We start from the raw sequence: 57,671 nt of genomic DNA, 5'->3' as shown, positions 1-57,671 counted from the left end.
CCTCGTGCGCGAGATGCCCACGCTCATGCGCTCCGTCGATACCTACGTATTTCCTTCGCGCTACGAAGCAATGAGCCTTTCGCTGCTCGAAGCGATGGCGGCGGGCTTGCCCGTCGTCACCGCGCGCACGGCCGGAGGCGCGGAAATCATCACGCCCGATTGCGGCATCGTGCTCGAAGACCCCGACGACGTGCCGGCGCTCGCCAACGCCGTGAAGACGCTCGCCACCGACACGCCGCGCCGCCTCGCGATGGGCGAGGCCGCGGCGGAGCTTGCCACGCAGTTCGGTTGGGCGCGCATGGCCGCGCAGTACATCGCGCTCTACCGGCAACTGGCCGGCGACGCGAGCGAGGCCGCGCGCCGCGAAGAACCCGTATTCGCCGCTGCGACGCTGACGGGCGGGCAATCGCTCCAGCGCGCAGACACCCCCCTGATAACCGCATACGTGCAGAATAAGGACACGCGATGACCACACAATCCATTCAATCGCTGCAGATCGGCATGCACTGGTTTCCCGAGCGCGCAGGCGGTCTCGACCGCATGTACTACTCGCTCGTCGGCGCGCTGCCCGGTGCGGGCGTGCGCGTGCGCGGCGTGGTGGCCGGTTCGCCCAAGGTGGCCCAGGACAGCGGCGGCGCGATTCACGGCTTCGGCTCCGCTTCGCGCTCGCTGCCGTTTCGCCTCATGGATGCGCGCCGCGCGCTGCGCAGCGAAATTCGCCGCCACCGTCCCGACGTGATTTCCTCGCACTTCGCGCTTTACACCTTCCCCGGCCTCGACGTCACGCGCGGCATTCCGCAGGTTTCGCACTTCCAGGGCCCGTGGGCCGACGAAAGCTTCGTGGAAGGCGCGGCGACGCTGAGCCAGCGCATCAAGCACTCGCTGGAGCAGTCGGTGTATGAGCGCTCCTCGCGGCTCATCGTGCTGTCGAAGGCGTTTGGCGACATTCTCACGCGCCGCTACGGCATTTCGCCCGAGCGTGTGCGCATCGTGCCGGGTTGCGTGGATACGGCGCATTTCGACCCGGCCTGCACGACGGCGGAAGCGCGCCTGAAGCTCCAGTTGCCGCAAGGCCGCCCGATCATCCTCGCCGTGCGCCGCCTCGTGCGCCGTATGGGCCTGGAAGATCTGATCGACGCGATCAAGATGGTGAAGCAACGCCACCCGGACGTGCTCCTGCTGATCGCGGGGCGAGGCCGTCTGGAGTCCGAACTGCAGCAGCGTATCGACGAAGCGGGGCTGGCGGACAACGTGAAGCTGCTCGGCTTCGTGCCGGACGCGCACCTGCCTTCGCTCTATCGCGCGGCCACGCTGAGCGTGGTGCCGACGGTCGCGCTGGAAGGCTTCGGCCTGATTACGGTGGAGTCGCTCTCCGCGGGTACGCCGGTTCTGGTGACGCCGGTGGGCGGTCTGCCGGAGGCGGTGGCCGGTCTGTCACAGGATCTCGTGCTGCCGAGCACGGGCGCGGACGCGATCGCCGATGGCATCGATGGCGCGCTCTCGGGCCGCATCAAGCTGCCGGATGACGAGGCATGCAAGGCGTATGCGCGCGAGCACTTCGATAACGCCGTGATCGCGAAGCGCGTGGCCGGTGTTTACGCGGAAGGCATCGCCGCTCACTGAAGCAGGTCGATCGACCGAAAGAAAACCGCCGCTCGGGAGAGCGGCGGTTTATTTGTAGAACAAGAGTCAGCAAGCAGCGCGCTATTGCGTTTCGAGCACGCGTTCGCGGGCCTCTTCGTACATCCAGCGCACCGTTTCTTCGAGGTGCTTGCGCGAGCTGTCGCCGACGATGGAACGCAGCTTCGCGTTCGACCCGATCAGCTGACGCACTTCGTTGGCGCGGACGAAACGCGGATCGATGTGCACCTCGATCTCGTAGCCGGCGATGCGCGCGAGCATGTCGAGCAGCGCGCCAAGCGTCTGGCCGCTACCCGAGCAGACGTTGACGGTGGTGCCGCGCGGCGCGACTTCGACGAGCCGCGCATAGGCGTTCACCACGTCGCGCACGTCGGAGAAGTCGCGGGCCACGTGGAGGTTGCCAAGCGAAATCTGTTTTTCGCCGCGTGCGTAGTGGTCGACGATCTTCGGGATCAGGAAGTCCGGCGACTGGCCCACGCCCGTGTAGTTGAACGGGCGCGCGACGACGATCGGCAATTGCGCCTGAAAGCGCCTCGCGACGTATTCCATCGCGAGCTTGCTGACTGCGTAGTCGTTGGCGGGCTGGGGCTCGACATGCTCGTCGATCACGCCGTTGGTGGCGTTGCCGTAGACGTTCGCGCTGCTGGCCAGCAAGACGGCGCGCGGCACGTGCTTCTGCTGCGCGAGCGCCTCGAGCAGATTGCGCGTGCCGACGACGTTCACGACGTAGGTGCGCGCCACGTCGCTGTCGGCCACGTGGGCCACTGCGGCGAGATGCACGACCACGTCGGGCTGCACGGATTCGAGCGCATGGGCGATCGCGGCACGGTCGAGCAAGTCGGCTTCGATTGCGGTGGCGCCGAATGGGAAGGCTTCCGCGCCCAGCGACTCGCCCGCACGGTGCCCCACACACGGTAGCCGTCCGCCGCGAGGCGGGCGGCCATATAGCGGCCCGTAAAGCCGCCAATGCCCGTGATGAGCGCGCGCGGACGGCTAGCGGGATCAGAATGTGTCATGGCGTTCGTTGCGCGCAAGGTCGGCCGTGACCATCATCTGGCAGAGCTGCTCGAGCGAAGTCTGCGGCTTCCAGCCGAGTTTTTCCTGCGCCTTGGTCGCGTCGCCAATGAGCAGATCGACTTCGGCGGGGCGGTAGTAGCGCGGGCTCACGCGCACGAGCGTGCGGCCGGTGGCGACGCAGATGCCGGCTTCGCGCTCGCCCTTGCCCGACCATTCGAGCTGGAAGCCGGCTGCGGCGAAGGCCATTTTCACGAAGTCGCGCACGGTTTCGGTGCGGCCGGTGGCGAGCACGTAGGTGTCGGGCTCGTCGGCCTGCAGCATGCGCCACATGCCTTCGACGTATTCGGAGGCGTAGCCCCAGTCGCGCTTGGCGTCGAGGTTGCCGAGTTCGAGCATGTTCAGCTTGCCGAGCTTGATCTTGGCGACGCTGTCGGTGATCTTGCGCGTGACGAACTCGCGCCCGCGCAGCGGCGACTCGTGGTTGAAGAGAATGCCGCTCGTCGCGAAGATGTCGTAGGACTCGCGGTAGTTGATGGTGGACCAGTGCGCGAACAGCTTGGCCACGCCATAGGGGCTGCGCGGATAGAACGGCGTGTCCTCGCATTGCGGAATCGCCTGGACCTTGCCGAACATTTCGGAGGTCGAGGCCTGATAGAAGCGCGTTTTCGGATTCACGACGCGAATCGCTTCGAGCATGTTCAGCACACCGATGCCGGTGACTTCGGCGGTCGTGGCGGGCTGGTCGAACGACACGCCCACGAAGCTCTGGGCGGCGAGGTTGTAGACCTCCTGCGCCTGGGCGCGTTCGACGAGGCGCAGGGTCGAGCCCGCGTCCGTGAGGTCGTGTTCGACGAGTTCGAGCGACGGATGGTCGAGGATCCCCAGCTCGTTCATGCGCCAGAAGTTGACGGAGCTGGTGCGGCGATAAGTGCCGGTGACGTTGTAGCCCTTGTCGAGCAGAAGGCGCGTGAGGTAGGCGCCGTCCTGGCCGGAAACACCGGTGATGATCGCTTTGCGACGTTCGTTCATGTGATGTGCCTTTGAAGTGTCGAACGGGATTCAGGAATTACGATTGCGGGCTCGACTGGCTCACACGCGCAGCAAGGTCGACCGGCTCAGCCGCAGAGCGGCGGCGCGGTCCGCGCGTGAGGCGGCGCTCGAAGAGAAACCAGCTCGCGCTTGCATAAGCGAGCGTGAGGACGAGCGCAATCGCGGCGCTCTGGATGCGGCCGTAGTGGAGCGGCCACACGGCATAGAGAATCGTGAGGTGAATGAGGTAGATCGTGTAGCTGATCGTGCCGATATACACGAGCACCGGGTTGGAAAGCAGGCGCCGCACGATGCCTTTCGACTGCAGTGCAAACACGACGATGGAGGTGCAGAGCACGAGCGAAACGCTATAGAGCACGGCGTTGGAGAGCGGCGTGTTCATGCCTCGAAAGCGCGGGTAGTGCAGGTGCAGCCAGGCCAGCACGCCGAGCGCCGCGAAAAAAAGCACGGCGGCGGGCCACTTGAAGGGCTCGAGCGCATTGCGGTCGCGGCGCACGAGCACGGCGAGCAGCGCGCCGGCAGCCAGCAGGTCCATGCGGAACGGCGTGAGGTAGTAAATCGGCCAGTACGAGTCGAACCACGGCGTCGCGACGGCGCGCAGCACGGGCACGAGAAAGATGAGCGCGGCGGCCACCACGGCCATGACTCGTTGCGGCAGGAGCAGCACGACGAAGGGCCAGACGATGTAGAACTGCTCTTCGACGGCAAGCGACCAGAGGATGTTGAGGCTGTCGTGCCCGCTCTGCCCGAGTGCGTCGCCGATATTGGTGGCGAAGAATGCATACCACGGCCAGTAGTGCGCCCAGCCAAAGCCGAACAGCAGCGACGAAACGATGAGCAGCAGCACGTAGGGCGGCAGGATACGGCGCACCCGGCGCGCATAGAAGTAGCTGAAATACGATTGCCCGCGCGCCTTGCGCTCGAGCAGGATGCCGGTGATGAGAAAGCCGCTCAGCACGAAGAACAGGTCGACGCCCATCCACAGCGGCGCGCGCAGCGCGTGCTGCGCGAACACGGCGAGCACGGCGAAGGCACGCAGACCGTCCAGCTGGACGATGCGGTGGGAATGGTTGGCGGGGCCTTGTTGATTGACTAGGCGGCTAACGGTCATCGGTTCTCCGGTGGGTTCATGCATGCGCGATTCATTCTAGAAAGAATTAAATGTTCAAAAAGCCGAAATATATTGATTCTGGATTTTTGAATTTAAATGCCGGAATTCGCGCGATATGACATGCGCATTACCGTATGGAAATCGGGATTGGCCTAGCTGAACACCGCACCGCACGGCCTTTTCGGCGTGATATCGGCGTTTGAGAATTTATTTCCGAATGGCTCAGAAATGGGTCATAAATACTGAATTTTTTTGAATTATTTTCCCTTTTTTGGAGGCGATTTTTCACCGGGTTTGTACGGCATGATCCTGGCAGATTGCCGTCATCAGACCGGAGGAATTTGCCTTGCCGTTATCGAATCCCGATCGACGCTTGCGCAGGACGTTGGCACTGGCCGCGATGTGCACGTTTATCTGCACGTCGTCGGTTCAGACCATCGCCGCGCCGCAACTCAACGTGACGACCTCGTGGATCGGCAATAGCTTTGGCAACGGCCAGGGCACGTGGATGCAAATCAACGTCACGGCCATCGCCGTCACGCCCGAAGGCAAGGTGTTCACCAACGCGCCGTGGGACGAGAGCGGCGCCGAGATCAGCGCGTACCAGGACGGCAAGCCGCTCGGCTTTGCCGGCGGCACGCACGGCTGGGGCGGCGCCGGCGGCAACGCCGTGGCCGTGAACCATCGCTATCTGTATGCGGCGGTTGGCGTGGGCAACGAGAAGGGGCATCTGGTCGGCAGCGGTATCTGGCCCGCGAAGGGCAGCCAGTGGTACGGCATCACGCGCCGGCCGCTCGACGAGCCCAAGCGCGCCGCCGCGTTTCAGGCCTCGCCCGATCCGCTCAATCCGCATGCGCAGCTTTCCGCGTCGTTCCTGAAGATCAACGAGGTGGCCGCCGGCACGCATGCCGACATTGGCGGACTCGCCGCGACGGATTCGACGCTCTATGTGAGCAACACGCCGATGAACCGCATCGAGGTGTACGACGCGAACTCGATGCAGCGCAAGGGGCAATGGGACGTGCAGGCGCCGGGCCGCATCGCGCTCGCGGCCGACGGGTCGGTGTGGGTGCTGACGGGCGCCGAAGCGGGCAAGGGCGCCGCGCACCCGCGCGTCGAACATTACTCGGCAGACGGCAAGCGCCTCGACGACACGCTCGCGCTGCCCGACGATTCGGTGCCGGTGGATCTCGCGTTCGATCCGCAGCAACGCCTGCTGATCGCCGATAACGGGCCGCGCCAGCAGATCCTCATCTTCACGCGCAACGGCAAGACGTGGACGCAGAGCGCCACGCTCGGCGAGCGCGGCGGCATCCTCTCGGGCGTCGCCGGGCGACCGGGTCCGGGCCGCTTCAATGGCCTCACGGGCGTTGGCACCGACGCGCGCGGGAACATCTACGTCTCGACCAACGGTGTCGGGCCGCAGCACGAAGACAACATCGGGGCGGGTCTTGGCGCAACGCTGGAGGCCTATACGCCTGCCGGCAAGCGCTTGTGGAACCTGGAAGGGCTGCTGTTCGTGGACGGCGCGTGGGTGGACCCACAGCGCCCCAACAGCGTCTATACGGGCAACAAGCGCTTCGAACTCGACTTGTCGAAGCCGCCGGGGCAGGACTGGAAATATGTCGGATTCCTGTCCAATCGTTTCCGCTATCCCGACGATCCGGTCTTTCACACCGACCAGTGGCCGGGCCTGCCTACCGCGCGCGTGTTGAACGGGCACACGTTCCTGTTCCTCACCGACATGTACGCGGACCACCTGAAGATCTACCGCTTCGACGCGCAGCGCGACGGCGAGACCGCGATTCCCTCGGGCTTCATCGCGGGCCGCGGCCGCGGGGTGCAGAACGTGCCGAACGCGCCGCCGCCCGGCGGCGACTGGATCTGGCGCGACGCGAACGGCAACGGCGCGCTCGACGCCGACGAATTCACGCGCAATCCGGGCCGCGACCATCTGGCCGGCGGCTGGGGCTGGTGGATCGACACGCGCGGCGACATCTGGCGCGCGCGCGACGACAAGGGCATCTGGCGCTTCCGCTTTGGCGGGCTCGACGCGAAGGGCAACCCGATCTACTCGTACGACAAGCTCGACAAGTACGCGGTCCCCGCGCCGTTCACCGAAGTGCATCGCGCGATCTACGAGCCGCAAACCGACACGCTCTACGTGACGGGCTATACGGCCGATGCGCCGCACGATCCCGGCTTCTGGAAGGAAGCGGGGCGCGTGCTGGTGCGCTACGACAAGTGGTCGAGCGGCCACCCCGAGCAGCACTACATGCTGCGCCTGCCGTGGGACCCGAAAGCGAAACCGCCCGTCACGCCCGCGGGGCTCACGGTGGAAGGCCAGTACGTGTTCGTGGTCGAGCCCGCGGGCAACGTCCACGTGTACGACAAGGACAGTGCGAAGGAGATCGGCACCTTCGGCCCGGGCGCGGAAGTGGGCAACACCTCGGGCTGGGTCGACGTGCCGTTCGGCATCACCGCGCATCGCGAAGCGAACGGCGAATACCTCGTGTTCGTCGAGGAAGACGCGCGCGGCAAGGTGCTCATGTACCGCTGGAAACCGGCCTGACCCGTTACGGGCCACGCAACTGGATACCTAATGGACAAAGGAATACTGCGCAACGTCGCAATCAATCTGTTCGGTCTCGTGCTGCCGACCTTCGTGTCGCTCGTCACGGTGCCTTCGTATATCCGCCTGCTCGGCGTGGAGCGCTATGGCGTGATCGCGCTTGTCTGGACCCTGATCGGCTACTTCAGCGTGCTCGACCTCGGCATGAGCATGGCCGCGCAGAACCAGATCTCGAAGGCGTATGCGTCGAAAGACGCCGACGCCTGCGAGCGCGTGTTCTGGAGCGCGTTCTGGCTGAACTTCACGACCGGCGCGATTGGCGGCCTGCTGATCTATTCGGGCGGCGCGCTCTATACCGCGTATTTCACGCACGTCACGCCCGAATTGCGGCACGAAGTCTATCTCGCGCTGCCCTGGCTCGCCGTGGCGATTCCGGTGGCGAACGTCTCGTGGGTGTTCGCGGGCGCGATCAACGGCGCGGAGCGCTTCGGCATCTACAACACGAACCAGACGCTCGGCACGTTCCTGTTCCAGCTGCTGCCGCTCGCCGCCGCCTGGGCGTACGAACCGAATCTGCAGACCGTGCTGGCCGCCGCTGTGTTTGCGCGTCTCGCGGCCGCCATCCTGCTCGGCCGCTCGGCGCTGCGCGTGCTCGGCATTCGCAAGGTGCGCGGGCCGCGCCTCGATACCTCGAAGGCGCTCTTCAATTTCGGCGGCTGGATGCTGGTCGCGAGCATCACGACGATGATCGCGGATTCGCTCGACCGCATGATGCTGGGCGCGGGCCTCGGTGCGCGCTTCGTCACGTACTACACCGTGCCGCAGAACCTCGTCACGCGCCTGAATATGGTGCCCAATGCGCTCGTGCGCACGCTGTTTCCGCGCCTCTCCGCGCTGGGCCGCGAGCATGCGGATGAGATCGCCGCGCAGTCGCTGCAGTTTCTCAATGCCGTGTTCACGCCCATCGCCATCGGCGCGATCGTGGTGCTGCAGCCCTTCCTGCATGCGTGGGTCGGGCCCGTGATCGCCGGGCATGGTGCGCCGGTTGGACGCGTGCTGATCATCGCCGTTTGGCTCGTCGGGCAGGCAGGCGTCACGCGCATTCTCATCCAGTCGCAAAACAATCCGGCTGTCGCGGCGCGCGTCGGGCTCGTGGAGCTGCCGCTCTTTGCCGGTCTGCTGTGGCTCGGCATATCGCGCTACGGCTTGCCGGGCGCGGCCGCCGCCGTGCTGTTTCGCGCGCTGTTCGACTACGTCGTGCTGCTGTGGCTTTCGCGCATTCATAGCCGCACGATCATCGTCGATATGTTTGCACACCTGAGTTTTCTCGCCGCCGCGCTCGCACTTGCGTGGTGGCTGCCGGACGCGCTGTACGCAATCGGCGCCGGTGTCGTGCTCGCGCTCGCCAACGTGGTGTGGTCCGTTGCGACCACGCCGATGCTGCGCGGCTACGCCCGTTCCCTTCTCTTTCGACTGAATTCACGGAAAAGCGCATGAGTCACGAACTGATCGACGAAGCGGCGCCGTCCGAAAGCGCCGCCGCGCCCATTCAACGGCGCGACGCTACCAAACCGCGACGGCCCGAAACGGGCGCCGTCATGCCGCTGCGGCCGCTGCGGCCAGCGCTCGCCGCAGGCCGTGCGCCGCGCGTGGCCATCGTGCACGACTGGCTCGTGACCTACGCGGGCGCGGAGCGCGTGCTCGAGCAGATCCTTGCCTGCTTTCCGGATGCGGACCTGTTCTCGGTCGTCGACTTCGTCGATGCGAAAGACCGCACGTTCCTGCGCGGCAAGCGCGCCACGACCTCGTTCATCCAGAAGCTGCCCGGCGCGCGCAAGCGTTATCGCGCGTACCTGCCGTTCATGCCGCTCGCCATCGAACAGCTCGACGTGTCGGGCTACGACGTGGTGATTTCGAGCAGCCACGCGGTGGCCAAGGGCGTGCTCACCGGACCGGACCAGTTCCATATCAGCTACGTGCATTCGCCGATCCGCTATGCGTGGGACCTCCAGCATCAGTACCTGCAGGAGTCGAGCCTCACGCGCGGGCCGAAGTCGATGCTCGCGCGCCTGATCCTGCACTACATCCGCAACTGGGACGTGCGCACGGCGAATTCGGTGGACCAGTTCGTCGCCAACTCGGAGTTCATCGCGCGGCGCATTCAGAAGGTGTATCAGCGCCAGGCCGAGGTGGTCTATCCGCCCGTGGATGTCGACGCGTTCGAACTGGAAACCACCAAAGAAGACTTCTATTTGACCGCCTCGCGGCTCGTGCCGTACAAGAAGATCGACCTGATCGTCGAGGCGTTCGCGCGCATGCCCGAGCGCCGTCTCGTGGTGATCGGCGACGGCCCCGACATGCACAAGGTTCGCGCGAAGGCGGCGCCCAACGTCGAAGTGCTGGGCTATCAGCCGTTCGCCGTACTGCACGACCGCATGCGGCGCGCCAAGGCCTTCGTGTTCGCAGCGGAAGAAGACTTCGGCATTTCCGTGGTCGAGGCGCAGGCTTGCGGCACGCCCGTGATTGCATTCGGCAAGGGCGGCGCGCTCGAAACGGTGCGCGACACCGGTTCGCGCCCAACGGGCTTGTTCTTCGAAGAACAAAACGCAGACGCGATCATCGATGCCGTCGAATCGTTCGAAAGCGATCCAGGCCGATTCCGCGCCGAGGATTGCCGCGCGAACGCCGAGCGCTTTTCTTCGCGACATTTCCGCGAGCAATTCTTCGCGCGTGTGGCGAAGGCGGTGCCGACGATTGCGCAGGCTGGCTCGGCACACGGCGCGGCACCGTTTGAGATCGAAGCGGACGCACCGGAAGCGCCGCGCGTGCTCGCCATCGACCAGAGCGGCGTGCTGGGCGGTGCCGAGCTATCGCTGCTGGAAGTGGTGAAGGGCTTGCGCTCGCGTATCGACGTGCTGCTCTTCAATGACGGACCCTTCAGGGAGGCGCTCGACAAAGCCGGTGCGCGTGTGGAGGTGCTCGATTCGGGCGCGTTGAGCAACGTGCGCCGCGATGGCGGCTCGGCGCCGCGACTGGGCGTGCTTGCGGGCATCGCCGCGCTCGTGCGCGAGACGCGCCGCCGCGCGCGCGGAGCCGACGTGCTTTACGCCAACACGCAGCGTGCGATGGTGATCGGCGTGCTCGCGGGCAAGCTCGCACGCAAGCCGGTGGTCTGGCATTTGCGTGACATCGTGAGTGACGAGCATTTCGGCCGTGTGCAGCGCGCCGTGATCAAGGGCTGCGCGAAGCTGGGACTCGCGCATGTGATCGCGAACTCGCATGCGTCGGCGAAGGTGTTTGCGCAGCTCACGCGCTTCGACGCGAAGCGCATCGACGTGGTGCACAACGGCGTGGATGAATCGCCGTTCCGTGCGCTCGCGCGCGTGCCGCAGGCTCAGTTGCGCGCGCAGATCGGCTTGCCCGAGGATGCGTTCCTCGTGGGTGCGTTCAGCCGTCTTGCGCGCTGGAAGGGCCAACACGTGCTGCTCGAAGCGTTGCTCGACGAGCCGCGTGCGCATGCCGTGTTTGTGGGGGCGCCGCTGTTCGGTGAGGATGCGTATGCCGCTGAGCTGCATGCGTTTGTCGAAGCGAATGGGCTGCAGGAGCGTGTGCATTTTCTCGGCTTCCGGCATGACATTGCTGCGTGCATGCGTGCCGTCGATGTGATCGCGCATACGTCTATTACGCCTGAGCCGTTTGGGCGTGTGGTGGTGGAGGGGATGCTGGCGCAGCGGCCGGTGATCGCCTCGCGTGATGGCGGTGTGACTGAGATTGTCGAGCATGGTGAGAGCGGGTTGCTCTGTACGCCAGGTGACGCGAAGGAGCTGGCTGCCACTATCGCCAGACTGCACGATGACGCGGCGTTGCGCGATGGGCTTGCTGCGCAAGGGCTTGCTACTGCTCGGGAACGGTTTGGGAAGCAGCAGTATGTTGATGCTGTCGAGCGCGTGTTGGATGGGGTTGTTGCTCGTGGCAAGTAGTTGGTTTTTTTAGGCCTTGGTCGCGGCGCTTTGCCGTTTTGGCCTTTCCTTGCTTTCGCATCGGTATGCGAGTGTTGCCCCTGTGCGGGGCGGCACCTACTTTTCTTTGCAGCGGCAAAGAAAAGTAGGCAAAAGAAAGCCGTTCAAACCGCTAGCGCCTGCCACGGTTCACATCTCGCCGTTAATGGTGAATGGCTCCGGAGCGTCTGTCACCACTCGCCCCCAACCGGAGTGACAAGGCGCTCATCTTTCCGGCGGCGCTCCGCGCGCCGAAGGGCATAACCAAACCCCAGTGGGGCACATGAGTTCTCGCGAATTCTCACGCGTGCCACCTGGTTTCCCATGCAGACCCAACCGCAGCGCGCGTAGCGAGCAGCGGGATGAATGAGCGCCTTGCCACTAGCTTTAGTGGTGCGAGGTGACAGACGCTCCGGAGCCACTCACCATTAACGGCGAGATGTGAACCGTGGCAGGCCTAGCGGTTTGAGCGGCTTTCTTTTGCCTACTTTTCTTTGCCGCTGGCAAAGAGAAGTAGGTGCCGCCCCGCACAGGGGCAACACCTGCATACCGACGCGAAAACAAGGAAAGGCCAAAAAAGCAGCCAAAAGCGAAGCTCAAACGACAACCCGCTTCCTAAGCCGACCAGCAGCATTAAGCGCAGGCTTCTCGAATAGCCGATAGAACACCCAGGCAACGGGAATGACGCCGAGCGTGAACCCAAACGAAGGCCAGATCGAAGTCTGCAGTTCGGAGCGGAACAGTAGCGACCCGAGCAGCACGAAGAGCGGCAAATGAATGAGATAGAGCGAGTAACTGAAATCGCCGATCCTGGAGAACAGCGCCTGCATCAAGCCGGGAGAAGCAGGCGCAGGCCGCGCAAGGGCCTTGACGAGATAGCAGGCAAACGCACAGGCCCAGAGCTGGAACGCCCCAAACTGCCCGAAGTGAAACGCCACACAACCGGCCACGGCGAAAAGCCCCGCAGCAGGGTAAGCAAACCGAAACCCCGACGACCCGCGCAAACGCACTTCGGCGATCCATGCGCCGAGCATCCACGAGAACCAGTACGACGTAAAGACAATGATGTCATGCCGCTCCAGCGTCAACGCGGAAACGACATTGATGAGGGCCACGGCGGCAAGCACGACATTCAGGCCGAAACGGCGCCGCGCTGCGAAGAGCAGCGGGTACAGCAGATAGAACTGCACTTCGAGCGAAAGGGTCCAGAGCGCGCCGTTCGAGCCATACGTCTTACCGGCCACGCCCTGCAGCGAGAACAGGTTCACGAAGAAATCGCGCGCCCCGATCTCGTTGATCTTGTGGCTCACCGGAAGCAGCGAAAGGCTGACCGAATCCACAGCCAGCGTGAGCAGCAACGCGGCGAGCAGCACCGGATAGATGCGCACGAAGCGGCGCAGCCAGAACTGCCGCGCGTCGAGCCGGAAATCGGGGTTCGAAAAGAGCCGCGCGGCGCCGCTGCGGTGAATGCAATAGCCGCTGATGACGAAAAAAATCGGCACGCCCGCCGATCCCCACGCAATGGGGAACGTCAGCCACGCGGCAAGGGTGCCGGGGCTCGCGAGGCTGGCATGCAACTGGTGAAACGCGCCCATGCCGATCCAGGTGACCTGGCGGCAATGGAAATAGGCCACCAGCAAGGCTGCAAAGCCGCGCAGGGCTTCGATCAGATGCTCGCCGGCAAGCTCGCGGGCCGCGGCCACGGGCCGCGCTGCAGTGGCAGCGGCGGCAGGCAGGGCGGATGCAGGCGGCATGGCGGTTTGGAGTACGGGATCGCTCATCGGTGTCAGCCGGTCCTTGGGGAGAGTACCCGGCGATCTTAGGGGCGCGCGCGCGAGGGAAGTAAGCAAAATATTTTCAAAATGTATTCGCGCGGAAATGAGAAATGGAGAAATAAATGGCTTGAAAAACAAAGCGGTTTATTTATCGAATTTGGAATGCTAGTTTGAGTGTGATCGACTATGGTCGCTGGAGAATCCGATGAACCTGCACTTGCTGGCCGGCGTGGCCGTGCTGTTGATACTCGTGGGGGTGTCCGCGTATCGCGAGGCGTTGCGCAATGAGCCTATCCGGCGCGCACGCACGCGCTCCGCAGCCTTGCCGCCCGCCGACGAAGCGGAGTAGACTGCGCCCGAACAAGGCGCGTCATGACACAAGATGGAGCAGGAAATTCATGCCGATCTGTCTGGAATTATTCGGTGTGAATGGCAATAATTTCCGGTGTTATGCTGGAAGCGCGCAATCCGAATTTATTGGCCTTTTTTTATTCCATAAAAGGCGCTAAACAATTTTATTCAATACAAGAATCTGCCACGGCAGAACCTCGGGGAAGTCGGCTTGCCTCGCTGCGAGACCGAGACTCAAACGAACGATCTGGGAATGGACATCATGCTGAAAGTAACCAAAGCGGTATTTCCTGTTGCAGGCCTTGGGACGCGCTTCTTGCCCGCCACCAAGGCGAGCCCGAAGGAAATGCTGCCGATCGTCGACAAGCCGCTCATTCAGTACGCGGTGGAAGAGGCGATCGCTGCGGGGATTACCGAAATGATCTTCGTGACCGGCCGCAGCAAGCGCGCGATCGAAGACCATTTCGACAAGTCGTACGAGATCGAATGCGAACTCGAAGCCCGCAACAAGCAAAAGCTGCTCGACGTCGTTCGCAGCATCAAGCCAGCCAATGTGGACTGCTTCTACGTGCGTCAGGCCGAGGCGCTCGGTCTGGGCCACGCCGTGCTGTGCGCGGAAAAGCTCGTCGGCGGCGCGCCGTTCGCCGTGATTCTCGCGGACGACCTGCTCTACAGCCCCACGCCGGTCATGAAGCAGCTCGTGAACACGTTCAATCACTATCACAGCTCGGTGGTTGGCGTCGAATCGATCGCGCGTGAAGACAGCGCGTCGTACGGCATCGTCGATGGCCGCGAGTGGGAAGAGGATGTGTTCAAGCTGTCGGGCATCGTCGAAAAGCCGGCGCCGGAAGTCGCGCCGTCGAATCTCGGCGTGGTGGGCCGCTACGTGCTGATGCCCACGATCTTCGAACATCTGCGCGCGCTGAAGCCGGGCGCCGGCGGCGAACTTCAGCTCACCGATGCCCTGCAGTCGCTGCTCACCGACGAACAGGTGCTCGCGTACCGCTACATGGGCACGCGTTTCGACTGCGGCAGCAAGCTCGGTTACCTCAAGGCGACGGTGGAGTTCGCGCTGCGCCATCCGGAGGTCAAGGACGAGTTCGAAGCGTATCTGCAAGCGCATCTGCCGGCGGCGCTGGCCGCTGCGGCATAAAAACTCCATAGCGGCACAACCACGCTACGGGGTACTTCAAGCGCGCGGGCTCAGCGCCCGCGCGCGTTTCGCCCATCTCGCATCACCTCCCCAACATTCTCCGCGACCTGGCCTTCCCGCGTCGCCGTGACAACTTTGCAATCGTCTCCGGTGTATAACGGTTCTGACGGGCATGCCGAATGCGCACAGCGCGTCGTTTGCGTTCGTGCTGCGTGGCGGGCCGCTCGTGCGGCGTGCATGCTGCGTGAATATCCCAACGATTTTGTACGGCATTCCGGGCCGGTTTGGCGCGCGGAACTCCCGTAATTCAACGCGTGTCCGAAGGCCAGAATCCAGGCACGCGCTTCATGAAGGAGAAACCGGCCATGACCAGGCAGCTTCCCTTGGCAGGCAGTGAACATCCCGCACCCGCCGGCGCGCAGTGCGTCGGCGCTTGCGACCCGGCGGAGCGCTTCCGGATCGTGCTGATCCTGCGGCGTCAGGCGTCGGCGGAATTTCACGAGCTGGTGGACCGGCTCGCCGCGAATGATCCCGCCGCGCAGCCGGTGTCCCGCGAGGAATATGAGCGGCGCTTCGGCGCGAGCGCCGCCGACATCGAGCGTGTCGAGCAGTTCGCGAGCGCGCATGGGCTCGCCGTCGAACAGGCCGATGCCTCGGCGCGCCGCGTCGTGCTCTCGGGCACGGTGCAGCAGTACAACGCCGCCTTCGGCATCGACCTGCAGCGCTTCGAGCATCAGGTCGGCAAAACCACGCATCACTTTCACCAGCCGAGCGGCCCCCTGCATTTGCCGGAAGACATGCACGAGGTCGTCACCGCCGTGGTGGGGCTCGACAATCGCGCGAAGGCGCAGCCGCACTTTCGCATCGTGCCGACGAATCTAACCAATGCGCCGGCAGCGGCGGATGCACCCGGCATCCCCATCCGTCCGCCAATCCGCGCCGCGCGCGCGGTGACCAGATCGTTCACGCCTCTACAGCTCGCGGAGCTTTACAGCTTTCCCGCGGGCGACGGCAGCGGCCAGTGCATTGCCCTCATCGAAATGGGCGGCGGCTACGACACGGCGGACCTCAGCGCGTATTTCAACGAGTTGGGCGTGAGCGCGCCGCGCGTGGAGGACGTCTCCGTCGATCAGGCGACGAACGCGCCGACCGGCGATCCCAACGGCCCCGACGCCGAGGTCACGCTCGACGTGGAGATCGCCGGCGCGCTGGTGCCCGGGGCGCTCATCGCCGTGTATTTCGCGCCGAACAGCGAGGCGGGTTTCGTCGATGCGGTGAGCGCCGCGCTGCACGACAGCCAGCGTAAGCCTTCAGTCATCTCGATCAGCTGGGGCGCGCCGGAGTCGGCGTGGTCGCAGCAAACGCTCGGCGCGCTGAACGACGCGCTGCAAACGGCCGTCGCGCTCGGCGTGACCGTGTGCGCGGCTTCGGGCGACAGCGGCTCGTCGGACGGCGTGAGCGACGGCGCCGATCATGTCGACTTTCCCGCCTCGAGCCCTTACGCGCTCGGCTGCGGCGGCACGCACATCGCGGCGTCGAACGGACGCATCTCGCAGGAAACCGTCTGGAGCGAAGGCGATAACGGCGCGACCGGCGGTGGCGTGAGCGCGACGTTCGCGCTGCCGGACTGGCAAAAAGGCCTGCGCGTGGTGCGTGGCAGCGGCGGGGCGGGCGCGCTGGTGCGGCGCGGCGTGCCCGACGTCGCCGCCGACGCGGATCCCGCCACGGGCTACGAAGTGCGCGTGGCGGGCGCGGATACGGTGGTGGGCGGCACGAGCGCCGTCGCGCCGCTGTGGGCGGCGCTGATCACGCGCATCAACGCGGCGCGCGGCACGCCCGTGGGCTTCGCGAACGCGAAGCTCTACGCGCAGCCCGGCGCCTTCAACGACGTGACGAGCGGCAGCAATGGCGACTTCTCGGCGGCGCCGGGCTGGGACGCCTGCACGGGCCTCGGCACGCCGGTGGGCAGCAAGGTGGCAACCGCGCTCGGCTCGGCGTAGGATGAGCGCGGCGCACTAACGCGACGCGAGCTGAGCGCGAGAGTTAAGCGGCGGGCGCGATGCGGGTTGCATCCGAGGTTGCATTCGAAGTTGCATTCACTGTCTCAAACGCAAACACAGAAAGTGGAGACGATATGAACGACGAAGCGCAGTCCACCAAGGGCAACGGCGGCGCTCAAGGGGCCAGCCCCGCGAGCGGCAACGGCAAGCATCGCTCCCAGGCCGACCAGCCGTGCTTCGATCCCACCGCTTACGGCAACGGTCCCGACGACTTCGTCACCGACATGACCGAGAACGCCGCGATCACGCATCACGCCATCCAGATCGGCAAGGAGGTCATTGCCTATACGGCAACGGCGGGTCACCTCGTGACGGTCGATCCGAGCAGCTCGCAGCCCAACGCCAAGATCTTCTACGTGGCGTTCACGAAGGACGGCGTGCAGGCGCAGGATCGTCCCGTCACGTTCTTCTACAACGGCGGCCCGGGCTCGTCTTCCGTGTTCGTGCTGCTCGGCTCGTATGCGCCCAGGCGCATCAAGACCTCGATGCCGGGCTTCACGCCGCCCGCGCCCTATACGCTCGAAGACAATCCGGACAGCCTGCTCGACAAGAGCGACCTCATCTTCATCAATCCGGTGGGCACGGGCTATTCGGCCGCGATCGCGCCGCATCACAATCGCGACTTCTGGGGTGTGGATCAGGACGCGGATTCGCTCAAGCAGTTCATCAAGCGCTACCTGACGGCGAACGATCGCTGGAATTCGCCGAAGTTTCTCTATGGCGAGTCGTACGGCACGGCGCGCAGTTGCGTGCTGGCCTACCGGCTGCACGAGGATGGCGTGGATCTGAACGGCATCACGCTGCAGTCGTCGATTCTCGATTACACGCAAAGCGGCAATCCGGTGGGCGCGCTGCCCACGGCGGCCGCCGACGCGTGGTATCACAAGCGTCTTGGCGTGACGCCCGCGCCGAAGGACTTGCAGGCGTTCGCCGCGCAGGTCGCGCAATTCGCGCGCACCGATTATCTGCAGGCGCTCTCGAAGTTTCCCGATGCGAACGACAAGAGCATTCCGGCCACGCTCAAGACCTTGTCGCAATACACGGGCATCGACACGCAAACGCTGGAGTCGTGGAATCTCGACATCGCCTCGTACGATAGCCGCGGCAATTCGCTTTTTCTCACGTCGCTCCTGAAGGACAAGGGCGTGGCGCTCGGCTCGTACGACGGCCGCGTGACCGCCATCGACACGGGCATTGCCGGCAATATCGACCCCAACTCGGGCGGCAACGATCCCACCATGACGGCGGTGAGCGGCGTCTATACGGCGATGTGGAACAGCTACCTGAACGAGCAGCTCAAGTTCCGCACGAACTCGTCGTTCACGGACCTGAACGACCAGGCGTTCAGGAACTGGAACTTCGGCCATATCGATCCGACGGGCGCGCAAAAGGGCGTGGACGCGCAGGGCAACATCGTGCTCTACACGGCCGGCGATCTCGCGGCGGTGATGGCACTGAATCCGGATTTGCGCGTGCTCTCGGCGAACGGCTACTACGACTTCGTCACGCCGTTCTACCAGACCGTGATCGACCTGCAGAAGATGCCGCTGCTCGACCAGAAGGTGCGCGACAACCTGAGCGCACGCTTCTATCCCTCGGGTCACATGGTGTATCTCGACGCTGGCTCACGCACGGCGCTCAAGGCCGATCTCGCGAAGCTCTATCAGGTCGCCGTGACGGACCGCCCCGCGGTGGCGCGCATTCGCGCACTCCAGCGCATGAGCACGATGAGCACCATGCATCACTGATGCTTTCGCAGGCGTCGGCGCAGGCGCTTGCACGCGGTTATGGCGTGCGCCCCTGCGCCATGGCTTCGAGACACGCGCGCGCGTCGCCCTGCACGAGACGCGCCGCGCACGCGATCATCAGGTTCTTCGCCAGGCCGAAATCTTCCACCAGGTAGCCGCGTTCGCACACGCGTCCCTGCGCGTCGGGCACGGAAGGCACGCGGTCGACGAGCGTGCCTTCGTCGGATGAGTAGGCCCAGATTTCCTTGCCGAGTGCAGCCGCATAGCCGATCTCGAAGGCGGTGCCGGAGTCGGGCTCGCCGGGGCCGCGAAAGTCGTTGACGTTTGCCATCACGATATCGGCGGCGCGGATCGATTCGACGTTCGCGCGATAGATCCACGCGGCCTGGCGCGGGCCGTCGAGGTCGGCGGGCGCTTGCGCGTCGAGCGGATAGACGCCCTCGAAGCCGAATTCCGCACACGCGGCGACGAGGCGTGCGCCGTGCTCGAGCGCGTCGCGCCGGAAGACGTCGAAGCCGGCGAGATACACGCGCGGGCGACGGGGCAGCGGGGTCGAATTCATGGCGCGCGGTCCTCCATTGCAAGGGGGTCGTCGAGACCCGGTTCGACGATTCTAGCGCCTGGCCACAGGCCAGCGCGGTTTCGCGCATCTTCCCGTTGCTTACAAACGATTGACAACATTTGTTGCTTGTCGCTACGATCATGCACTTTGCATCGTGCCGTGCGCCGTTGCGCGGCACTCGCTTTGCACCATGTTGGAGACCATGAATACGATCGCCGGTGGCCAGTCGAAGGCCGCATTACAAAATCTCGAGACGCGCGCCTATTCCAAGGCGACATTGCGTCTGTTGCCGTTCCTTTTCCTCTGCTATGTGGCTGCGTATCTCGACCGCGTGAACGTCGGGTTCGCCAAGCTCCAGATGCTCAGCGACCTGCAATTCAGCGAAACCGTCTACGGTCTCGGCGCGGGCATTTTCTTTATCGGCTACTTTTTCTTCGAAGTCCCAAGCAATATCCTCATGCACCGCGTAGGCGCGCGCGTGTGGATCGCGCGCATCATGATTACGTGGGCCGTGCTTTCGGCGGCCACGCTGCTCGTGAAGACGCCCTCGCAGTTCTATTTCGTGCGCTTCCTGCTGGGCGTGGCCGAGGCGGGCTTCTTCCCCGGTATCGTGCTCTATCTCACCTACTGGTTCCCGGCCGCGCGCCGCAGCCGCATGAATGCGCTCTTCATGATCGGCATTCCGATCGCGGGCGTGCTGGGCGGCCCGTTTTCCGGCTGGATTCTCTCGGCCTTCACCGGCACGAACGGCTGGACGGGCTGGCAGTGGCTCTTCCTGATCGAAGCGCTGCCTTCGCTCGTGCTGGGCGTGATTACGCTCTTCTATCTGCCCAACGGCATTCGCGCGGCGAACTGGCTCTCGGACGACGAGAAGGCCGTGCTCGAACGCAATATCGCGCAGGACCAGGCCGGCAAGGGCCACGCATCGATCGGCTCGGTGTTCGCCAATGGCCGCGTGTGGCTCATGGCCGTGATTTACTTCTGCTGCATGATGGGCCTGTACGGCATCAGCTTCTATCTGCCCACGCTCATCAAGGCGAGCGGCGTGAAGAGTGCGCTCGACGTGGGCCTGCTCACCGCCATTCCGTACGCGTGCGCCGTGTTCAGCATGCTGTTCGTCGCGAAGAGCGCCGACCGCACGGGCGAGCGCCGCTGGCACTTCGCCATCGCTTCGCTGGCATCGGCAATCGGGCTGTATTTCAGCACCGTGTTTGGCCACAACGTGCCGCTCGCCATGCTCGCGCTTTCGGTGGGCGCGGCCGGCATGCTCGCCACGATGCCCGTGTTCTGGACCTGGCCGAGCGCGATTCTCGCGGGCGGGTCGGCTGCCGCCGCCATCGGCATGATCAACTCGATCGGGAACCTCGCGGGCTTCGTGAGCCCGTCGATCATCGGCTGGATGAAGGACGTGACGCACAGCACGAACGCGGGCATGTACTGCGTTTCGGCGGCCATGGTGCTGGGCGCGGTGCTGGCGCTGCTGCAGCCGAGGAAGCTCGTCAACGGCTGATCGCGTGCGCCGCGACGATTGCGCAGCATCAGCGATGAAAGCAGCGGCCATGTCCGCTGATTTTTTTCATGATCGGTTTAACATCTCGGGACACCCTGGTATTTCCCGCATGTTGCGCGACGATCGATTGTGGCGACAAATGTATGCTTCGACCGCGAGAAATAACGGCGAGAGACGAAGCGTGACGACGAGGACCGATCCATGAACCGACTGAAGCTGCTGTCGCTGGCTTGCTGGGCCATCGCGCCGTGGCTCTCGCTGCTGCAGCCGGCGGCCGCCCAGGTCGCGCAGCCTACGCTCGAGAAGATCCGCTCGGCGAACATCATCGCCGTTGGTTATCGCGAGACTTCGGTGCCGTTCTCCTACGTGATAGGCGACAACCAGGTGATCGGCTTTTCGCAGGACATCTGCGACAAGGTGATCGACGCAGTCAAGCTCAGGACGAAGCGCCCGAACCTGCAGGTGCGTTTCATTCCCGTCACTTCGCAAAACCGTATTCCACTCGTGCAGAACGGCACCGTGGACCTGGAGTGCGGTGTCACGACGAACCTGAAGGCGCGCCAGGCCCAGGTGAGCTTCTCCAATACGTTCTTCGTCGCGACCACGCGCCTGCTCACGCGCAAGGACTCGGGCATTCACGACTTCGCCGATCTCGCGGGCAAGACGGTGCTCACGAACCAGGGCACGACGTCCGAGCGCATCTTGCGGCGCATGAACATCGACAAGCAGATGAACATGCGCATCATCAGCGCGCGCGATTATGGCGAGGGACGTGCCACGCTTGAATCGGGCCGCGCAGTGGCCTACATGATGGACGACGTGCTGCTCGCCGGCACGCGCTCGCTCACGGCGAAGCCCTCCGAATGGGTGATCGTGGGCACTCCGCAGTCGTCGGAGGCGTATGCCTTCATGATGCGAAACGGCGACCCGGAGTTCCGGCAACTCGTGAACGACACGATGGCGGCGCTCATGAAGAGTGGCGAAATCAATGCGATGTACGCGAAGTGGTTCGAGAAGCCGGTGCCGCCCAAGGGCGTGAATTTCGAGTTTCCGATGAGCGAACAACTGCGCGCGCTCTATGCTGCGCCGAACGACCGCGCCTTCGATTAGCGCGGCGTGCACGTGCGAACCGTGAGATGATCTCGATCCTGGCGCGGCGGATGGCGCGGGCGGATCATTGGCGCGAGCGTTAAGGCGCGCGTATAAGTCGTGGCCGCCGATGCGCGCGATGAATCAATTAACGTGTAGCAAGCGGGAAAGGCGGGAGCGGACATGCAAGAAGACGGCAGCACGGTGGTGATCGTTGGGGCAGGGCACGCGGGCGGCAACGCCGCGGCGCTGCTGCGGCAATATGGGTTTGGCGGCCGCGTCGTGCTTGTCGGTGAAGAACCGGTGCCCCCTTATCACCGGCCGCCGCTTAGCAAGGCCTATTTGAAGGGCGAGGCCGACGTCGAGCGCCTGTGGCTCAAACCGCGCGCTTTCTACGACGAGCAGCGCATCGAGCTGAAGCTCGGCGCGAGCGCACAGTCGCTCGACCGCGCGAGCCGCACGCTCAGGCTCGCCGACGGCAGCCAGCTTCAATACGACAAGCTGATTTTCGCCACGGGCTCGACGCCGCGTGCGTTGACGGTGCCGGGCCACGATCTCGCGGGCGTGATCGCGCTGCGCTCGCTCGCCGACGCCGACGTGCTGCGCGAGCGCGTGAAGCCGGGCGAAAAGCTCGTGGTGATCGGCGCCGGTTATATCGGCCTCGAAGCGGCAGCGGCGGCGCGCCAGTTCGGCCACGAGGTCACGGTGCTCGAAGCCGCGCCGCGCGTGCTGGGCCGCGTGACGGGCGAGAGCGTTTCCACCTTCTACGCGAACGAGCATCGCGCGCAGGGCGTGGCACTGCGCCTGAACGCGAAGATCGAGGCGCTCGTGGGCGAGGGCGGCAAGCTCAGCGGCGTGAAGCTCGCGGACGGCGAGATCGTACCCGCCACGCTCGCGCTGGTCGGTATCGGCATTCTGCCGAACGAGGCGCTCGCGCAAGCGGCGGGCATCACGTGCGCCAACGGCATTCAGGTGGACGACGACGCGCGCACGAGCGACCCGGACGTCTTTGCGATCGGCGATTGCGCGCACCGGCCGCTTGCGCACTATGGCCGCGCGGGGCGGCTGGAAAGCGTGCACAACGCGGTGGAGCAGGCGAAGCTCGCGGCCGCCGCGATCGTCGGCAAGCCGCGCCCCGCGTGCGACGCGCCGTGGTTCTGGTCCGATCAGTACGACCTCAAGCTGCAGACGGTGGGCCTGCTCGAAGGCTATAACGAGGCCATCGTGCGCGGCGACCCAGGCGCGCGGCGCTTCGCGGTGTACTACCTGAAGGAGCGCGTGCTGCTCGCGGTCGACGCCGTCAATTCGATGCCCGATTTCCTGTGCGGCAAGAAGCTCGTGGGCAAGGGCGTGAAGCTCGACCTCGACGCGCTGCGCGATCCGGCCACCGACATGGGCAAATTCGCCGCCGCGGCGCTCGCCTGAGCGGCCAGTCAAACGATGAAGTCAGGGGGCGGTGACGTCCCCGCTATTATCGCGATCGGGATACGCTGCGCGCCGGATCAACACGCCCCGCAGCCCGATCGCCCGATGCCTCCCTCCGTCAACCCCGCCCCGGGCGCCCCAGCGCGACCTCCAGTCCCGCGCTTTGGTCCGCGCTTTGATCCGCATCGTCACGCGTCTCGGCTAGAATGCGAACGCGGCGCCGCCCATGAGGCGGCTCAATTCGATCAACAAGCCGCGTCAACCGGTGTTCGCGCCCGTCCGAACGCCGCCACTCGAGGAGAGTGACGCAATGGAACAACGCTCCCGTTTTGGGGCGAGCCTGCTGCCGTACCTGCTCGTCGGCCCGCAGCTTGCGGTGACCGTGATCTTTTTCCTGTGGCCGGCCGGGGTGGCGCTCCTGCAGTCCACCCAGGCCCAGGACGCCTTTGGCACGTCGTCGGTCTTCGTCGGCTTCGCCAACTTCACGCGGCTCCTGCGCGATCCGCTCTATCTGGCTTCGGTCCAGACGACGCTCGTGTTTACGGCGCTCGTCACGTTCGGCGGCCTCGCCATCTCGCTGCTGCTGGCAGCCATGGCGCACCATGTGACGCGCGGCAAGCGCTTTTATCAAACGTTTCTCATCTGGCCGTATGCGGTCGCGCCCGTCATTGCCGCCGTGTTGTGGGGCTTTCTGTTCAACCCGAGCATCGGCCTCGTGACCTTTGCGCTCGCACGCTTCGGCGTGACGTGGAATCACGCGCTCAACCCCGGCCAGGCCATGACGCTCGTTGTGATCGCATCGGTCTGGCAGCAGATCAGCTACAACTTCCTGTTCTTCTACGCGGGCCTGCAGTCGATTCCGCAATCGCTTTTCGAGGCGGCCGCCATCGACGGCGCGGGCCCCATGCGGCGCTTCTTCGGCATTGCGTTCCCGCTGCTTTCGCCCACGAGCTTCTTTCTGCTCGTGGTGAACGTGGTCTACGCGCTCTTCGACACCTTCCCCGTAATCGATGCGGCAACGGGAGGCGGCCCTGGCCAGGCCACGCGCACGCTCGTCTACAAGATCTTCGACGAGGGCTTTCGGGGCCTCGACATCGGCAGCTCGGGCGCGCAGTCAGTCGTGCTGATGCTGATCGTGACCGCGCTCACGATCTTCCAGTTCCGCTTCATCGAACGACGGGTTCAGTACTGATGGTCGAGAACCGCAAGTACTTCAACCTGTTCTGCCACGTCATGCTGCTGCTCGGTGTGGCGGTGGTGGCCTTTCCTGTGTACGTGGCGTTTTGCGCCGCCACGATGAACGAGAAAGAAGTCTTCTCGGTGCCGCTCTCGCTCGTGCCGGGCACCCATCTGTTCGCGAACATGGCCACCGTGTGGAACGTGGGCACGGGCAGCGCAGCGAGCCCATTCGGCGCGATGCTCATGAACAGCGTCATCACGGCGCTCGTGATTTCGGTGGGCAAGATCGCCATTTCGATCATCTCGGCCTATGCGATCGTGTTTTTCCGCTTCCCGTTCCGGCGTCTCGCGTTCTGGCTGATCTTCGTGACGCTCATGCTGCCCGTGGAAGTGCGCATTTTCCCCACGGTGCAGGTCGCGGCCACGCTGCATCTCACGAACACCTACGCGGGCCTCACGCTGCCGCTCATCGCCTCGGCCACGGCCACGTTTCTGTTCCGCCAGTTCTTCCTCACGCTGCCCAACGAGCTGATCGAGGCCGCGCGTATCGACGGCGCGGGGCCGTTGCGTTTTTTCTGGGACGTGGTGCTGCCGCTTTCCAAGACGAACATCGCGTCGCTTTTCGTCATCACGTTCATCTACGGCTGGAACCAGTATCTGTGGCCGATTCTCATGTCGAGCACGGCTTCGATGACGACCGCCGTGGTGGGCATCAAGAGCATGATTTCGAGCGGCGACGCGGCGACGCAATGGCATCTCGTGATGTGCGCGACGATGATCGCCATGCTGCCGCCGCTCGTGGTGGTGCTGGCCATGCAGCGCTGGTTCGTGCGCGGCCTCGTGGACGTGGAGAAATAAGTATGGATGCAATTCGGGGGTCGGCATGGCGGCATTGAGCATACGGGGCGTCACGAAGTCGTACGACGGCGCGCAACAGGTGTTGCACGGCATCGACGTGCAGGTGGCGGACGGCGAATTCATGGTGCTCGTCGGCCCGTCGGGCTGCGGCAAGTCCACGCTGCTGCGCATGGTCGCGGGGCTGGAGACCATCACGTCGGGCGAGATCGCCATCGGCGAGAAAGTGGTCAATCGCGTGGAGCCGAAGGATCGCGACATCGCCATGGTGTTCCAGAACTACGCGCTTTATCCGCACATGACGGTCGCGCGCAACATGGGTTATAGCCTCAAGCTGCAGGGGCTCGACCGCACGACGATCGACTCGCGCGTGGCGGCGGCCGCCGAGATCCTGGAACTGGGCAAGCTGCTGGAGCGCAAGCCGCGCGAGCTGTCGGGCGGCCAGCGCCAGCGCGTGGCGATGGGCCGCGCGATCGTGCGCGAGCCTTCGGTGTTCCTGTTCGACGAGCCGCTCTCGAACCTCGATGCGAAGCTGCGCGTGCAGATGCGCCTTGAAATCCAGCGTCTGCATGCGCGCCTGCGTACGACGAGCCTGTACGTCACGCACGACCAGATCGAGGCGATGACGCTCGCGCAGCGCGTGATGGTGCTCAACGGCGGGCGCGCGGAGCAGATCGGCACGCCCAGCGAGGTGTACGACCGGCCCGCTTCGATGTTCGTGGCGAGCTTCATCGGCTCGCCGGCCATGAACCTGCTGCGCGGGCGCGTGAGCGACGACGGCCGGCGCTTCGAAATCGCGGGCAACGGGCCTCATCTGCCGCTTGGCGATGCGCCGGCCTGGCTGCCGAAGGGCGCCGATTGCGTGCTGGGCGTGCGGCCCGAGCATATGCACGCGCGCGGCGCCAACGAGCCGGTCACGCTCGAAGTCGAGACTTGTGAGCTGCTCGGCGCGGACAATCTCGCGCACGGCCGCTGGGGCAGCGCGGATGTGGTGGTGCGTCTGCCGCACGAAACGCGGCCCACGCCCGGCGAGCGGCTGGCGGCGCACCTGCCGCCGGCGCGCCTGCATTTCTTCGATCCGGCGACGGGCAAGCGTTTGGGCTAGACCGTGCCTGCCGGTGCCAACACCGCGGCCTGCGCGCGAATGCGGCGCTCGCCGCGCTCCCGATTGTCGTAAACTGTCGCATTGCGCAGGCGCAATGCCGCCTGCGCCATTCGTATCGGCAAATATCGGCAAATATCGGCAAGTACCGGCGCGTACCGGCACCCAACACGAACAGGCGACATGGCCGCAATCCTTTTTCTCCGCATCCCCGCCCCATCTGCCCAACCCGCGCGTAACGTGTGTCAGGCGCGCCGGAGCCTCGCTTGAGCGCGCGCGACCTGCCCACCGGGCTGATGCTCGTTCACGGCAATCAGCCCGAGCGCATGCGCGACCTGATCGTGAGCTGGATCGGCCAGAACCCGATCGCGCCGCTCGAAAAGGAAATGTTCCTCGTGCAGAGCAACGGCATCGCGCAGTGGCTCAAGCTCGCGTTTGCCGCCGATCCCGAGGAGGGCGGCTGCGGGATCGCGGCGGCGTTCGAAATGTCGCTACCGTCGCGTTTCCTGTGGCAGGTGTATCGCGCCGTGCTCGGCAACGACGCGGTGCCCGCGGTCTCGCCGTTCGACAAGTCGCGCCTCGTCTGGCGTCTCATGCGCATGCTGCCGGCACTGCTCGACGAGCCGGGCTATCAGCCGCTCAAGCGCTTCATGGCCAACGACGAGGACCAGCGCAAGTGCTTCCAGCTCGCTCAGCGCGTGGCGGATCTGCTCGACCAGTACCAGGTCTATCGCGCGGACTGGCTCTCCGCGTGGGCCGCGAACGAGGACGTGCTGATCGATGCGCGCAACGCGCGCGTGCCGTTGCCCGAGGAGGCGCGCTGGCAGGCGGCGCTCTGGCGCGCGCTGCTCGCGGACGTGAGCGCACAGGCGCAAGACGGCATCGGCTTGCGCGACACGGGGCGCGCCGCCGTGCACGAAGCGTTCATGGCGCGCGCGCAGTCATGGCAGGAGGGCGACGCCCGGCCGAAAGGCCTGCCGCGCCGGCTCGTGGTGTTCGGCATTTCGAGCCTCGCGCGCCAGTCGGTGGAAGTCCTCGCGGCGCTCGCGCGCTGGAGCCAGGTGCTGATGTGCGTGCATAACCCGTGCATGCACTACTGGGCCGACATCGTCGCCGACCAGGACCTGCTGCGCGCACGCCACGCGCGCCAGCGCCGCCGCGCGGGGGCGCCCGACCAGCTCGACGAGGCGCAGCTGCATCTGCATTCGCAGCCGTTACTCGCGGCCTGGGGCAAGCAGGGGCGCGACTTCATCGGCCTGCTCGACGAATACGATAGCGACGAAGCGCGCGAGACCTACACGCCGCATTTCACGCGCATCGGCCAGCGTATCGATCTGTTCGACGGCGAAGACGCGCTCACGCTGCTCTCGCAGTTGCAGGACGACATTCGCGATCTGCGGCCGCTCGGCGAGACGCGCGAGCACTGGGAACCGGTCAATGCGCAGGAAGACGAATCGATTCGCTTTCACGTTGCACATAGCGCACAGCGCGAAGTGGAGATCCTGCACGACCGCCTGCTCGCCGCGTTTGCGGCGGACCCCACATTGCGTGCGCGCGACGTGATCGTGATGGTGCCCGACATCGAGGTCTACGCGCCGCATATCCAGGCCGTGTTCGGCCTGCTCGACGGCAACGATCCGCGCAGCATTCCGTTCAGCGTGGCCGACCGCGCGCAGCGCGCGTTCGACCCGCTCATCGGCGCGCTGGAAATGCTGCTTGCGCTGCCGTACTCGCGCGTGACGGTGAGCGACGTGCTCGACCTGCTCGAAGTGCCGGCCGTGCGTGCGCGCTTTGGCATCGACGCCGAAGACGTGCCCACGCTGCGCAACTGGATCGACGGCGCGAATATTCGCTGGGGCCTGCATGCGGGCCAGCGCGCGAGCCTCGGGCTCCCCCAGGCCGACGAACTGAGCGCACCCAACAGCTGGGCGTTCGGTTTGCGGCGCATGCTGCTGGGCTACGCCGCGGGCGAGCGTGCGGGCGCATGGCGCGGCATCGAGCCGTACAGCGAGATCGGCGGCCTCGACGCCGCGTTGCTGGGCCCGCTCACGCGCCTCGTGGATGCGCTCGACCACGCGTGGCGCACGCTGCGCGAACCGGCCACGGTGGAAGCGTGGTGCGAGCGTCTGCGCGCGTTGAAGGCGGCGTTTTTCGCGGCGCAGGACGAAGACGCCTACACGCTCGACCGCCTCGACGGCGCGCTCGAAACGTGGCGCGAGGCCTGCGATGAAGCCGCGCTCACGCAGACCTTGCCGCTCGCCATCGTCGCGGAAAACTGGCTCGCGGCGCTCGAAGGCGGTGGCCTCTCGCAGCGCTTCTTCGCGGGCGCCGTGACCTTCGCCACGCTCATGCCGATGCGGGCGATTCCGTTCCGGCGCGTGTGCCTGCTCGGCATGAACGACGGCGACTATCCGCGCAGCCGCACGCCGCTCGACTTCGACCTCATGCGCCGCGACTATCGTCCCGGCGACCGTTCGCGCCGCGAAGACGACCGCTATCTGTTCCTCGAAGCGCTGCTCTCGGCGCGCGACCATCTGCATGTATCGTGGATTGGGCGCAGCGTGACCGACAACACGCCGCGTCCGCCTTCGGTGCTGGTCGGACAGTTGCGCGATCATCTGAAGGCCGGCTGGCGGCTCGAAGGCGACGAACACGACGATGGCGGAGCGCTGCTCGACGCGTTGACCATCGAGCATCGCCTGCAGCCGTTCAGCCCGGACTATTTCCCTCCGCGGCCAGAAGAGGCGACGCTTTACACGTATGCGCACGAGTGGGGCAAGCCCGCACAGGTGCGGCCTGCGGCTGAGGCGAACGCCGAAGTCCTCGCGCCGACTGAACGCGATGAGCCGCTGTCGATTCGCGAGCTCGGCGAATTCCTGCGCGAGCCGGTTCGCAGCTTCTTCCGGCAGCGTCTGCGCGTGGCCTTCGAGAGTGAAGACGCGGCGAGCGAAAATCACGAGCCCTTCGAGGTGGACGCGTTGCAGGCATGGCAACTCCAGGGCGAACTGATCCGCGCGCAGGTCCTGGCGATGGAGCGCGGCGAAGACGATCTCGAACCGGCCGCGCTTGCCCGCCTCGAGCGCATGCATCGCAGCGGCGACCTCGCGACCGGCGGCTTTGGCGAGGTGATCGGCGAAGAACTGCTCGCGCCCATGCCCGAGCTGTTCGTCGAATATCGCAAGGCGCTCGCGCGCTGGCCTGAGCCGCTCGAGCGTCAATACGAAATTCGTCTCGACGCGACGCTGCAAGGCCGCATCGTTGCGCTCGACGACTGGCTCGACGATTTGCGTGCGGGTCCGGACGGCGCACTCGGCCGCGTGATTCTGGAGCCGGGCACGCTCGTGAAGGACAGCCGCTATCGGAGTGACCGTCTCGTGCCGTATTGGGTCGCGCACGTAGCCGCGCAGATCGCGGCAGGGCCGGTGACCACGGTGATCGTGAGCAAGGTGGGCGTGGCGGAGTTCGCGCCGCTCGACGCGCAGGTTGCGCGCGACTATCTGCTCGCGCTGCTTGCCGCATGGGACGACGGTGCGCGCCGGCCCTTGCCGCTCGCGGTGAGGACCGCGTTCGCATGGCTGCGCAAGTTGCCTGATCCATTCGACGGCACGCGCGCGATGGTGCCTGCTGAAGCGTGGGAAGCCGCACGCGCGGTCTACGAGGGCAATGGCCGCTCGCCCGGCGAGCGCGAGACGAATGCGTATTTGCGCCGCGCTTTCCCCGCTTTCGACGCGCTCGTTGCCCACGACGATTTCATCACGCTCGCCACGACGCTGCTGCTGCCAGTAAGTCGCGCGCCGCTCGCGTCGTCGCGTACGAAGCGGGCCTCGAGCGACGCAGGAGGGACGCCATGAATCCGCTCGGGAATATGGACGCACAAGTCCTGGAGCCGCTGCGCTTTCCGCTTTACGGCAGCCGCCTGATCGAAGCGAGCGCGGGCACGGGCAAGACCTTCACGATTGCCATGCTGTACGTGCGCCTCGTGCTGGGGCACGGCGCGCTCAACGCAGCAAGCGACGAAGCCGATTTCGATGACGAGGCGCGCACGGCGGGACGCGCGCTCACGCCGCCCGAAATTCTCGTCGTGACGTTTACCGATGCGGCCACGAAGGAACTGCGCGAGCGCATTCGCGCGCGCCTCATCGAAGCCGCCGAATGCTTCCGCGTCGAGCCTGAAGACGTGCCCGGACGCGAGCCGGGAGAAGACCTGTTGCACGACCTGCGCGAGGACTACTCGCCGGAGCAGTGGCCCGCGTGCGCACGCCGCCTGCAACTGGCGGCCGAATGGATGGACGAGGCCGCGGTCTCGACGATCCACGGCTGGTGCAACCGCATGCTGAGCGAGCACGCGTTCGACAGCGACAGCCTCTTTTCGCAGACGCTCGAAACCGACCAGACGGAATTGCGCGCGGAAGTCGTGCGCGACTACTGGCGCACCTTCATGGCGCCGCTCGACGCGGCGAGCGCCGCCGAAGTGAGGGCATGGTTCGCGAGTCCCGACGAATTGCACAGTGCGATACGCGGGCTGCTCGCGCACGCCGAGCTTTTGCCCGATGCATGCGACCCCGACGCGGCGCTAGCAGACGCCCGCCAGCGCGCCCGCGACGAACTCGAAACGCTGAAGTCGCCGTGGCGCGTCTGGATCGACGAGGTCGAGGGGTTGCTCAACGCGGCGCGCGCGGCGAAACAGTTCGACGCCAGAAAGCTCAATTCGAAGCACGGCGAAACATGGGTCGGCAAGCTGCGCGACTGGGCCAACGATCCTGAATCGGCGCATCCGGGCTTCGACGACAAGGCGGCCGTGTGGACGCGCCTCACGCCCGCGGGCCTCGCCGAGATCTGGGTGAAGGGCGAGCCGCCGGAGCATGCGGCCTTCGTGGCGATGGAAAGCTTGCGCGAGTCGCTCGCTTCGCCGCCCGAGGCGAAACAGGACCTGCTGTGCCACGCCGCGCGCTGGGTGGCGAAGCGCTTCGAGGAAGAGGAGGCGCGCCGCTCGCAAATGGGCTTCGACGATCTGCTCACGCGGCTGCGCGCGGCGCTGCAGCGGGAGAACGGCCCGCGTCTCGCGGAAATCATCCGCAAGCAGTACCCGGTCGCGCTGATCGACGAGTTTCAGGACACCGATCCGGTTCAGTACCAGATCTTCGATGCGGTCTATCGTATCGCCGAACACGACACCGGGACGGCAATCATCCTGATCGGCGATCCGAAGCAGGCGATCTACGCGTTTCGTGGCGCCGACATCTACACTTACCTGCGCGCGCGCCGTGCCTGCGAAGGTCGGCTCTATACGCTCAAGAAGAATTTCCGCTCGACGCGCGCGATGGTCGAGGCGGTGAACCGTTGCTTCGAGGCGGCGGAGTCGCGGCCCGAGGGCAGCGGTGCGTTTTTGTTTCGTAGCCCTGATGGATGTGAAAACGCGCTGCCGTTCGTGGCTGCCGATGCGCATGGGCGGCCCGAGAAGCTGGTTGCCGCCGGTGCGGCGCTGCCCGCGCTCAACGTCTGGTGGATGCCGCCTCCCGCGGATGGCAAGCCGCTCAGCAAGGGCGCGTATCTCGCGGGCATGGCGGGCAGCTGCGCGACCGAGATGGTGCGCCTGCTCAATCTCGGCCAGGAGCAGGCCGCGGGTTTCTCGGGCGAACGCGGCATGCGGCCGTTGCAGCCCGCCGACATGGCGGTGCTCGTCAACAACCGCAGCGAGGCGCGGGCGATACGCGAAGCGCTGGCCGCACGCGGCGTGCGCAGCGTCTATCTCTCGGATCGCGACTCGGTGTACCAGACGCCGCAGGCCGAGGAACTGCGCTTCTGGCTCGCTGCCTGTGCCGAGCCCGACGACGGCCGCCTCGTGCGCACGGCGCTCGCTACGGCCACGCTCGGGCTCGCATGGGCCGAACTCGACCGGCTCGGGCACGACGAGATCGCGTGGGAGTCGCGCGTGCTGCAGTTCCGCGAGTACCGCGAATGCTGGCGCAGGAAGGGCGTGCTGCCGATGTTGCGCCGCTTGTTCAACGACTTTCACGTGCCGCAGCGCTTGCTTGGCGAGGCGGCTGGTGCCGGGCTCAATGGCGAGCGCGCACTCACGAACCTGCTGCATCTCGCCGAACTGCTGCAACAGGCGAGCACGCAGCTCGACGGCGAGCACGCGCTGATCCGCTATCTCGACGAGCAGCGCGAAGATGAAAGCGCGGGCGGCGGGGGCGACGCGCGCCAGTTGCGTCTGGAAAGCGATGCGGGACTCGTGCAGGTGGTGACGATCCACAAGTCGAAGGGCCTGGAATATCCGCTCGTGTTTTTGCCGTTCGCGTGCGCGCACCGCGCCGTCAAGCCCGACGACGTGCCGTTCAAGTGGCACGACGAGGAGGGCGATTTGCGCGTCACGCTCCAGGCCGACGCGCGCGTGCTGCGCCAGGCCGATCGCGAGCGCCTCGGCGAAGATCTGCGCAAGCTCTACGTCGCACTGACGCGCGCGCGTTACGCGACCTGGGTCGGCTATGGACCGGTGCAGGGCGTCGAGGCGAGCGCGTTCGGTTATTTGCTGGGCGGCGGCGCGGCCATTCCTGCTGAGGAAACCGAAGCATTTCTCGAAACTTTGCGCGGCCCGTGCGCGGACATCGCCGTCGCGCCCGCTCCCGAAGCGCGTCGCGATGTGCTCGCGCTGCGCGACACCGGCGCCGTGCGCGGCGAGGCGCGCAAGCTCGCGCATCGCGAGCGCGAACGCTGGTGGATCGCGAGCTATTCGAGCCTGAAGACGCTCGAAACGTCGATCGGTTCGGGCGTTCCTGTCGAAGCGGACGATGCGCGCGGCGCGCCCGACACGCGCAGCGAGGACGTGTTCCTCGAACTGCTCGAGGCGAGCGTGCCGCCCGAGGACGAAGAAGCATTCGCAAGCGCCGGCCAGGCACTCGTCGCACCCGCGCTTGCGCCGATGCACGGCTTCGAGCGCGGCGCGGATGCGGGCACCTTCCTGCACGAACTGATGGAATGGGCCGCCAACGAAGGCTTCGCCGAAATCGCGCAGGACGAAGCGCGCGTGCGCGACATGGTCGCGCGCCGCTGCAGCGTGCGCGGTTGGTCGCACTGGATCGAGACGCTCACGGCGTGGATGCTGGAACTCGTGCGCACGCCGCTGCGTCTGCCGGACATCGAAGGCGAGCGCGTGGCGCCCGTGGCGTTCGCGGCGTTCGAACCCGGCGCGTATATGGCCGAACTGGAGTTCTGGGTCACGGCGCATGCCGTCGATACGCTCGCAATCGACGCGCTTGTCACCGAATTCACGCTGGACGGCGAGGCGCGCCCCGCGCTCGACGCCGCCACGCTCAACGGTATGCTCAAGGGCTTCATGGATCTCGTGTTCGAACACGAAGGCCGCTATTACGTGGCCGACTACAAGTCGAACTGGCTCGGCCCCGACGATGCGTCCTACACGAGCGCGAAAATGCGCGCGCAGATCCTGCATTCGCGCTACGAGCTGCAATACGTGCTCTATCTGTTCGCGCTGCACCGGCTGCTCAAGTCGCGCCTGCCCGACTACGACTATGACCGTCACGTGGGCGGCGCCGTGTATCTGTTCCTGCGCGGCGGCCGCGCGCCGGGGCAGGGGCTGCATTGCGAGCGGCCGCCGCGCGAGCTGATCGAACGACTCGACGCGCTCTTCTCGCGTCGCGATACGCTGGAGGATGTGGCATGACGAGGCGCCGCACGAAAAGGCAGGACGGCCTCACCGGCGATCTGTTCGAGCATCCGGACATGCCGGACGCCGCGCCGCAACCGAGGCTGGGCGCCGCGCGCGAAACGGCCGCGCAGATGCTCGGCGTGCTCGACAATTGGGTCGAGCGCGGCTGGCTCCGTACGCTCGATGCCGCGTTCGCACGCTTCTTGTGGACGGAAGCGCCGCACAGCCCGCCGTTGCTGTTGCTGGCGGCCGCGCTTGCGAGCCATCAGCTTGGGCGCGGTCATGTGTGTCTCGACCTGAAGGCCACGCTGGAAGATCCGGCGTTCGCGTTGTCCCTGCCGCCCGACGGGCCGCAAATGCTGGCCGCGGTGCCGGCGCAGCCGCCTGCCGAAGTGCTCGCGGGCGTGACACTCGCGCAGTGGCGCGCAGCGCTCGCGGTGCCCGATCTCGTGAGCGAGGAGACGGCGATTGCCGACGTGGCACAAGGCAATGCGCCGCTCGTGCTTGCGGACACAAGGCTCTATTTGCGGCGCTACTGGCAATACGAGCAGGACGTGCGGGAGGGCATCGAGCGCCGGCTCACACGCGCTTCGCAGCTCGAAGCCGCGTTGCCGCTCGACGTCGCGCACGCGGCGCTCGACGCGCTGTTCGCGCCGCGTAACGGCGAGCCAGGAGCTGGTCAAGCTGCGCGCGCCGCCGACTGGCAGAAGCTCGCCTGCGCGCTCGCCGCGCGCAGCGCGTTCAGCATCGTCACGGGCGGGCCGGGCACGGGCAAGACGACGACGGTCGTGAGATTGTTGGCACTCCTGCAGACACTCGCATTCGGCCGTGCGGGGCAGGGAACGCGTGCCGCGCGGCCCTTGCGCATCCGGCTTGCCGCCCCCACCGGCAAGGCCGCGGCGCGCTTGAACGAATCGATCGCGGGCGCGGTGGAGCGGCTGCCCTTCGATGCGCTGCAGGCGCACGTCGATGCCGTGGCGCTGCGCAATGCGATCCCGACCGTCGTGACCACGCTGCATCGCGTGCTCGGTACGCGGCCCGGCAGCCGGCGCTTCAGGCACGACGCCGCGAATCCGCTGCCCGTGGACGTGCTCGTAATCGACGAGGCCTCGATGGTCGACCTCGAAATGATGGCCGCCGTGCTCGACGCGCTGCCGCCCACCGCGCGGCTCATCCTGCTTGGCGACAAGGATCAGCTCGCTTCGGTCGAGGCCGGGGCGGTGCTGGGCGAATTGTGCGACCGTGCGCGCGAAGGGCACTACACGCAGGCGTCGCGGGCGTGGCTCGAAGCGGCCACGGGCGAGCGCATCGACGCGGCCATGCTCGACGCGCACGGCCTGCCGCTCGACCAGGCCATCGCGATGCTGCGCGAGAGCCATCGTTTCGCATCGGAGAGCGGCATCGGCGCACTGGCCGAACTCGTCAACATGGGCGATGCCGTGGGGGTCGCGAAGATCTGGTCGCGCGGTTACGAGGATCTCGCGCGCCTCGTGTGTCCCGCCGACGATGACGGCCCGTTGCGCTCGCTGATCGTCGATGGCCGCGTGGGCGAACACAGCGCCGCGCAATCGCAGCGCCTGGGCTACCGCCACTACCTCGAAACGATGCGCACGACCCGGCCCGAATCCGGCGCGACGCCCGAGGCACTGTCCGGCTGGGCCGCTGGCGTGCTCAAGGCGCATGGCGCGTTTCAGTTGCTGTGCGCGCTGCGGGGCGGTCCGTGGGGCGTCGAAGGCCTGAACCGCCGCGTGGCGCGCCTGCTGCACGAAGAAGGGCTCATCGACCCGCACGGCGACTGGTACGCGGGCCGGCCCGTGCTCGTCATGCACAACGACTACGAGCTTGGGCTCATGAACGGCGATATCGGCATCGCGCTCGACCTGCCCGTTGCAGCGGGCGAGCCGCCCGTGCTGCGCGTGGCCTTCCCGGCCGGCGACGGCTCGGGTGGCGTGAAGTGGGTCTCACCGAGCCGGCTGCAGGGCGTCGAGACGGTGTTCGCGCTCACCGTCCACAAATCGCAGGGCTCGGAGTTCACCCACGCCGCACTCGTGCTGCCCGATACGTACAGCCCCATTCTTACGCGCGAACTCGTCTACACCGGCATTACGCGTGCGCGTTCGTTTCTCACGCTCGCGGTGCCCGAGGGGCGCTCCGTGCTCGATCGCGCGGTGCTCGCCAAGGTGCAGCGGGCAAGCGGCCTCATGGCGGGACTCGCGCGCGACGCTCAGGCTGCGTGAGCGGCCGGCAAATAAACCGAGGGCCGCTTATGGCGGCCCTCGACTCGTGCTGCCTGCGGCTCGCGGCTTAGACGATGGTGAGCGTCACGTCGATGTTGCCGCGCGTGGCGTTCGAATACGGACACACGATATGCGCCTTGTCGACGAGGGCCTGCGCGGCCGCGCGATCCATGCCGGGCAGCGAAATCTTCAGTTCGACTTCAATACCGAAGCCATTCGGAATCTGGCCGATGCCGACATTGCCGGTGATCGAGAGATCGGCGGGCAGGGAAATCTTGTCGCGCGCCGAGACGAACTTCATCGCGCCGATGAAGCATGCGCTGTAGCCCGCGGCGAACAGTTGCTCGGGGTTCGTGCCGTCACCGCCCGCGCCGCCGAGTTCGCGCGGCGTGGTGAGCTTCAGGTCCAGGTTGCTGGCGGGAATGACGGCACGGCCATCGCGGCCGCCGGTGACGTTGGCTTCGGCGCGGTAGAGAACTTTTTCGATCGACATGACAGGCTCCTTTGAGCAAAGACGGTTCGTTGAAGGTACGGCGGAGTACGGCATTCAATTTAATGGTGCAAGGCGACAACCTTGTGCACCAGGGTCCAGCAGAAGAGCAGCGCTTGCGAATTTCCGGTCGTCAATTTCTGGATTCTATCTATCACCAGATAGATTTCCGGCCGTCGAAACACGTTCATGATGCTCCTCTTTCTAGCTATCTATCAGAAGATAGAATTCATGGTCCAATAAAAGAGGCGGCTAGCCGCCCCGTTTTACGGGCAAGAATACGTTACTGAGCCACGCGCCACATGGCTTCGACATCTTCGAGGCGCGACTTCGTGTGAAACAGCCGGCTCGCCAGCACGCTGCCCTGCAAGGCCGCGAACAGCGTACGCGCCGAGCTTTCGGGCTTGCCCCTCACGACTAGCGTGCCTTCTTTCGCGCCTTGAGCCAGCACCTCGGCCAGCCAGTTTTCGTTGGCGCGGAAAAACGCCTGCACGGCGTGGCGCACGGTTTCCGGCAGCGACTCGATGTCGGCGGCCAGCATGCCGCACAGACAGATCTGGTTGCCGTCGCCCAGCGTCTTGCCGAACAGCCGCGTGTACGTAGCGAGCTTTTCGCGCGCCGGCAGCGCCGCGTCGATCGATTGCAATCCCGCCATGACTTCACCGCTGTACTGGCTCACCGCTTCCAGCACCAGGTCGTCTTTCGACGGGAAGTAATAGTGGATGCTCGACGTTTTCACGCCCACCAGCTCGGACAGGTCGCGGTAGCTGAACCCGTTGTAGCCGCGCAGCATCATGAGGGTAATGGCGTGGTCGAGAACCTGCTCCCGCACTGTCAACTTCGTATCCATGGGCTCCAATTTATCTACTGGAAGATAGATTGTCAAGCGCGTCACGCAAAAAAATCCGATGCGCCGGGCGCGACCTCCTGGCCGCGGCCGGCGGGGCGACGTCAGATCCCGCGATGCCCGGCGCTGAAAATGAGGCGCAGGCCCAGCGCTGCGATGGCGCCGGCCGCAATGCGGTCGATCCAGCTCTTGGCGCGCAGATAAAGATCGCGCGGACGCTGGCTCGAAAAGCACAGCGCGACGACCGTGTACCAGCCGGTTTCGATCGCGAAGACGAGCGGCGGCAGCGCGAAGTAGCACCACAGCGGCGGGTTATGCGGCAGCAGCGCGACGAAGATGCCGCCGTAGGCAATGGCCGTTTTCGGGTTGCTCAACTGGGTGGTGAGGCCGCTCCAGTACGACTTGCCGGGGCGCTCGTCCGGTGTGGCCGTCCTGCTCACCGTGACGGGCGAGCCGGCGCCGCGCCAGATGCGCGAAGCGATGTAGAGCAGATAGGCGCCGCCTGCGATCTTGAGCGCGGCATACAGCCAGGCAACGGTGGCGAGCAGGGTGTAGAGCCCGCCGAGTGCGATGCCCGCGAAGCAGATTGCACCCGTGCCCATGCCCAGCGCAGTGGCGACGCCGTCGCGGCGCGAGAGACCGATCGAGTTGCGCGCGACGAGCACGAAGCTCGGGCCGGGACTCATGGCCCCGAGTAGAACAGCGAGGAGAATGCTGGCAACGGCGGCGAGGGGAGACATGCTGGCGGCTCCATGCAGGAGGGAATTTCGAACACTAACATGCGCGCGGATGCGCCGCGAGGGCTCCCCACGGGTGCCGCGTGATCGTGCCAGCCGCCTGAATGGTGCCTGGTTATCTTGAGCGATTGTGCTTGTCGCGCTCGCGATTCCAGTGGTGCAGCAGCACGCGCGTCTGTTCCGCGATGCTCACCTTCAGAAAATCGGCCTTCGCTCTGTCGATGTCGTCCCAGCCGAGCATCGTGAGCGTGGTGCGTCGCGCGATGAAGAAAAGCAGAAACTGCCCATACAGGCTGAACATGCGCACCACGGTGAGCGGATCGTGGGCCGGCATGCCGGTAATGCGTTCGAGCAGTTCCACGTTGATGGTGTTCAGCGGCGAGCGTACGCGCTCGCGCAGGATTTCCGAGCCGATCTCCGGTTCGCCGCCGCCCTGTTCGCGCGCGAAGAATAGACGCTGGTCCGGCCCGTGCTGCTTGACGAAGGAACGGTCGGCCACGGCCGACTGGATGTCGATGAAGGCGTCGATCAGCGCTTCGGTGTCCGCATCGCGCGCGAGCGCAACGCGCGCGCGCTGCACGGCCGGCTCGAATGACTGCCACGATTCGTCGGCGATCGACTCCGCGCAGGCGCGGTAGAGGCCTTCCTTGTTCTCGAAGTAATACTGCAGCGCCGGTGCATTCACGCCCGCGCGCGCGGCGATGTCGCGCGTGGAGGCGCCGTCGAAGCCGTGCTGCCCGAACAGGTTGATGGCCGCCTCGATGATCTTGCGACGTGTCTCGTCGCCACGCGCATAGCCTCCTTCGGGCGAACGTCGCAGTTTCTTACCTTCGCTCATGCATTTCCTTTCGTAACCCTGCGAAATATAACACTTGACACAGTTTTTCCAGGTGGAATAATTTTGCCGACTGGAATAAATTGAGAATCAACAACATGTCTACGACTGCAGGCGCGCCCGGACGCGACGTGCCGGACGCCGCCGCCGCACCTGCGCGCAGCGGCGCGAAACGAACCCTTCTGATCCTGCTGGGACTGGCGGCGCTCGTCGCCGCGGCGGTATGGCTGGGACACTGGTGGGTCGTCGGGCGCTTCATCGAATCCACGGACGACGCCTATCTGCAGGCCGACAGCGTGACGATCGCCCCGAAGGTGAGCGGCTATGTGACAGACGTCTACGTGGCCGACAACCAGGCCGTGAAGGCGGGCGATCCGCTCGTGAAGCTCGACGCGCGGCAATATCAGGTGGCGCTCGACCAGGCGCAGGCCACCGTCGATGCGCGCACGGCGGACATCGAGCATGCGCAGGCGCAGATCGAGCAGCAGCGAGCGAACGTCGCCCAGACCCAGGCGCAGCAGGAAGTCGCCCAGGTGAGCCTGCGCCACGCGAACGACGAAGTGGCGCGCTACGCGCCGCTCGCGGCCACGGGTGCGGAAACGACCGAACGGCTTGCCGAACTCAAGAGCGAACGCGACAAGGCGCAAGCCACGCTCGCCGCCGACGCAGCCGCCGTCACGTCCGCGCGCTCGCAGATTTCGGCGCTGAACGCGCAGCTCTCGCAGGCCCGTGCGCAGCTCGAGGCGGCGCGTGCGAACGCCGCGCAGTCGCAACTCGACCTCGACAACACCGTGGTAAAGAGCGCGCTGGCGGGCCGGGTGGGCGACCGCACCGTGCGCGTGGGCCAGTACGTGCAGCCGGGCACGCGCATGCTGACCGTCGTGCCGGTGCAGCGCACGTACCTCACGGCGAACTTCAAGGAAACGCAGATCGGCCGCATGCGCGCGGGCCAGCCCGTGGAACTGCACGTCGACGCGTTGCCCGGCCACGCGCTGCACGGCGTGGTGGACAGCTTCTCGCCGGGTACGGGCGCGCAGTTCGCGCTCTTGCCGCCTGAGAACGCCACCGGCAACTTCACGAAGATCGTGCAGCGCGTGCCGGTGCGCATCCGCCTCGAAACCGGGCCTGAAACGCGCAGCGTGCTGCTGCCGGGCATGTCGGTGACGGTCGATGTCGACACGCGCTCCGCGCGTGAGGACGACCGCCGTATCGACCAAGAGAACCACCGTGGCTAATACGGCTCGCGCAGCGGTGCCGCATCCGCATGGCGAGCGCGCGAGCGTGGCCGACTGGGTCGCCGTCGCGGCGGGTGCGCTTGGCGCGTTGATGGCCACGCTCGACATCTCCATCACGAACTCGGCGCTGCCGCAGATCCAGGGGCAGATTGGCGCCACGGGCACCGAGGGCACGTGGATCTCCACGGGCTATCTGATGTCCGAAATCGTGATGATTCCGCTCGCCGCATGGCTCACGCGGGTGTTCGGACTGCGAAATTTCCTGCTCGCGAACTCGGCGCTCTTCATCGCCTTTTCGATGATGTGCGGCTGGTCGAATACGCTCGGCATGATGATCGCCGGGCGCATTGGCCAGGGTTTCACGGGCGGCGCGATGATCCCTACCGGCCAGACCATCATCCGCACGCGACTGCCGCTTTCGCAGCTGCCCGTGGGCATGACGGTGTTCGGTCTGATCGTGCTGCTCGGTCCGCTGCTCGGGCCCGTGGTGGGCGGCTGGCTCGCGGAAAACATCAGCTGGAGCTGGTGCTTCTTCATCAATTTGCCGGTGTGTCTCGCGCTCATCACGCTGCTTCTCGTCGGGCTCGAACCCGACCGGCCGCACTGGGAAGCCTTTCTCAAGGCGGACTGGCTCGGCATTGCCGGGCTGGCAGTGGGCCTGAGTTCGCTGACCGTCGTGCTCGAAGAGGGCCAGCGCGAACGCTGGTTCGAATCGAGCTTCATCGTCACGCTCACGTGGGTCTCGCTCACGGGCATGGTGCTCATCGCGCTTTCGCAGTTCACCGCGAAAAAGCCCATTCTGCGTCTGTCGCTCATGCGCAATCCGCGCTATGCGAGCGTCATCATCATCGTGTTCGCGGTGGGCGCCGGGCTTTATGGCATTTCGTACCTGCTGCCGCAGTTTCTGAGCCTCGTTGCCGGCTACAACGCGCAGCAGTCCGGCGCGATCATGCTGCTTTCGGGGCTGCCCGCGTTCCTCGTCATGCCGATTCTGCCGCGCTTGCTGGGCAAGGTGGACTTTCGCATCCTGGTGGTGTCCGGGTTGCTGCTCTTCACGCTGAGCTGCATGCTCGACATTTCGCTCACGGCGCAGAGCGTCGGTCACGATTTCGTCTGGTCGCAGCTCGTGCGCGGCGTGGCGCAAATGCTCGCGATGATGCCGCTGAACCAGGCCTCGATGGCGGCGGTGTCGCGCGAAGATTCCGGCGACGCGGCCGGTCTCTACAACATGGCGCGTAATCTGGGCGGCTCGGTGGGGCTTGCGATCATCGGCACGCTCATCGACAGGCGCGAGGCGTTCCACACGGCCGTGCTGCGCGAATCGCTCAGCGCCAATTCGGTCATCGGCCAGGAACGTGTGGCCGCGAGCGCGGCCAACTGGTTCACGCAGACGGGCGACATGGCGCATTCGCAACTGCAGGCGCTCGGCCAGATCGCGGCGCAGATCACGCAGCAATCGATGGTCATCACGTACTCCGAAACATTCTGGGTGCTCGGCATCGCGCTGGCGGCGTGCGTGCCGCTCGCGCTCCTGCTCAAGAAGCCGCAGCCCGGCGCACAAGCGTCGTCTGGCGGCCACTGAAGATTATCACTGACTCATGACGGCAACCCGTTACTCCCGAATCTCCTACGCCGCGCTGAGCGCGTTCGCCGCTGCCTGCGCGCTTGCCGCCTGCACCGTCGGCCCCGACTATCGCGGCGCACCGGCCGTCGCGCCGGAAGCGGCGAACGCCGCTTCGTTCCTGCGCACGCCGGCGCAAGGCGTGACGCCCGCGCGGGCACCGAGCCAATGGTGGCTCGCGCTGAACGACCCGCAACTGAACACGCTGATCGAAGCGGCGCTCGCCCACAATCCCGATGTGCGCGCGGCGCAGGCGCGTTTGCGTGCCTCGCGCGCGCAGCTGCAGCAGCAACGCGCCGCCGAACTGCCGAAGGTCGGCGCGAGCGCGGCGGCGATCCGCATGCGCCAGCCGGACCTGAGCGCCTTGACATCGTCGAGCAGCAGCTCGGGTCAGGGCGGCTCTTCCGGCGGCGGTCCGATCACGTTCTATACGGCGGGCTTCGACGCCTCGTGGGAAATCGACCTGTTCGGCGGCACGCGGCGCGCCGTGGAAGCGGCGAGCGATGAGGCCGACGCCGTGGACGCCGATCTTGCGGACACCCAGGTATCGCTCGCGGCCGAGGTCGCGCAAGCCTACATCGACCTGCGCGACGAGCAGCAGCGCCTCGCCATCGCGCAACGCACGGCGCAACTGCAGCAGGAGATGCTCACGCTCACCGAGCAGCGCCGCGCGGGAGGCACGGCGGCCGAGGTGGACGTGGAGCGGCTCACCACCCAGGTGGAAAACACGCGCTCGACGATTACGCCGCTTGCGGCGCAAGTCGAAATATCGCTGGATCAACTGGCGGTGCTCACCGGCCAGGCGCCAGGCGCGCTGGACGCGGAACTGGCAACGGTGCAGCCGCTGCCCACGATGCCCGCAAGCGTGCCCGTGAGCGATCCCACCACGATGCTCGCGCAGCGCCCCGATATTCGCGCGGCGGAGCGGCGCCTCGCCTCGAGCAACGCGCAGATCGGCGAGCACGTGGCGGACTTCCTGCCCAAGCTCACGCTGTTCGGCGACCTCGGCTTTTCGGCCGCGGAGCCGGGGCACCTGTTCCGCAAGAGCAATTTCAGCTGGGTGGGGGCGCCGTATCTGCAGTGGAACGTGTTCGACTTCGGGCGCACGCTGGGCGCGGTGCACGGCGCGCAAGCTTCGCGTGACGAAGCCGAAGCGCATTACGAAAAGGCCGTGCTCGCGGCACTGCAGGACGCGAACGCGTCGCTCTCGCGCTATGGCTATCAGCGCGAGCATCTGGTGACCTTGCAGAAGGTGCAGGTTTCCGCCGAGCGTTCCGCGACGCTCATGCGCCAGCGCTATCGCGCGGGGGCGTCGAGCCTCGTCGATCTGCTCGACACGCAGCGGACGGAATTCGCCGCGCAGCAGAACGTGGTGTCGGGCCAGGCCGATTTGCTCAAGGACTTCGTGTCGCTGCAGAAGAGCCTGGGTCTCGGCTGGCAGACCACCGTGACGGCCACGACCGCGACAGCCGCTACGCCGGGCTAACCGGGTTCGGCAGGCGCATGCTCGTGCGCGGCCGGCTCGCGATAGCCGAGCCGCGCCGAGATCGCCGCGCCCGCGCGCTTGAGCAGGGCGACGTAGTGAGCTTTCGTGTCCGCACCGCAGCGCATGGTCGGAAACGAGATGGAGAGGCCGGCGATCACGTGGCCGAAACGGTCGAACACCGGCACCGCCAGGCACTGCAAACCGTCTTCCTGCTCTTCGTTGTCTTCGCCGTAGCCTTGCTCGCGCACATGCGGAAGAATGTTCAGCACTGCGTCGGCGGAAGTGAGCGTTTTCTGCGTCGACTTTCTGAATTCCACATGCGAAAGCGTTTCCTGCGCATCGGCGGGAGGCATGAACGCGAGCAGCACCTTGCCGATCGCGGTGCTATGCAGCGGATTGCGCCGCCCGATGCGCGACTGCATGCGCAGGCCGTAATCGCAGTCGATCTTGTGGATGTAGATGATCGCGTCTTCGTCGAATGCGCCGAGATGAACCGCTTCACGCGTGGCTTGCGCAATGCGCCGCATCTCGATGTCGGCCTCGCGCACGAGGTCGACGCTTTCGAGCGCTTTCGCGCCGAGTTCGAACAGCCGGATCGTCAGACGATAACGGTCGGTTTCGACTTCCTGCGCGACGTAGCCTAGCGCCTTCAGCGTTTGCAGCACGCGGTGCACGGTGGTTTTGGAAAGCGCAAGGCGCTGCGAAAGTTCGCTGATGCCGATCGGCCCGTTCTCGCCCAGCGCGCCGAGGATCGCAAACACGCGGCCGATCGACGAGACCGATTCGCCTTTCTCCGTGCCGCCGTCCATTTCGTTCATTGCGTGCTCCTGTGCGCTGCGCTGCCCCTTACCCGAATTTGCCGTTTTTTCCACGCTCGCTGCCATTGTTGCCGGTCCATGTGAATCTCTGACGGGAGCATACCGCGTCCCGTGCGCGCCGCGTGTGCTAGCGCGCAAGCCAGCCGCCGTCCACCGCGAGCGTATGGCCATGCACGTAATCCGCTGCCGCCGAGGCGAGAAACACCACGGGGCCTGCGAGATCGTCCGGTTCGCCCCAGCGCGCTGCGGGAATGCGGTCGAGGATCTCGCCGTTGCGCTGGGCGTCGTCGCGCAATGCGGCCGTATTGGCAGTCGCCATATATCCGGGCGCGATCGCGTTGACGTTGATGCCGTGCGCGGCCCATTCGTTGGCGAGCAGGCGGGTGAGGCCCAGCACGCCGCTTTTCGAGGCCGTATAGGAGGCCACGCGAATGCCGCCCTGGAACGACAGCATCGACGCGATATTGATGATCTTGCCGCCGCCGCCCTGCACGACGAACCGGCGCGCGGCCGCCTGGGCAAGAAAGAACACGCTCTTGAGGTTGACGTCCATGACGGCGTCCCAGTCGTCCTCGCCGAAGGCGAGGGCGTCCTCCCGGCGAATCACACCAGCGTTGTTCACGAGGATGTCGATCCGTCCACAGGCTTCGACGGCTGCATGCACGATGTCCTCCACGGGCGCGATCGAACCGAGATCGGCACGCACGTCGACGAAGCGGCGCCCGAGGGTCTCGACACGCCCAGGCGTGGCGCCGGACTCGCCCCTGCAAACGCCGACGATGTCGCAACCCGCCTGCGCGAGCGCGAGCGCCATGCCCGCGCCGAGGCCCGTGTTGCTGCCGGTGACGATGGCGATCTTGCCGCTGAGATCGAACGGATTAAACGTGCTGGATGCCATGAGTGCGCGGGCCTCGTGTCGTAGGTCTATGCCGGTGCGTGATTCAGCGCAGATCGCGCACAGCGAGAGGGTCCATGTCGCCGTACACCTGGTTCTCCCCGACCATGCCGCAGACGAACGTATAGGCGCGCGTGCCGACGCCCGAGTGGATCGACCAGCTAGGCGAAATCACGGCCTGTTCGTTGTGCACGAGGATGTGCCGCGGTTCGTGCGGCTCGCCCATCATGTGGAAGACGGCTGCGTCGTCGGCCACGTTGAAATAGAAGTACACCTCCATGCGCCGCTCGTCCGTGTGGCACGGCATGGTGTTCCAGAGGCTGCCGGGTTCGAGTTTGGTCATGCCCATCGAAAGCTGGCAAGTGGGCAGCACCTCCGGCACGATGAACTTGTAGATCGTGCGCTGGTTGCTCGTGGCCGCTTCGCCGAGCGTTTGCGGCGATGCTTCGCGGGCCGCGCCGGATCGCCGCTGCCGAATGCGACGGCCTGCGCGCCCTTGCCGATATAGATCGCTTCCTCGGCTTTGTCTGACTTCCATGCCCTGTCTCCGTCGGATGGACGGTGCACCGTGTCTCCTGGACTATAGTGCAGATTCATATTTTCGGAACATCGGTCCGGAAACGTTGTGACGCCATGGCGCGTTTGGCAAGCGGTCTGCCCAAATAGTGAATCGTTAGCGGGTAAACGTGGATGATCTTCCGCGTAAAAATCGGAACGGCGTTCCTTTCACGCTGCTATCCTGTTTCCGGAAAGGGAGCACCGCGAGAAAAAAGCCGGACGCGCCAACATGCCGATCCGGCAACCGGATGCAAAGTCCACGGAGGAGGCATGAAGCTGAGGAAGGCCATAGACCGCATACCAGGCGGCCTGATGCTGGTGCCGCTGCTGCTCGGCGCCTGTGTTCATACGTTCGCGCCGGGCGCGGGCAAGTACTTTGGTTCGTTCACCAATGGATTGATCACCGGCACCGTTCCCATTCTCGCGGTGTGGTTCTTCTGCATGGGTGCGACCATCGACCTGCGCGCGACCGGCACCGTGCTGCGCAAATCCGGCACGTTGCTCGTCACGAAGATGATCGTGGCTTGGGTCGCCACGCTGGTCGCCGCACATTTCATCCCCGTCGACGGCGTGAAAACCGGGCTCTTTGCCGGGCTCTCTGTGCTCGCCATCACGACCTCGATGGACATGACCAACGGCGGTCTCTACGCGGCCGTGATGCAGCAATACGGCACGAAGGAAGAGGCGGGCGCGTTCGTGCTGATGTCGGTCGAGTCGGGGCCGCTCGTCAGCATGATCATCCTCGGCGCGACCGGCGTGGCCTTTTTCGAGCCGCGGCTTTTCGTGGGCGCGGTGCTGCCGTTTCTGATCGGGTTTGTCTTAGGCAATCTCGATCGCGATCTGCGCGAACTGTTCGGCCGCTGCGTGCATCCGCTCATTCCGTTCTTTGGCTTTGCGCTTGGTAACGGCATCGATCTCAACGTGATCGTCACGAGCGGCATCCCGGGCGTGTTGCTTGGCCTTGGCGTCATCGTCGTGACCGGCATTCCGCTGATTCTTGCCGATCGCCTGATCGCGGGCGGCAACGGTGCGGCGGGGCTCGCGGCTTCGTCCACGGCGGGTGCGGCGGTAGCGAATCCGGCCATCATCGGCGAGATGATTCCGCGTTTCAAGCCGCTCGTGCCGGCGGCAACGGCGATGGTCGCCACCGCCTGCCTCGTGACCGCGATCCTCGTGCCGATGCTCACGGCGCTGTGGGTGCGCCGCCGCAGCGCGCGCGATGCGCTGCTTCAGGAACTCATGGAACCGCCCGTGCCGCCCGTGGCGGGGCGCGACGCGCACGTCTGATTCACAGGCGAGGTTCCCGCGCGCTTTGCACGCGCAGGAACCTTGCGTCAGCTGCGTGCCTCGCCGCGCGCCATGCTGGCGAGCACGCCGTCACGGCGAATGAGCGCGTGAAAGAGCGCGGCGCCCAGATGCAACAGCACGGTCGCGTAGAGCGCCATGGCAAGCCACGTATGCGCGGCGCGCAGCCATGCATAGAGCGTGACGTCATGCGACACGATCGGCGGCAGGTGCACGCCGCCGAACATCACGATCGGATAGCCGCCCGCCGATAGCATCGACCAGCCGATCAGCGGCATGGCGATCATCAATGCGTAGAGCACGAGATGTGAGGCGTGAGCGCCGAGGCGCTGCCAGATGGGCAAATCGGCGGGCAAGGGCGGCGCGCCGCGCGTGAGCCGCACGGCCAGGCGCAGGAGCACGAGCGCGAGCAGCGCGATACCTAACGGGCGGTGGAGCGCGAGCAGGGTGTCATGCAGCCGCGAGACGGTCGATACCATCCCCACGCCGACGAACAGCATCGTGACGATCAGGACTGCCATCGACCAATGCAGCAGGCGCTGGAGTGCGCTGAAGTGCTGGCCCGGTTGTTTCATGGCTGCGCGCCTCCATGCGTTTGCGCGAGGTTGGCTTCTTCACGCGTGCGTCGATTGAACGAAACGGCATACGCTGCCGAACGGGCGGCGAGCAAAGGGTCGTCCGAAGGCTTCAGGCCGCTCGGCAAGATGGTCGGATCGTAATTCACGTCGCGGCACATGCCGTTGGCTTGCGGTTCGGCACGCTGCAATACCAGTGTGCCGGCGTCGATCTGCTGGCGGTCCGCGGGCCATGACTGGGTGGCGTCGTTCGTGGGGTCGCCGGGTGCTGCGACCGTGAGCACCAGATGCCAACGTAGCGGCCCCCCAGCGAAACGCGTGGAAAAGTCGTCGGCGAGGAAGTTCGGGTCGGCTTTTTCTGCGGGCGTTTGCGGTGCGTAAGCCACTTCGGGCACGGTCTGCCAGCGCACGGCATGCGGGTTGCCGGCGGCGTCGGTCGCGATGAACGCATTGACGCTGTAGAACGCCGTGTTAGCGAAACTGGAGGAGGGCGGGTGCGCCTTCAGCCACGTGCGGAACGGCAGCGTTTCCGGGTTCGCCTGGAAGAAGGCGTCGAGCTTCGCGGGGTCGGGCTTGCCCGTTGCCGGATCCGGTTTCGAGGCGACCAGTTGGCTATAGAACTGCTTCGGGGTGCGAACGACGAAGATGGGCACGGAATTCATGCCGGTGCGCCACTGCTCGCCGTCCTGCAACTGGAACAGCAGCGCCATGCTGCGCACGGGCGTGCTCGCGTCCGGCGCGGCAGGGTTGCTGCCGGGAATGGCGAAGCGTCCGATCACGGGCGTGCGTCCGGGTGCGAACACCGCCGCGCGCGAGACCTGCGCGCCGTTACCGTTGCTTTCGAACCAGCCTTCCACACAGAGCCCCTTGGCGTGATTGCGCCGATAGCCCGTGTGGATGCCGTAGTTCGACTCGAACGTATTGATGATATGCGGCGCGGTGATGCGCTTCGGCGTGAGCCAGCCGGCTGTCCATGCAAATGCCGCGCCAGCGCAAACCACCACGGCCGCAATGGCCGCGAGCCGGCATGGCACGCAGATCGAGGCGCGGTTCACCGGCGGGCTCCGGTGTGCGCGCGCTGCAACGCAAGCGAAAGCGCAATCTGTGCGAGTGTATGCATGATGGATCCAGTCGATGGCCCGAGGGCCGTTACTGGCGTCAACAACACCTCACTGCGTTTTATTCCATGCGCGAAGCGAATTCGTGCAACCATGCCCGGGCGGTTGTGCTTACAGTGCTGAAAGCGTTGGGCAGGCCAGGTGCCCGAAGGAGAGAGCGATGCTGACTGGCGGCTGTTTATGCGGCAAGGTCCGCTACCAGATTTCGGCTGCGCCGGTTGGCAGCACGGTATGCCATTGCGTGGATTGCCGGCGCGCAACGGGCGCGCCGTTCGTCGGCTGGCTCAGCGTGCCGTGGAGTGCGTTCCGGCTCGTTGCGGGCGCAACCAAAACGCATGCGTCGAGTCCGGGTGTCGAGCGCGCGTTCTGCGCCGATTGCGGCACGCCGCTCACCTACCGGCATGCGGCGTTCGCGGGCGAGATCGACCTCGCGACCGGCACGCTCGATCGTCCCGACGACGCGCCGCCCGACAATCACAGCTGGACCTCGCAAAAGCTGGCCTGGGTGCAACTCGCGGACGGCTTGCCGCAATATCCGCGTGCGCTTCCCGGACCGTAAGCCGGAAAAGCGCGCGCGTTTTCAGCGTGCAGCGATCAACGATGCTCGGTAACGAACTTCGTGACGAGATAGGCTTCCATCGCCTCGCTGCCGCCTTCCGAGCCGTAACCCGAATCCTTCACGCCGCCGAACGGCGTTTCCGGCAGGGCGAGGCCGTGATGGTTGATCGACAGCATGCCGGTTTCCACGTCGTCGGAGAGTGCGGCCGAGGTCGCGCTCGAACGCGTGTACGCATACGCGGCAAGACCGTACGGCAGACGGTTCGCTTCGACGATCGCGTCCTTGTAGCTCGAGAAACGCGAGATCGGCGCGATCGGGCCAAACGGCTCTTCGTTCATGATGCGCGCGGAGAGCGGCACGTCGGTGAGCACGGTCGGCGCGAAGAAGTAGCCTTCGCGGCCCACGCGCTCGCCGCCCGTCAGCACCTTCGCGCCCTGTTCGCGCGCGTCGGCCACGAGACGTTCCATTGCGGCGAGGCGGCGGTCGTTCGCGAGCGGGCCCATCTGCACGCCGTCTTCGAGACCGTTGCCCACCTTGATCGCACGCGTCGTTGCGACGAAGTGCTCGACGAACTCGTCGTACGCGGCGTCTTCCACCATGAAGCGCGTGGGCGAGATGCACACCTGGCCCGCGTTGCGGAACTTCGCGCTCGCGAGCAGCTTGGCGGCGCGCGGCACGTCGGCGTCGGCGAATACGATGGCGGGGGCATGGCCTCCCAGTTCCATCGTGGCGCGCTTCATGTGCTCGCCGGCCTTCGAGGCGAGCAGCTTGCCCACCGGCGTCGAGCCCGTGAACGAGATCTTGCGGATCGCCGGATGCGCGATCAGGTACGACGACACTTCCGAAGGCACGCCGAACACGAGGTTCAGCACGCCTGCGGGCAAGCCCGCGTCGGCGAACACTTTGACGAGTTCGGCGCAGCTGGCCGGCGTTTCTTCCGGTCCCTTGAGCACGACGGTACAGCCCGAGGCGAGCGCGGCCGACACCTTGCGCACGGCCTGGTTGAGCGGGAAGTTCCAGGGCGTGAACGCGGCGACCGGACCCACCGGCTCGCGCGTGACGATCTGGCGAACGGCGTCCGAACGCGAGGGAATCACGCGGCCATAGGTGCGGCGGCCTTCTTCGGCGAACCAGTCGATCGTGTCGCCGCCTGCTAGCGTTTCGAGCTTCGCTTCGCCAAACGGCTTGCCCTGCTCGCGCGTCATGATCGCGGCGATGTCGTCTGCGCGATCGCGCAGTAGTTGCGCGGCGCGGCGCATGAGCTTGCTGCGCTCGAGCGGCGAGACCTTGCGCCATTCGCGGAAGGCGCGCTCGGCGGCTGTGGCTGCATCCGAGAGGTCCTGCTCGCTGGCGAGGCTCAGGCGGCCGATTTCCGCTTCGGTCGCAGGGTCGATCACAGCAATCGTCTTCGCGCCGGCGCGCCATGCGCCGTCGATGTAGATCTGGGTGTTGGGATAGGGCTTCACGCTGGAACTCATGATGGGACGATCCTTTTCAACGGTTCAACGACAGGCTCCCGCCGCGCGCACGGCAATGCGCGCAGGCGGGCGCCGGAAAATGCGGAGCGCCCATTGTGCCACTGGTTCGCAGATGCTGCAGGGCGTGCCATTGCGAGGAGTGCGTTGGCCCTTTTAAACCCACACTATGAGAAGGAACGGATCCTCTGCGCAAAGGCAAAAAAAAGCGGCGCCCGAAGGCGCCGCAAATAGGGAAACAGAAAAGGAATCGTCAGGCCATGTCTCGCGTCGGGCTCAGCTCAGCTTCGTGACCGGCGCAACGGCCGCAGGGTCGCTGATGCTCGGCCGACCGTTCTCGATGTGTCCGGCGAAGCGCCAGGCGTACGTGGCGTCGTCGCGGCTCGTGACCGTGAGGTCGTACCAGTGATGGCTCGAGGCGAGGACCCAGACTTCGTCGATTTGCGCGCCGGCCGGCACGACCACGTTGCGCTCGTGCGCGCCATAGGCGTTGTCGGTCACGTTCAGGTGCGCGACGCTGCTGCCCGCGTTCGAGAACCTGAGGAAGAGGTTGCCGTTGGCCACGTCGTAGTGCGCCGTCACAGCGGGTGCCGGTGCGCGGCCCGACTTGCCCGGACCCGATTGCGCGGCCGTGCCCGCAAAGCGGCGTACGAAGCCGTTTGGGCCATGCACTTCGAACGCATAGACGCCGCTCGTTACGGTGAGGTCCCACGTGTCGTCGAGCGATTTGCCCGCTTCGACCGTATAGCGCCACGGGCCGTCGCTGCGGTTCGTGCCGTACACGTAGAAGTGCGCGCCCTGGCGGCCCTTGTTCGCGAACGTGATCGACAGCGTGTTGTTCTGCGCTTCGGCCTTCGCGTTCACATGAAGCTCGTAGGGCAGCGCACGCGCGTAGCGCACGCCGGGCTCCTGCGAATCGATCGGCAGCGGCGTGGCCGGCACCGTGGGCGCCGAGTTGGCCGAGCACTGGTTGTCGGCGAGCGTCATGTAGTTGCTCGTGTCGGGCAGTGTGGGCATCGTGGCGTCGGGCGTGCGGAAGTCGAAGCACGTGGTGAGGTCGCCGCACACCGCGCGGCGCCACGCTGTGATGTTGGGCTCCTGCACGCCGAAACGCGCCTCGATGAAGCGGATTACCGAAGTGTGGTCGAACACTTGCGAGCAGACGAAGCCGCCCTTGGTCCACGGCGAGACGACCGTCATCGGCACGCGCGGTCCGAGGCCATAGGGCAGGCCGTCGGCGGTGTACTTGCCGCCGCGCAGCGGGTTGACCACGTTGTGGATCTCGCCGTCCACACTCACCGTCGACTTGCCCTGCGTGGACGTCGTGGGCGGCTGCGGCGGCACGATATGGTCGAAGAAGCCGTCGTTCTCGTCATACATGATGAAGAGCACGGTCTTGCTCCACACGTCGGGGTTCGAAGTCAGCGCTTCGATGATCTGCGAGGTGTATTCCGCGCCATAGGCCGGCGTGTACTTTGGGTGCTCCGAGAACGCCGCCGGCGGCAGCAGCCACGAGACTTGCGGCAATTTGTTCTGGAGTACGTCGTTTTTCAGGTCGGCGATGGTGCGCACCGTTTGCGCGCGCTGGTAGAGCGCCGAGCCGGGCTGCGCGTTGATGAAGTTCGCGAAGTTCTGCAGGATGTTCGTGCCGTAGTTGCCGTTCAGCGGGTCGCTGCCGTTCGTGCCCTGCTGGTAGATCTGCCAGGAGATGCCGGCGGCCTGCAGGCGCTCGGGATAGGTCGTCCACGAAAGCAGTTGATACGTGGGCGGCACGTCGGCGTCCACGAAGTCGTTGTTGTCGAGCAGCGGGCCGCCCATCGTGCCGGTCGGATCGACCATGCCGGTCATCAGATACGAGCGGTTCGGGTGCGTCGGGCCAGGCAGCGAGCAGAAGTAGTTGTCGCACACCGTGAAGGCGTCGGCCAGCGCGTAGTGGAACGGAATGTCCGCGCGCAGGTAATAGCCCATCGTCATGTCGGTCTTGTACTGCGGCCACTGGTTGTACAGACCGTTGTTGATCGCGTACTGCGTGGGGTACCACGAGTGGTCGAGGTCGCCCACGCATTGCGCGCTCGTCTTGAACGTATCGAGGTGGAACGGCAGCACGGGCTTCGTGGCGTCTTCCTTCGACGGCTGATACCACACCGGCAGGCCGCCCGGCAGCGGAATGGGCAGGCGGTCGTTATAGCCGCGCACGCCGCGCATATGGCCGAAGTAGTGGTCGAACGAACGGTTCTCCTGCATGAACACGACGATGTGCTCGACATCGCGGATCGTGCCCGTGCGCGAATTGGCCGGAATAGCCAGCGCATTGCGGATCGATTCGGGAAGAACGGTCATCGCTGCGGCGGCGGCGCCCGATTGCGCGACTGTCTGCAGGAAACGGCGACGGCTGTTTGACGTCATTGTTGCTCACCTTTCTGCTTGGGGTTGGAGTGTCGTGCCCGACGGTGTACTCGCACAAGGGCACGCAGGTGCAATGCTTCAATGGCTGGATGTTGCGGGACTGCTGGAATCGTTGCCGTTGCTGGCCTGGGTCTGCGCGCTGTCGCCAGGCGCGTAGCTCAGGACCGGCGTGACCTGGTCGCTGTCGGCAGCGAGGCTGGCCTGTGCGCCTTGCACGGGGTCTCTCGCGGTGTTCGCGGCAGTGGCCGCGTTCGCGCCATAAGCGGGTATGGCGCTCGGGTTCGTCGAGGCGTTCGCTGATGTGCTCGCCGAAGTGTTCGTGTCGGCCGTTGGCAACGGCATTATCCGCGCGCTATTCGCCAACGCCGATTGCGTTGCGGCGCTCTGGCTTTCCGATGTATCCGGCGTCGACGAAGCCGCCGACGTGCCGTAGCCCGGGCCGCATGCATCGAGCATGATGGTTGCGAGTACAACGATCGCCGCGGTCGACAAGGTCGTCGACACGCGCTTGGGAAGGCGTATTCTCATGGGCGCATCCGGTCTGTGGGGATGGGTCGCGCACAGTTTCGCCGTCGTTGAAGAAAGAATTGTGAAACGCACGAAAACGTTTGCAGGCGATGAATTTCCTTTGCAAACGTGGTGCACGAAAAGCATTCGCTGCCGGTTGTGAGCTAACGAAATGCTTTCACTTCGCGCAGCCGTTTTCGTGGGCGGGACGCAGCACGTCGGTCGCGCGATGCGGCATCTCGACTTGATCGATCAGGAACACTTCGCCGCGCGAGTGCTCCGCGCGCAGCGGCAGGATCGCCTGATAGGCGCTGGAGCGATACCACGTGCGCGCGATCTCGCGGCTCTCGAATTCGATCATGATGAGGTCGCCGGAAAACTTGCCCTCGAGCTGCTCCACGCGTCCTCCGTGAATGATGAAACGGCCGCCGAAAGGGGCGAGCGTGGCGTCGATCTTCTCCAGATATTCGACGATGGCGGGGCAAAGTTCGACGTCGCGCAGATGGGCAATGGCGTAGGCGGTCATGGCAGGTCTCGTGAGCGTGAATGGGCGGGTCAACGCTTACGAGAATAGGGCGCGCGGGGCAGCCGATCGATTACCTGCGAGGTAAAGGCGCCGCTGCGGTGGACCTTCCTCGCTGTTGAGAGTCGTCGATTTAGTCCCTCTCGGAAGGCTTTTTCTTGACCTGTATCGGGCTAGGGAATGAATTACCCAATTCCCATTGCGTTTTCATTGCACACGGGAGATACCTCGGGTAGAAGGCTTCGCGCGTATGGAACCATCGAGGTAATAGCATATGGCGACACTTGCCCGTAGGCTCGCTAAAGTGACATTGTTCGTCGGACTGTTTTTGCTTTCCGTTCGCTATGTCCATACGTATCCGCTGCGGATGCCTGAGAGCCAGCTTTCCGTGTGGCTATCTGTTTCAAACCGCATGGGTATTCGGGATCCGGACGATCTCTATATTCCAGTGATGCTAATTTCAGAACTCGTCGTTTCGCTTCTTCTATATGCGACGATAGTCAAAATCTGGCGCTACTACTGGTCAAAGCGCCAGGGCATGACGGCCCGAGGCTGACCGTGATGACGTCGGAGTGCGATGTCGATGAACGGAGCGTCGAGCGCTAAGATCCGCTCAGGTTCGAGCAGCGATCTCCAGACAGATACCCATGGTCACGCGGCTCAATCGCCCAACATATCTGAGAGTAAAATACCCATCATCCGAATTCCGGACCGAGACGTTTTCGCTTTTCGTCACCGCCGCCATGAACCCGTCACCCGAGAATAAACCCGCGCGCAAGCAGCCGCCCACGTGGCTGCTGAACACTCTCACGGCGCTCGTTGGCGTGCTCACGCTCGCGCTGGGTATCGGCTGGATCGTCTACAAGTGGGTCGTCGATCTGGAGATTCCGTACTTCGCCATTCCGCTCGTGATGTGCGTGCCGGTGATCGCCGCCGTGGCGTTCCGCAACATCTGGGATTGAGGCGCGCGAGCACCTCTCGCATCCCCCGGATTTTCAAATCCCGTTTCAAACGCCGAAGCGCTGCGCGCACGCCGCGCGCACTCGCTCCACAACGGCACTCCATGCTTCGTTCATGCGCTGGCGGAACAGGCGCATCGTGCCCGGATACCACGGCGAATCTTCGCGGTCATGCATCCAGCGCCAGTCCAGGTCGTACTGCGGCAGCAGCACCCAGCACGGCTTGCCGAGCGACGCCGCCAGATGCGCCGTGGACGTATCCACGCAAATCACGAGATCGAGCTGCGCGATGATCGCCGCGGTATCGACGAAATCGCCCACGTCGGTGCCGAGGTGCAGCAGCGGCAGGCTCGCAGGCGGATTCTGCGCCTCGTCTTCTCCATGACCTTTTTGCAGGCTCACGAACTGCACGCCCGGCAGGTTCCAGAGCGGAGCGAGCGCGGCAAGCGAGGGCAGCGAGCGGTGCGCGTCATTGAAATGCTTCGGGTTGCCCTTCCAGACGATGCCGATGCGCCGGCCTGGCGAGAGCGCGGCAAGGCGCGCGCCCCAGTGCTCGACGAGCGCGGGCTCGGGCGTATAGACGAGCGGCGCGGGGATCGTCTCTAACGTCGTGCCTAGACGGTGCGGCGCGCTGATCGGGCTCACCCAGCAGTCGAACTGGCCGGCTGCAGCTGCGCCGGCTTCGTGGTCGAGCACGGCGTCGATGCCTTCCACGCCGCGAAAGAGCCGATGCAGGGGCGGCTGGCAGGCGAACGCGACGTGCGCCGCGCCCTGCGCCTTGAGCACGTGCGCATAGCGCCCGAATTGCAGCATGTCGCCGAGGCCGTCTTCCTGCCACAGCAGCAGCGATCTGCCAGCGAGCGGCTCGCCCTGCCAGGCGGGACACTGCAGCAGACGCTGCGTCGCGTGATGCACGAAGCCGGGCATGGAGTAGCGGCATTCGTAGCGCGCGAAGCCTTCTTCGAAGCGGCCCATGCTGATGAGCAGCGTGGCGAGACGGAATTTCGCATCGCCGTATTCCGGGTTCGCGTCGAGCGCGCGGCGGTAGCTGGCCTCCGCTTCGTCAAGCCGGCCGTATTCCTTGTGCAGGCTCGCGATATTGAAGTGCGCCTCGGCGAAATCGGGCCGCACGGCCACGGCTTCGTGGAGCACCTCGAGCGCTTCCGCGCGGCGCCCGAGCGCCATCAGCACACAGGCGAGATTGTTATAGGCCTCGACGCGGCCCGGCATGCGGCGCAGCGTCTCGCGATATGCCGCCTCGGCCTCGGGCAGCCGCTCGAGCGTATGCAGCGCGACGCCGAGGTTGTACTGCGCTTCCGCGTGGTTCGGCGCGAGTGCGAGCGTCTGGCGGAACGCCACCTCCGCCTCGGGCACGCGCTTGAGGTCGGTGAGCACGCAACCGAGGTTGTTCAGCGCATCGATAAAATTGGGGCGAATCTGCAGCGCGAGGCGAACCGCGAGTTCCGCTTCGGTGAGCTTGCCGGACGCCTTGAGCAGCGTGGCGAGATTGTTGAGCGCTTCCGGATACTGCGGGTGGATCAGCAGGGCCTGGCGAAAGGCCTCGCCGGCTTCGTCGCCGCGCGCCTGATCCCGCAGCAGTGTGCCCAGCGCGTTGTACGCCTTCGCATGGCGCGCATTCGCGGCGATGGCGCCGCGAAACGCGCTTTCGGCTTCTGCGTGGCGGCCTTGTCCCTGCAGCAGGAGGCCGAGGTTGTAGTGGGCGTCGGCGTGAGCAGGGCAGTCCGCGAGCACAGCGCGAAAGGCAGCTTCCGCTTCGGCGTGGCGCGTCTGGCGCTGCAGGACGACGCCCAGGTTGCTGCGTGCGTCGGCGTCGGCGGGCGCGAGGCTCAGCAGCCGTTCATAGAGCGCCTGGGCTTGATCGAGGACGCCGAGCGCCGCAAAGAGTGCGGCGAGGCCGCTGTACGCCTGCGCGAAGTCGGGCTTTGCCGCGAGGCAGCGCTGCCACAACGCCTGGGCGCGCGCCGCGTCGCCGGTGCCCATCGCGCTCAGGGCCGCGAGATTGAGCGCCGGCGCGAGCGCGGCGTCGTCCGTTGCCCCGGGTCGGCCGCCGACATGCGGTTCGAGCAACGCGAGCGCGTCGGCGAAGCGGTGCGCTTCGCAGTGCGCATTGGCTTCGCGCAGGATGTCGTCGGGGGCGGGCGCGAGGGGCGTCGAAATGGTCACAGTGAAAATCGTAAGAGACGGGGCGCGGCGCGTGGGCGACACGGACAATGCGGCAGTGTCGAGATTACGACAGCTCGTGCTCAGTCAACGGTGCGAATTGAGCGCGTCCGGTGCGCTTATTCGGGCGATAAGCGCATCTGGCCCGCAAAACCTTGCAGATGGCTTGCAAAATGGGGCGGGCGCCGTGGATAGGCGCGTAAGCGTTTTAAGCGCTTTAAGCGCTTGCGCGCGCAGAAGGGGGATCGTCACTGTGAGCCGATCTCCCCGATTAATTCGAATTCCGAACGATTCGTCATCGCGCGCGGCCGGACCGGGCCGCGCGCGATGAAGCGCATCAGGGCACCAGTATTTGCCGCCCGACCACCAGGCCCTGCACGAGCGCTTCGAACGCCTCGTTGATTTCCGTGAGCGGCCGCACAGAGACCGGCGAGGGC

Annotated in this window: 44 protein-coding genes and 1 pseudogene (2 of these 45 cut by a window edge); 25 read left to right on the top strand and 20 right to left on the bottom strand. The window is 65.6% G+C overall.

Features of this window, described 5'->3' with window-relative positions; translation table 11 throughout:
* On the top strand, positions 1 to 469 hold the 3' portion of the coding sequence (locus M3A49_RS01520; RefSeq protein WP_266227212.1) for a glycosyltransferase family 4 protein. Its footprint begins 788 nt before the window's first position; only the last 469 of its 1,257 coding nucleotides appear in the window; the start codon falls outside the window, past its left edge; the stop codon is at positions 467 to 469.
* A complete protein-coding gene (locus M3A49_RS01515) occupies positions 466 to 1,623 on the top strand; it encodes a glycosyltransferase family 4 protein (RefSeq protein ID WP_266227211.1) in 1,158 nt (385 codons plus the stop codon). The genes M3A49_RS01520 and M3A49_RS01515 overlap by 4 nt, the downstream gene beginning before the upstream one ends.
* 81 nt (positions 1,624 to 1,704) lie before the next feature.
* On the opposite strand, the pseudogene M3A49_RS01510 reads toward M3A49_RS01515, so the two are convergent.
* The 3 genes and pseudogenes from M3A49_RS01510 to M3A49_RS01500 all read right to left on the bottom strand — a co-directional run bounded on the left by M3A49_RS01510 (position 1,705) and on the right by M3A49_RS01500 (position 4,819).
* A pseudogene (locus tag M3A49_RS01510) lies at positions 1,705 to 2,657 on the bottom strand (GDP-mannose 4,6-dehydratase).
* A complete protein-coding gene (gmd, locus tag M3A49_RS01505) occupies positions 2,644 to 3,687 on the bottom strand; it encodes a GDP-mannose 4,6-dehydratase (RefSeq protein WP_254356709.1) in 1,044 nt (347 codons plus the stop codon). Before gmd ends, M3A49_RS01510 begins: the two are co-directional and overlap by 14 nt.
* 37 nt (positions 3,688 to 3,724) lie before the next feature.
* The gene (locus tag M3A49_RS01500; protein WP_266227210.1) at positions 3,725 to 4,819 is read right to left on the bottom strand and encodes an acyltransferase family protein; all 1,095 of its coding nucleotides are present in this window, start codon (positions 4,817 to 4,819) and stop codon (positions 3,725 to 3,727) included.
* Between the two features lie 400 nt (positions 4,820 to 5,219).
* Here M3A49_RS01500 and M3A49_RS01495 point away from each other — a divergent pair, with 400 nt between their 5' ends.
* Genes M3A49_RS01495 through M3A49_RS01485 form a run of 3 tightly spaced genes read left to right on the top strand, consistent with a single transcriptional unit; the run spans position 5,220 to position 11,371 of the window.
* Positions 5,220 to 7,391 (top strand): hypothetical protein, encoded by a 2,172-nt coding sequence (locus tag M3A49_RS01495; RefSeq protein ID WP_266227209.1) that lies wholly within the window; start codon positions 5,220 to 5,222, stop codon positions 7,389 to 7,391.
* Positions 7,392 to 7,421: 30 nt separating this feature from the next.
* Positions 7,422 to 8,888, top strand: a complete 1,467-nt coding sequence (locus M3A49_RS01490; RefSeq protein ID WP_266227208.1) for a flippase — start codon at positions 7,422 to 7,424, stop codon at positions 8,886 to 8,888.
* Entirely contained in the window at positions 8,885 to 11,371 is a 2,487-nt protein-coding gene (locus M3A49_RS01485; RefSeq protein ID WP_254356711.1) for a glycosyltransferase family 4 protein, read from the top strand. Before M3A49_RS01490 ends, M3A49_RS01485 begins: the two co-directional genes overlap by 4 nt.
* Before the next feature lie 614 nt (positions 11,372 to 11,985).
* Here M3A49_RS01485 and M3A49_RS01480 read toward each other — a convergent pair.
* The gene (locus M3A49_RS01480) at positions 11,986 to 13,170 is read right to left on the bottom strand and encodes an acyltransferase family protein (RefSeq protein WP_266227207.1); all 1,185 of its coding nucleotides are present in this window, start codon (positions 13,168 to 13,170) and stop codon (positions 11,986 to 11,988) included.
* A gap of 199 nt (positions 13,171 to 13,369) precedes the next feature.
* On the opposite strand from M3A49_RS01480, the gene M3A49_RS01475 reads away from it, so the two are divergent.
* From M3A49_RS01475 to M3A49_RS01460, 4 genes are all read left to right on the top strand, one after another.
* Positions 13,370 to 13,513 carry a hypothetical protein gene (locus tag M3A49_RS01475; RefSeq protein ID WP_169739118.1) on the top strand — a complete coding sequence of 48 codons (144 nt, stop codon included), beginning with the start codon at positions 13,370 to 13,372 and terminating at the stop codon, positions 13,511 to 13,513.
* A 264-nt stretch (positions 13,514 to 13,777) separates the two neighbouring features.
* Positions 13,778 to 14,668 carry a UTP--glucose-1-phosphate uridylyltransferase GalU gene (galU, locus tag M3A49_RS01470; protein ID WP_266227206.1) on the top strand — a complete coding sequence of 297 codons (891 nt, stop codon included), beginning with the start codon at positions 13,778 to 13,780 and terminating at the stop codon, positions 14,666 to 14,668.
* Between the two features lie 365 nt (positions 14,669 to 15,033).
* Positions 15,034 to 16,668, top strand: coding sequence for a S53 family peptidase (locus M3A49_RS01465; protein WP_266227205.1), 1,635 nt, complete (start codon positions 15,034 to 15,036; stop codon positions 16,666 to 16,668).
* A 134-nt stretch (positions 16,669 to 16,802) separates the two neighbouring features.
* Positions 16,803 to 18,476 carry a S10 family peptidase gene (locus tag M3A49_RS01460; protein ID WP_266227204.1) on the top strand — a complete coding sequence of 558 codons (1,674 nt, stop codon included), beginning with the start codon at positions 16,803 to 16,805 and terminating at the stop codon, positions 18,474 to 18,476.
* A 37-nt stretch (positions 18,477 to 18,513) separates the two neighbouring features.
* On the opposite strand, the gene M3A49_RS01455 is transcribed toward M3A49_RS01460, so the two are convergent.
* The gene (locus M3A49_RS01455) at positions 18,514 to 19,038 is read right to left on the bottom strand and encodes a nucleoside 2-deoxyribosyltransferase (protein WP_266227203.1); all 525 of its coding nucleotides are present in this window, start codon (positions 19,036 to 19,038) and stop codon (positions 18,514 to 18,516) included.
* A 202-nt stretch (positions 19,039 to 19,240) separates the two neighbouring features.
* On the opposite strand from M3A49_RS01455, the gene M3A49_RS01450 reads away from it, so the two are divergent.
* From M3A49_RS01450 to recD, 9 genes are all read left to right on the top strand, one after another.
* Complete coding sequence (locus M3A49_RS01450; RefSeq protein WP_266227202.1) at positions 19,241 to 20,548, top strand: MFS transporter; 1,308 nt, start codon at positions 19,241 to 19,243, stop codon at positions 20,546 to 20,548.
* Between the two features lie 201 nt (positions 20,549 to 20,749).
* Positions 20,750 to 21,658, top strand: a complete 909-nt coding sequence (locus M3A49_RS01445; RefSeq protein WP_266227201.1) for a glutamate/aspartate ABC transporter substrate-binding protein — start codon at positions 20,750 to 20,752, stop codon at positions 21,656 to 21,658.
* 162 nt (positions 21,659 to 21,820) lie between these two features.
* Positions 21,821 to 23,062 (top strand): NAD(P)/FAD-dependent oxidoreductase, encoded by a 1,242-nt coding sequence (locus M3A49_RS01440; protein WP_266227200.1) that lies wholly within the window; start codon positions 21,821 to 21,823, stop codon positions 23,060 to 23,062.
* Positions 23,063 to 23,372: 310 nt separating this feature from the next.
* On the top strand, positions 23,373 to 24,254 hold the full coding sequence (gene ugpA, locus M3A49_RS01435; protein ID WP_266227199.1) for a sn-glycerol-3-phosphate ABC transporter permease UgpA: 882 nt from the start codon (positions 23,373 to 23,375) through the stop codon (positions 24,252 to 24,254).
* Complete coding sequence (ugpE, locus tag M3A49_RS01430; RefSeq protein ID WP_266227198.1) at positions 24,254 to 25,099, top strand: sn-glycerol-3-phosphate ABC transporter permease UgpE; 846 nt, start codon at positions 24,254 to 24,256, stop codon at positions 25,097 to 25,099. The genes ugpA and ugpE overlap by 1 nt, the downstream gene beginning before the upstream one ends.
* A gap of 25 nt (positions 25,100 to 25,124) precedes the next feature.
* Positions 25,125 to 26,201: a sn-glycerol-3-phosphate import ATP-binding protein UgpC gene (locus M3A49_RS01425; RefSeq protein ID WP_266227197.1), complete on the top strand. Its 1,077-nt coding sequence runs from the start codon at positions 25,125 to 25,127 to the stop codon at positions 26,199 to 26,201.
* A gap of 263 nt (positions 26,202 to 26,464) precedes the next feature.
* Positions 26,465 to 30,049, top strand: coding sequence for an exodeoxyribonuclease V subunit gamma (recC, locus tag M3A49_RS01420; protein WP_266227196.1), 3,585 nt, complete (start codon positions 26,465 to 26,467; stop codon positions 30,047 to 30,049).
* Entirely contained in the window at positions 30,046 to 33,882 is a 3,837-nt protein-coding gene (gene recB, locus M3A49_RS01415; RefSeq protein WP_266227195.1) for an exodeoxyribonuclease V subunit beta, read from the top strand. The genes recC and recB overlap by 4 nt, the downstream gene beginning before the upstream one ends.
* Positions 33,879 to 36,104 carry an exodeoxyribonuclease V subunit alpha gene (gene recD / locus M3A49_RS01410; RefSeq protein ID WP_266227194.1) on the top strand — a complete coding sequence of 742 codons (2,226 nt, stop codon included), beginning with the start codon at positions 33,879 to 33,881 and terminating at the stop codon, positions 36,102 to 36,104. Before recB ends, recD begins: the two co-directional genes overlap by 4 nt.
* Before the next feature lie 67 nt (positions 36,105 to 36,171).
* Here the strand turns inward: recD and M3A49_RS01405 are convergent, their stop codons facing one another.
* The 4 genes from M3A49_RS01405 to M3A49_RS01390 form a co-directional block, all read right to left on the bottom strand.
* Entirely contained in the window at positions 36,172 to 36,597 is a 426-nt protein-coding gene (locus tag M3A49_RS01405) for an organic hydroperoxide resistance protein (protein ID WP_254317596.1), read from the bottom strand.
* A gap of 280 nt (positions 36,598 to 36,877) precedes the next feature.
* Positions 36,878 to 37,444 carry a TetR/AcrR family transcriptional regulator gene (locus tag M3A49_RS01400; protein ID WP_028206143.1) on the bottom strand — a complete coding sequence of 189 codons (567 nt, stop codon included), beginning with the start codon at positions 37,442 to 37,444 and terminating at the stop codon, positions 36,878 to 36,880.
* A 101-nt stretch (positions 37,445 to 37,545) separates the two neighbouring features.
* Entirely contained in the window at positions 37,546 to 38,181 is a 636-nt protein-coding gene (locus M3A49_RS01395; RefSeq protein ID WP_266227193.1) for a LysE family translocator, read from the bottom strand.
* 112 nt (positions 38,182 to 38,293) lie between these two features.
* A complete protein-coding gene (locus M3A49_RS01390; protein ID WP_266227192.1) occupies positions 38,294 to 39,016 on the bottom strand; it encodes a CerR family C-terminal domain-containing protein in 723 nt (240 codons plus the stop codon).
* A gap of 95 nt (positions 39,017 to 39,111) precedes the next feature.
* On the opposite strand from M3A49_RS01390, the gene M3A49_RS01385 reads away from it, so the two are divergent.
* Genes M3A49_RS01385 through M3A49_RS01375 form a run of 3 tightly spaced genes read left to right on the top strand, consistent with a single transcriptional unit; the run spans position 39,112 to position 43,355 of the window.
* Positions 39,112 to 40,248: an HlyD family secretion protein gene (locus tag M3A49_RS01385; protein ID WP_266227191.1), complete on the top strand. Its 1,137-nt coding sequence runs from the start codon at positions 39,112 to 39,114 to the stop codon at positions 40,246 to 40,248.
* A complete protein-coding gene (locus M3A49_RS01380; protein ID WP_266227190.1) occupies positions 40,184 to 41,830 on the top strand; it encodes an MDR family MFS transporter in 1,647 nt (548 codons plus the stop codon). The genes M3A49_RS01385 and M3A49_RS01380 overlap by 65 nt, the downstream gene beginning before the upstream one ends.
* 16 nt (positions 41,831 to 41,846) lie before the next feature.
* A complete protein-coding gene (locus M3A49_RS01375) occupies positions 41,847 to 43,355 on the top strand; it encodes an efflux transporter outer membrane subunit (RefSeq protein WP_266227189.1) in 1,509 nt (502 codons plus the stop codon).
* Here the strand turns inward: M3A49_RS01375 and kdgR are convergent.
* The 3 genes from kdgR to M3A49_RS01360 form a co-directional block, all read right to left on the bottom strand.
* On the bottom strand, positions 43,352 to 44,173 hold the full coding sequence (gene kdgR, locus M3A49_RS01370) for a DNA-binding transcriptional regulator KdgR (protein ID WP_266227188.1): 822 nt from the start codon (positions 44,171 to 44,173) through the stop codon (positions 43,352 to 43,354). The two genes, M3A49_RS01375 and kdgR, sit on opposite strands and share 4 nt — an antisense overlap.
* Before the next feature lie 127 nt (positions 44,174 to 44,300).
* Positions 44,301 to 45,071, bottom strand: coding sequence for a 2-dehydro-3-deoxy-D-gluconate 5-dehydrogenase KduD (gene kduD, locus M3A49_RS01365; protein ID WP_266227187.1), 771 nt, complete (start codon positions 45,069 to 45,071; stop codon positions 44,301 to 44,303).
* Between the two features lie 43 nt (positions 45,072 to 45,114).
* Entirely contained in the window at positions 45,115 to 45,606 is a 492-nt protein-coding gene (locus M3A49_RS01360; RefSeq protein ID WP_266227186.1) for a 5-deoxy-glucuronate isomerase, read from the bottom strand.
* A 290-nt stretch (positions 45,607 to 45,896) separates the two neighbouring features.
* Here M3A49_RS01360 and kdgT point away from each other — a divergent pair, with 290 nt between their 5' ends.
* A complete protein-coding gene (gene kdgT, locus M3A49_RS01355; RefSeq protein WP_266227185.1) occupies positions 45,897 to 46,913 on the top strand; it encodes a 2-keto-3-deoxygluconate transporter in 1,017 nt (338 codons plus the stop codon).
* A gap of 47 nt (positions 46,914 to 46,960) precedes the next feature.
* On the opposite strand, the gene M3A49_RS01350 is transcribed toward kdgT, so the two are convergent.
* Together M3A49_RS01350 and M3A49_RS01345 are read right to left on the bottom strand one after the other, a co-directional pair.
* The gene (locus M3A49_RS01350; RefSeq protein ID WP_266227184.1) at positions 46,961 to 47,506 is read right to left on the bottom strand and encodes a cytochrome b; all 546 of its coding nucleotides are present in this window, start codon (positions 47,504 to 47,506) and stop codon (positions 46,961 to 46,963) included.
* Positions 47,503 to 48,561: a catalase family peroxidase gene (locus M3A49_RS01345; RefSeq protein ID WP_266227183.1), complete on the bottom strand. Its 1,059-nt coding sequence runs from the start codon at positions 48,559 to 48,561 to the stop codon at positions 47,503 to 47,505. Before M3A49_RS01345 ends, M3A49_RS01350 begins: the two co-directional genes overlap by 4 nt.
* 223 nt (positions 48,562 to 48,784) lie before the next feature.
* On the opposite strand from M3A49_RS01345, the gene M3A49_RS01340 reads away from it, so the two are divergent.
* On the top strand, positions 48,785 to 49,183 hold the full coding sequence (locus M3A49_RS01340) for a GFA family protein (protein WP_266227182.1): 399 nt from the start codon (positions 48,785 to 48,787) through the stop codon (positions 49,181 to 49,183).
* Positions 49,184 to 49,218: 35 nt separating this feature from the next.
* Here M3A49_RS01340 and M3A49_RS01335 read toward each other — a convergent pair whose 3' ends face one another.
* The 4 genes from M3A49_RS01335 to M3A49_RS01320 all read right to left on the bottom strand — a co-directional run bounded on the left by M3A49_RS01335 (position 49,219) and on the right by M3A49_RS01320 (position 54,097).
* Positions 49,219 to 50,661, bottom strand: a complete 1,443-nt coding sequence (locus M3A49_RS01335) for an NAD-dependent succinate-semialdehyde dehydrogenase (RefSeq protein WP_254356751.1) — start codon at positions 50,659 to 50,661, stop codon at positions 49,219 to 49,221.
* Positions 50,662 to 50,934: 273 nt separating this feature from the next.
* Positions 50,935 to 53,064, bottom strand: a complete 2,130-nt coding sequence (locus M3A49_RS01330) for a phosphocholine-specific phospholipase C (RefSeq protein WP_266227181.1) — start codon at positions 53,062 to 53,064, stop codon at positions 50,935 to 50,937.
* A gap of 78 nt (positions 53,065 to 53,142) precedes the next feature.
* Positions 53,143 to 53,592 carry a hypothetical protein gene (locus M3A49_RS01325; RefSeq protein WP_266227180.1) on the bottom strand — a complete coding sequence of 150 codons (450 nt, stop codon included), beginning with the start codon at positions 53,590 to 53,592 and terminating at the stop codon, positions 53,143 to 53,145.
* A 157-nt stretch (positions 53,593 to 53,749) separates the two neighbouring features.
* A complete protein-coding gene (locus tag M3A49_RS01320) occupies positions 53,750 to 54,097 on the bottom strand; it encodes a DUF1330 domain-containing protein (protein WP_266227179.1) in 348 nt (115 codons plus the stop codon).
* A gap of 271 nt (positions 54,098 to 54,368) precedes the next feature.
* Between M3A49_RS01320 and M3A49_RS01315 the strand changes: the two genes are divergently transcribed.
* Together M3A49_RS01315 and M3A49_RS01310 are read left to right on the top strand one after the other, a co-directional pair.
* A complete protein-coding gene (locus M3A49_RS01315) occupies positions 54,369 to 54,650 on the top strand; it encodes a hypothetical protein (RefSeq protein WP_266227178.1) in 282 nt (93 codons plus the stop codon).
* A gap of 187 nt (positions 54,651 to 54,837) precedes the next feature.
* Complete coding sequence (locus tag M3A49_RS01310) at positions 54,838 to 55,056, top strand: hypothetical protein (RefSeq protein WP_028206128.1); 219 nt, start codon at positions 54,838 to 54,840, stop codon at positions 55,054 to 55,056.
* 45 nt (positions 55,057 to 55,101) lie between these two features.
* On the opposite strand, the gene M3A49_RS01305 is transcribed toward M3A49_RS01310, so the two are convergent.
* Together M3A49_RS01305 and M3A49_RS01300 are read right to left on the bottom strand one after the other, a co-directional pair.
* Entirely contained in the window at positions 55,102 to 57,237 is a 2,136-nt protein-coding gene (locus M3A49_RS01305; RefSeq protein WP_266227177.1) for a tetratricopeptide repeat protein, read from the bottom strand.
* 334 nt (positions 57,238 to 57,571) lie between these two features.
* Positions 57,572 to 57,671 carry the final stretch of an alcohol dehydrogenase gene (locus M3A49_RS01300; protein ID WP_266227336.1) on the bottom strand. Its footprint extends 965 nt past the window's final position, so 100 of the gene's 1,065 nt are visible here — the last part of the coding sequence; its start codon lies beyond the right edge, outside the window; it ends in the stop codon at positions 57,572 to 57,574.

The sequence above is a fragment of the Paraburkholderia sp. CNPSo 3076 genome (assembly GCF_026343935.1).
In the GTDB taxonomy this organism is placed as follows: domain Bacteria; phylum Pseudomonadota; class Gammaproteobacteria; order Burkholderiales; family Burkholderiaceae; genus Paraburkholderia; species Paraburkholderia nodosa.
Note: the sequence above shows the minus strand (reverse complement) of the source record. Positions and strands in the feature narration are given on the sequence as shown.

Excerpts from the sequence above, each read along its gene's own strand:
- M3A49_RS01515 (WP_266227211.1), top strand. The coding sequence starts at position 466 with ATGACCACACAATCCATTCAATCGCTGCAGATCGGCATGCACTGGTTT.
- gmd (WP_254356709.1), bottom strand. The coding sequence starts at position 3,687 with ATGAACGAACGTCGCAAAGCGATCATCACCGGTGTTTCCGGCCAGGAC.
- M3A49_RS01500 (WP_266227210.1), bottom strand. The coding sequence starts at position 4,819 with ATGACCGTTAGCCGCCTAGTCAATCAACAAGGCCCCGCCAACCATTCC.
- M3A49_RS01495 (WP_266227209.1), top strand. The coding sequence starts at position 5,220 with ATGTGCACGTTTATCTGCACGTCGTCGGTTCAGACCATCGCCGCGCCG.
- M3A49_RS01490 (WP_266227208.1), top strand. The coding sequence starts at position 7,422 with ATGGACAAAGGAATACTGCGCAACGTCGCAATCAATCTGTTCGGTCTC.
- M3A49_RS01485 (WP_254356711.1), top strand. The coding sequence starts at position 8,885 with ATGAGTCACGAACTGATCGACGAAGCGGCGCCGTCCGAAAGCGCCGCC.
- M3A49_RS01480 (WP_266227207.1), bottom strand. The coding sequence starts at position 13,170 with ATGAGCGATCCCGTACTCCAAACCGCCATGCCGCCTGCATCCGCCCTG.
- M3A49_RS01475 (WP_169739118.1), top strand. The coding sequence starts at position 13,370 with ATGAACCTGCACTTGCTGGCCGGCGTGGCCGTGCTGTTGATACTCGTG.
- galU (WP_266227206.1), top strand. The coding sequence starts at position 13,778 with ATGCTGAAAGTAACCAAAGCGGTATTTCCTGTTGCAGGCCTTGGGACG.
- M3A49_RS01465 (WP_266227205.1), top strand. The coding sequence starts at position 15,034 with ATGACCAGGCAGCTTCCCTTGGCAGGCAGTGAACATCCCGCACCCGCC.
- M3A49_RS01460 (WP_266227204.1), top strand. The coding sequence starts at position 16,803 with ATGAACGACGAAGCGCAGTCCACCAAGGGCAACGGCGGCGCTCAAGGG.
- M3A49_RS01455 (WP_266227203.1), bottom strand. The coding sequence starts at position 19,038 with ATGAATTCGACCCCGCTGCCCCGTCGCCCGCGCGTGTATCTCGCCGGC.
- M3A49_RS01450 (WP_266227202.1), top strand. The coding sequence starts at position 19,241 with ATGAATACGATCGCCGGTGGCCAGTCGAAGGCCGCATTACAAAATCTC.
- M3A49_RS01445 (WP_266227201.1), top strand. The coding sequence starts at position 20,750 with ATGAACCGACTGAAGCTGCTGTCGCTGGCTTGCTGGGCCATCGCGCCG.
- M3A49_RS01440 (WP_266227200.1), top strand. The coding sequence starts at position 21,821 with ATGCAAGAAGACGGCAGCACGGTGGTGATCGTTGGGGCAGGGCACGCG.
- ugpA (WP_266227199.1), top strand. The coding sequence starts at position 23,373 with ATGGAACAACGCTCCCGTTTTGGGGCGAGCCTGCTGCCGTACCTGCTC.
- ugpE (WP_266227198.1), top strand. The coding sequence starts at position 24,254 with ATGGTCGAGAACCGCAAGTACTTCAACCTGTTCTGCCACGTCATGCTG.
- M3A49_RS01425 (WP_266227197.1), top strand. The coding sequence starts at position 25,125 with ATGGCGGCATTGAGCATACGGGGCGTCACGAAGTCGTACGACGGCGCG.
- recB (WP_266227195.1), top strand. The coding sequence starts at position 30,046 with ATGAATCCGCTCGGGAATATGGACGCACAAGTCCTGGAGCCGCTGCGC.
- recD (WP_266227194.1), top strand. The coding sequence starts at position 33,879 with ATGACGAGGCGCCGCACGAAAAGGCAGGACGGCCTCACCGGCGATCTG.
- M3A49_RS01405 (WP_254317596.1), bottom strand. The coding sequence starts at position 36,597 with ATGTCGATCGAAAAAGTTCTCTACCGCGCCGAAGCCAACGTCACCGGC.
- M3A49_RS01400 (WP_028206143.1), bottom strand. The coding sequence starts at position 37,444 with ATGGATACGAAGTTGACAGTGCGGGAGCAGGTTCTCGACCACGCCATT.
- M3A49_RS01395 (WP_266227193.1), bottom strand. The coding sequence starts at position 38,181 with ATGTCTCCCCTCGCCGCCGTTGCCAGCATTCTCCTCGCTGTTCTACTC.
- M3A49_RS01390 (WP_266227192.1), bottom strand. The coding sequence starts at position 39,016 with ATGAGCGAAGGTAAGAAACTGCGACGTTCGCCCGAAGGAGGCTATGCG.
- M3A49_RS01385 (WP_266227191.1), top strand. The coding sequence starts at position 39,112 with ATGTCTACGACTGCAGGCGCGCCCGGACGCGACGTGCCGGACGCCGCC.
- M3A49_RS01380 (WP_266227190.1), top strand. The coding sequence starts at position 40,184 with ATGTCGACACGCGCTCCGCGCGTGAGGACGACCGCCGTATCGACCAAG.
- M3A49_RS01375 (WP_266227189.1), top strand. The coding sequence starts at position 41,847 with ATGACGGCAACCCGTTACTCCCGAATCTCCTACGCCGCGCTGAGCGCG.
- kdgR (WP_266227188.1), bottom strand. The coding sequence starts at position 44,173 with ATGAACGAAATGGACGGCGGCACGGAGAAAGGCGAATCGGTCTCGTCG.
- kduD (WP_266227187.1), bottom strand. The coding sequence starts at position 45,071 with ATGGCATCCAGCACGTTTAATCCGTTCGATCTCAGCGGCAAGATCGCC.
- M3A49_RS01360 (WP_266227186.1), bottom strand. The coding sequence starts at position 45,606 with ATGGAAGTCAGACAAAGCCGAGGAAGCGATCTATATCGGCAAGGGCGC.
- kdgT (WP_266227185.1), top strand. The coding sequence starts at position 45,897 with ATGAAGCTGAGGAAGGCCATAGACCGCATACCAGGCGGCCTGATGCTG.
- M3A49_RS01350 (WP_266227184.1), bottom strand. The coding sequence starts at position 47,506 with ATGAAACAACCGGGCCAGCACTTCAGCGCACTCCAGCGCCTGCTGCAT.
- M3A49_RS01340 (WP_266227182.1), top strand. The coding sequence starts at position 48,785 with ATGCTGACTGGCGGCTGTTTATGCGGCAAGGTCCGCTACCAGATTTCG.
- M3A49_RS01335 (WP_254356751.1), bottom strand. The coding sequence starts at position 50,661 with ATGAGTTCCAGCGTGAAGCCCTATCCCAACACCCAGATCTACATCGAC.
- M3A49_RS01330 (WP_266227181.1), bottom strand. The coding sequence starts at position 53,064 with ATGACGTCAAACAGCCGTCGCCGTTTCCTGCAGACAGTCGCGCAATCG.
- M3A49_RS01325 (WP_266227180.1), bottom strand. The coding sequence starts at position 53,592 with ATGAGAATACGCCTTCCCAAGCGCGTGTCGACGACCTTGTCGACCGCG.
- M3A49_RS01320 (WP_266227179.1), bottom strand. The coding sequence starts at position 54,097 with ATGACCGCCTACGCCATTGCCCATCTGCGCGACGTCGAACTTTGCCCC.
- M3A49_RS01315 (WP_266227178.1), top strand. The coding sequence starts at position 54,369 with ATGGCGACACTTGCCCGTAGGCTCGCTAAAGTGACATTGTTCGTCGGA.
- M3A49_RS01310 (WP_028206128.1), top strand. The coding sequence starts at position 54,838 with ATGAACCCGTCACCCGAGAATAAACCCGCGCGCAAGCAGCCGCCCACG.